This window comes from Halorubrum distributum JCM 13561, assembly GCF_000337395.1.
In the GTDB taxonomy this organism is placed as follows: domain Archaea; phylum Halobacteriota; class Halobacteria; order Halobacteriales; family Haloferacaceae; genus Halorubrum; species Halorubrum distributum.
Genome location: NZ_AOJF01000041.1, coordinates 1 through 53,380 on the forward strand (window position 1 = coordinate 1; position 53,380 = coordinate 53,380).

Below are 53,380 nucleotides of genomic sequence, written 5' to 3' on the forward strand. Positions count from 1 at the left end.
TGGCCCGCCGGCGACGACCCGCGGTCGAGCGCGGCCGGGCCCGGCGTCGGCGAGCGCGGGCAGCAGGGTGGCGGGCATCCCGGCGACGGACAGCAATCTGGTGGGCAACCGCCCGGCGGCGGCCAACCGCCGCCGAACGCGCAGGGACAGCGCCAAAATCGGTCCGCAGCGGCGGGCGGCAACGCGGTCGACCGACAGGCGGTGAGCCGGTGGCTGGCGAACTCCTTCGACGGCGACGGGTTCGACTACGGGATCGACGCGACGCTCCACGCGAACGGCGACACCACCCGCCAGCGGATGGTGTCGAACGACGTGACGGCGACGTTCGACACGCTGATCTCGTGGTTCGCGTCGAACGCCGGCCCGAGCTCGCCGACCCCGGAGGCGATCGGGCTGCTGCTCGCGGCCTCCGAGACGACCGTCGACATCCCGCCGGTGATGATAAAGCGGTTCGCGGCGAGTCAGGGGCTCTCCGCGAGCGACAGCATCGGCGACTTGGTGCGCGCCGCCGAGGAGGAAGGCGGATTCAGGATCGAGTAACTATCGGAGGAGAGAGACTCGCCCGTTACCCCAACAACACGAACAGCGCGATCCCGATCAGCGCGAAGACCGCGTAGATCCCCGCCATCACCTCGCGCTTGAGCGGGCTGCCGAGGGGTTCGGCGGTGAGTCGCCGGATCGGCGGGAGGATCGCGATCCCGGCGAGGATCAGCGGCCATGACTCCGGTGCTGGTACCCGCGTGAGCGCGATGACGACCGTCCCGTACCCGACGACGTACGACCCCCGCCGCCAGAGCTGCTCGCGGTCGGAGAGCTCCTCCATGGACGGGAACGCGTCGCTCGCGCTCGACTCTCCTCCCTCGGACCCGCCGCCGCCACCGCCGGCGACCTGCTCTGCCTGTCGCTGGACGTACTCGTCGAGCTCCTCGGCCGCGTCCTCCGTCTGCGGGGCGCCGCACTGCGCGCAGTACCGCGCCTCGTCGTCGACCGGTGCGTCACAGCGGGGACACGATGGCATCTTGGCGTGGATCGGGCGCCGGCCGGGCTTAATTCTTCGGACCGAGGACTCCGCTCACGTCTTGCGATTCCCGCCTTTTCTCCGCTGTCTTCCCGTTCGCGTTACACGTCCTGATAATCGGGTGGGTACGCTTTAGTCGGTGACTCGCCGAGTCGATGCTAACCAGCCGCGGGCCGTCGTCCGGCCCGCACTCGTTGACCACGCCCTCATGACGATAGACCACGACGACGCGACCGAGACGCGCCCGACGGACGCGGCCGAGCCGCCCGCAAGCCGCTCGGCGGCGCCCGACAGCGACGGAGCGGTCGACTCCGGGTCTGACCGGCGGTTCCGACTCGAGGAGATCGGCCCGTCGGCGTTCCAGGCGAGCGTGATCGCCCTCGTCGTCCTCGTCGCGCTCGCCGGCGTCGTCGCGACCGCTCCGGCCGCGGCGGGCCTCTCATCCGATTCGTCCGCTTCCTCAGTCGCCGCCGGACCGACGGCGGCTGCCGCGGTCGAGGCCGCCGGTCCGGTCGGCCCAGCGGACCGTCCGGAGGTCAGCGGCGGATTCTCCCGTTCGACGTACACCGGCGTCGCGGGCGATCCGGTCAGGATCAGGTACGCCGCCGACAACCCTGACGGGCCGACGTACCTCCTCATCGGCGGGAACCGGCTCAGCGACACGGGGCAGTCGGTCGGCTTCGTCGACGTCGTCAAGATCTCGGGGACGAGCGAGACCACGATCAACACGCGGACGCTCGGCACCGACGCGAGCAACGTCAAGAGCTGCGGTCTCGAAGACACGACGTGTGACCTGGAGTTCGTCGACGAGAGCGGCGACACGGTCGCCGAGAACCTCAGCGCGCTCTCGAGTTCGACCGGCGCGGGCGGGCTCGCCCGGCCCTTGGTCCCGCATCGGTATCGGCTCGCGATCACCAACGGGACGTTCGTCGTGGACGACTCCGGCGTGGTGACGCCGACCGAGAGCGCGGACCAAGCGGACCTCGTGTTGGAGAAGCCGGAGTTCCGCGACGACGTCGAGGTGTTCACCAGCATCGACCCGGGCGCGCTCGACGAGGAACCCGAGTCCGAGTCGCTCGAACGGATCCGAGCGAACGGGCTCGGCCGGACCGCGGTGACGAAGGGCAACCGGATCGTCCTCGGGTTCGAGGCGACCGGCATCTGGGGGGCGCTGTCGCACTTCGCCGGAGAAGGGGAGGAGCTCGAACCGGGCCAAGAGATCGATACTGAACTCCTGACCGACCTGCTGGACGCCGAGGAGGGGGTGTCGCTCCGAGTCCGTGAGACGAACCCCGGTCGGAACGAGCCGCGCTCGGAGCTCGACCTGTCGCAGGCGGACCCGGAGGACGTCACGCTCTTCGTCGCGGACGCGACGGAGCTTGACACGCCGGAGGCGCCCGGCCGCTTCTACCTCGTCATCGACACGAGCGACGGCGGCGCTTTCACCGAGGACCCCGAGCCGGGCGACGAGTTCGCCGTCGAGTTCGCGCTGGAGGGCACCGAGGGCGAGCGGTACGCGTTCGCGGACGGCGCGGAGCCGCCGGCGGCGTTCAACGCCACTTCGGCGACCGACGACGGCGTCTCACAGCAGTTCCCCTACTGGGAGGCGTCGGACGGGACGGTGCGCGCCGAGGCGACGTTCACCGTGCGGGAGCGGTTCCTCCGGTACGACCACGTCACCGACGACGGGGAGCTCCTCGTCGAGGTCGAGGACGGACAGCTCACGGGAACGACCTCGCTGCTCCCGGTGCGCGAGATGTCCGCGACGTTCGTCAACGACGCCGGCGACGCCCCGTTCCGCACGGAGTCGCCGCTCGAGATCTCTGACGGGAACTTCACGGTCGACGTCGATCTCGACGAGGTTTCCCCCGGAACGCGCCTGAACTACGAGCTGTACGAGGGGTCCAGGCTGCGCGACAGCCGGACGGTCATCGTCGTCGGGAACGCCGACAACCCGGACGAGCTGGTGATCGACGACGCTCCTGAGAACGTCACCGTCACCGAGGGGGAGAACCTCTCCGCGCTCCGGGCCACGGCGCGCAACGCGGGCGGGCTCACGGGCGAGGGAGAGCTCACCCTCACCGTCGACAACGGCAGCGAGGCCGGGTCGTGGGGCGTTCGGCTCGACCCGGGCGAGTCCCGAACGTACGGGTTCGGCTCGGTGACGCCCGACCTCGACCCGGGAACCTACGCGTTCACCCTACGGCTCGACGGCGACACCCACGGCGGGACCCTCGTGGTCGAGTCCGATCCGGCGACGACGACGATCGACGACGACGACAGCCAGCCGGACGCCGACGGCAACGGGTCCGACACCGATGACGACGGAACCGGCGACGACGGGGCCGACGGCAACGAGACCGCTACCGACGATGACGGCGACGACGCGACGGCCACCGACGACGGCGACGACGAGACCGTCTCGGACGAAGCGAACGGCTCCGACACGGATTCCGGCTCCGACTCGGGCGACGTGCCCGCCGACGACGGCGAGGCCGACAGCGTGGGGATGCTCCCGCTTCCGTTCGGCACCCGCGAGGCGCTCGGTGGCACCGTGCTCGTCGGCGCGATCCACCTCCTCGGCCACTGGGTCTGAGACGCACTTCCCCCGCCGCCGGGACCGGCCGCGCCCCGCTCCGTTCTCATCGCTGAGAACCGCGGGGGAGCGATTAAGTGTTCGCTGTGCCCCGCTTCAGACAACAATGGCTACGCGGGTACTCATCGCCGACGACTCGGAGTTCATGCGGAACCTCCTCCGGGAGATCCTCGAAGGGGAGTTCGAGATCGTCGGGGAGGCGGAGAACGGCGTCGAAGCGGTGAACATGTACGAGGAGCACGGGCCGGACCTCGTGATGATGGACATCGTGATGCCGATCCGCGACGGGATCGAGGCGACGACGGAGATCTTAGAGGAGAACCCCGACGCGACGGTGATCATGTGTACCAGCGTCGGGCAGGAGGAGAAGATGAAGGCGGCGATCAAGGCGGGCGCGGAGGGGTACATCACGAAGCCGTTCCAGAAGCCGAACGTGCTCGACGCCATCGGTTCGGCGGTATAATGCGCGTCGACGTCCGCGCGCTCGGCGCCTGTAACCGCCTCGCAGAGCGGGGGGCCAAACAGGCCGCCGGCGCGCTCTCGGACCTCACCGGGACCGACCTCGCGGTGGAGGTGACGGGCGCGAGCGTCGCCAGCGGCGAGGACCTCGCGGAGTCGTTCGCGGGCCGGGAGTCGATCGGCGTGAGCGTCGGGCTCCGCGGCGGACTGGACGGCGAGGCGGTCCTCGCGTTCGACGCCGCCAACGTCGACGCCCTGCTCTCGCTGCTCCCCGGGGGGCAGTCGATGGAGCGGAGCGCGGTGACGGAGGTCGGCAACATCGCGCTCGGCGGCTTCCTCGACGGGTGGGCGAACTACCTCGGCAAGGCGATCGACATGTCGCCGCCGCGGTACTTCGAGGCCGACGGCGCGGCGGTGCTGCCGGACGGCGCGCTCGCCGGCGACGGCGTGTTCCTCTTCGAGAGCCGCCTCGACGCGACGACGACCGACCTCGACTTCTCCATCTACATGCTGCCCGACTCGGGGCCGTTCCGCGACCTCATCGTCGGGAAGACGGCGCCCGCGGCGACCGCCGGCGGCGAGGCGGACGGCGGGACGGCGAGCACGGCCGTGCCGTACGAGTCGCTGTCGACGTTCTCGTCGCTGGCGAAGAAGGGGTCGGCGAACGCCGCCGACAACATCGCGATGATGACCGGGCTGGAGACGACCGTCGACGTGAGCCGGCTCCGGTTCGTCCCGCTCGCGGACGTGCCCGCGGAGGTCGGCACCGAGCCGCACGCGGGCACGGTGTTCGAGCTTCAGGGGGAACCGAGCGGCTACCTCGCGATCCTCTTCGAGGAGTCCTCGGCGGCGGCCGTCGCCGACGCGATGCTGCCGATGGAGCCCGACGAACCGCTCGGGGACATGGCCCAGAACGCGCTCTGCGAGCTCGGCAACGTGATGACGAGCGGGTTCATCGACGGGTGGGCGAACGTCCTCGGCACGTCGATCACCCACTCGCCGCCGGAGTTCGTCCACGACATCGGCGCGTCGACGATCAGCCCGCTCGTCGCGAAGCTGAGCGAGCGGCAGGACTACGGGTTCGTGATCGACACCGCCATCCAGACGGAGGGGATTCAGGCGCGCTGTGACGTGTACGCGCTCCCCGACGAGCGCGAACTGGCACGGGCGCTCGACCGGCTCTCGGGGCCGTGACCCGCTCGCTCTCCGACGATCGGCCGGACGGCCCGGCGGACCGAACGGAGAGCGACGGGGACGCGGTCGCCGACGCGGAGCCCGCGGCGGTCACCGGCGGCGCGGTCCCCGACGACCCCGGCCGGATCAAGGTCGGCGTGGGCGAGCTCGCGGTCACGAGCGACGACGCGGTCCTGACGACCAGCGGCCTCGGCTCCTGCGTCGCGGTCGCGCTCGTCGACCAGCGGACGGGCGTCCGCGGCCTCCTCCACGCCATGTTACCAGCGGGCGAGGGGCGCACGACGGCCGTCTCGCGGCCCGCGAAGTACGTCGACACCGGGGTCGACTCGCTGATCGGGGCGCTCGACGACGCCGGCGCCGACCCCCGCCGTCTGGAGGCGCGCGTCGCCGGTGGCGCCGAGATGCTCGACCTCACCGACGCGGTCGGCCCGCGGAACGTCGAGCGGGTCGGCGAGGTGCTCGACAACGCGGGCGTCCCCGTCGTCGCCAGCGACGTCGGCGACGCGGTGGGCCGAACCGTCCGGTTCGGGCCGGACGGTCGCCTCGTCGTCCGGGCCGCGGACGGCTTCGAACGAGCGATCTGACCGTCGATCGGGAGCGGATTCGTTTCCGATCGCTCCCCGAATTCTCCGTTTTCACCCCGATTAAACCCCGATACTCTCGCTGCGCAGTGCTTTCTCACGGCTGATATTTTGAGGGGTGAATTGAAGTGGGTTCTGCGGGTCGTACACGGTAATGGGCCTCGAACTACCGGTGTGGGGAGCTCCAACCGCCGCCTGGGCAGTCGCCACGCTGGGGCTCGTCGGTGCGAGCGTCCTCGACAGGTTCCTCGACGACGACGGATCCGACGACGACGGTTCCGGAGGTATGGACGGCGACGACGATCCCTTCGGCGGCGACATGGGCGGCGGAGGGATGGGTGGCGGCATGGGCGGTGGCGGCGGTGGCGGCGGCGGCGACGGCTTCGACGACTTCGACGGCATGGACGAGTGGGACGACGAGTTCGACGACGGCGGCGGCGGTGGCGGCGGCGGCGGCGCGGCCACCGACGAGCTGGAGAACCGGCTCGACGAGCTCGAAAACGAGGTCGCGTCGCTCTCCTCGACGGTCTCGACGGTCCGCTCGGAGAACGAGGAGATCTCGAACGCCGTCGACGACATCGAGGAGGACGTCCGCAACCTCCTCGACATCTACGAAATGGTCACCCGCGGTATCAACCCGTTCGTCGACGACGGCGGCGGCTTCGACAGCGTCGCCGGCGGCGGCGAGGGCTCCTTCGGCATCTTCGACGACGAGGACGGCGGCGAGGAGGAGGACCTCGACGAGGACGTCGCGAACGCCGACGCGGACGGGTTCTTCGACGACGACCTCCTCGACGAGGAGGAAGAGGCCGACGGGTTCGACGACTTGGACGACGACCTCGACGGTGACGACGAGTTCGACGACCTCGACGGCGACGACGAGTTCGACGAACTGGACGACGACAGCACGGACGACGCCGCGTCCGAGACCGAAACGGCGGACGACGGAGACGATATGAACGACGATGGAAAGAGTTTCAGCGAACTGAAAGAAGAGTACGACTCCGGGGAGGCCGACTGGGCCGAGGAGGGCGACGACGCCGCGGACGAGGACCCGTTCGAGGACGGGGACGACTCGTTCGCCGACCCCGGCGACGAAACCGACTCGCTCGACGACGCCGACGACGGCTTCGGGGGCGACGACCTCGGCGGCGCCGAGGACGACGGCGTCGACTTCGACGAACCGGCCGACCCCGAGCTGACGGGCGGTACCGATCCGGAGCCGGCGGGCGGTACCGAACCGGCGGGCGGTACCGAACCGGCGGGCGGTACCGAACCGGAGCCGGCGCCCGACCGCCGGCCCGGCGGCGACCCCGCGGAGGCCTCCGGCGGCTTCGAGTACGTCGGGAAAGACGACCTCTCGGAGGGCAACGGCCGCGGTAAGCCGTACCTCACCGAGCTGCCGGGCGACTACGTCGGCGACCTCCTCGTGATGGAGTGGCTGGAGTTCCTCGTCTCCGAGAGCGACGTCACCGACGCGGTGCGCGCGATCAACTACTACGAGCGGATCGAGTGGATCGGGCCCGACGCCGCCGGGCGGCTCCGGGACTTCCTCTCCGGGTTCGGGACGATCGACCGCAACCTCGTCGACCGGCCGGGCACCGACCGGCTCGTCCGCGAGCACCACACCCGCAGCCTCCGGTACGTGACCCAGCTCAACGGCACCAGCAGCCACACGGTCCTGTTGGACCGCTGGGACGATCTCGCCGGCGGCTCGCTCGTCGGCGGCGGGCCCGTCAATGGGCGGCGGGGCGGCCGCCGCGGCGGACGCGTCGACTCCGGCCGCAACGGCCACAACCGTCGCAACGACCGCAACGACCGGCCGGAATCGAAGCGGAACGGTCACGACGAGGCCGGCCGGCGGGACGCGCCCGACGAGCGCGAGCGACGCACGAACGGCACGGACCACGGCGGCGCGGGACGCGAGGCGGACGCGGACCGCCGCGACGGCCACCGCGACGACCGGCGCGACCGGAACGGTTCCACGCGACCGATGAACGATCCGAATCCCCGTTCCGACCGCGCCGATCCGGCCGACGGAGGGTGGGGAGATGGGCGTTAGCGTCTCCGCGTCCACGGCCATCATCGTCGCGGGGCTGTTCTTCGCGTTCACGACGTTCTACCCCGTGGCGGCCAACGGGCTCGACCGCGTCTCCGACGCCCAACACGGCATCAACGAGCGCGCGCTTGAGCGGCAGAACACCGACTTCGCGGTGACGAACGCGACCTACGACGCCGGCACCGAGACCCTCACGGTCAACGCCACCAACGATGGGTCGGTCGGCCTCGTCGCGGACGACGCGACGCTCGTCGTCGGCAACGAGTACGTCGACGTGGGCGGGGCGAACGCGTCGACGACCGTCGACGGCGACGCCGACACCGCGCTCTGGCTCGGCGACGAGACGCTCACCGTGCGGGTCGCACAGGGCGACACGACCACGACGATCGACGACGGCACGCGGGTCGTCTTGGTCGTCGAGTCCGGCGTCCGCGACGCCGCGACCGTCACGGAGGTGAGCGCGTAGATGGCCAGCGTCCCCGTCTCCCACCTCATCCTGTTCATCGCGAGCCTCGTGATCGCCGCGGGCGTCGTCGGCACGATCACGACCGGGGTCGACCGCGTGAGCGCGGCCGTCGACGACGCGGGGCTCGATGCGACCGAACAGCTCCGGACCGACGTGACGATCATCTCGGACCCCAGCGCGGGGGTGTACAACGCGAGCGGCGACCAGAACGTCACGCTGTTGATAAAGAACACCGGCACGTATCGGTTGGCGCCCGACGGCTCCGACCTCGACGTCGTCTTCGACGGCGCGTACGTCCGGCCGGGCGCGCTCTCCGGGGAGCTCGTCTCCGCGGACGGCGCGAACGCGTGGAGCCGCGGCGACGTGTTGCGGCTCACGATAGACGTGAGCGAGATCGAGGGGCAAGACGGGGGACTCGTCGACGGCGACCACCGCGTCTACCTCTCCGTGAACGGCGACGAGGAGCTGTTCCAGTTCCGCGTGGAGGGGGGTAACTGAGATGCCCCACGACAACCTCCTCTCCCTCGGTCTCGGCGACCGCGACCGGCTCAACAAGGAGCTGGGCGGTGGCATCCCCCGCGGCAGCATCGTCCTCATGGAGGGCGACTACGGGGCGGGCAAAAGCGCCATCTCCCAGCGGTTCGCCTACGGGCTCGTCCAGGAGGGCGCCTCCGTCACGATGATGTCGACGGAGCTCACCGTCCGCGGGTTCATCGACCAGATGCACTCGCTGGAGTACGACATGGTGAAGCCGCTCCTCCAGGAGGAGCTGCTCTTCCTCCACGCCGACTTCGACTCCGGCGGCGCGTTCTCCGACGGCGACGGCGAGCGCAAGGAGCTGCTCAAGCGGCTGATGAACGCCGAGGCGATGTGGAACTCCGACGTCGTCTTCCTCGACACGTTCGACGCCATCTTCCGGAACGATCCCACCTTCGAGGCGCTCGTCCGGAAGAACGAGGAGCGACAGGCCGCCCTGGAGATCATCTCCTTCTTCCGCGAGATCATCTCGCAGGGGAAGGTGGTCGTGCTCACTGTCGACCCCTCGGCGGTCGACGACGACGCGATCGGCCCGTTCCGGTCGATCGCCGACGTGTTCCTCCAGCTGGAGATGATCGAAGTCGGCAACGACATTCGCCGGCAGATCAACGTGAAGCGGTTCGCGGGTATGGGCGAACAGGTCGGCGACACGATCGGGTTCTCGGTCCGTTCCGGAACCGGAATCGTCATCGAGAGCCGCAGCGTCGCCTGACACATGACCCGCCGACGCACAGCCGGTCCGCGAGCGCGGACCGCGACCACCACGACGACCGGGCGTAGGACATGACCGAACACGGAACCGCCAAACCGTCCGAAGAGCTCCGAAAGGCGGCCATGCGGCGGCCGCACCTCCGGGAGCACCTCCGCGAGTTCAAACAGATCACCGGGGAGTTCCCGCAGTTCATCGAGGAGCCGAAAGACGAGTACGAGTCCGCCCGGCCGAACGTCATCTACCCGGTCGGCGGCCCCATCTACAGCCACATCTACGGTGACCTCGGCCAGGACACGAAGTACTACGCCATCGAGCCGGAGGTGTCCGGTCCGCAGGCGGAGATCCTCAACGAGGTGAAAAACCGGCTGCTCACCGTCAGCGGCCAGCACACCGCGCCGGAGAACGAGGCGGAGTACGACGACCTCATCGAGGAGCTGCTCGAGGAGGTGACCCACGTCGACGACAGCGCCACCGGCTGGCGAAGCGGGCTCTCGAAGCTCAAGAACTTCGGCAAGCTGTCGGTCACCGAGGAGACGTACGAGAACATCCGCTACCGGCTCAACCGCGACATCGTCGGGCTCGGCCCGCTCGAACCGGTGATGCGCGACCCGGCAAACGAGGACATTCACGTCATCGGCCCCAAGGAGTGTCACGTTGATCACGGCACCTACGGCATGCTGGAGACGACCGTCGACTTCGGCACCCCGAAGGAGTTCGACAACTGGCTGCGCAACATGGGCGAGCGGATCGGGGACCCGCTCTCCGACTCCGACCCCATCGTCGACTCCACGCTGCCCGACGGGTCGCGTATCAACATCATCTACTCCGACGACGTCTCGCTGAAGGGCTCCTCGCTCACGATCCGGCAGGGCGAGGAGGTCCCCCTGTCGATCAACCAGATCACCAACTGGGGGACGCTCTCGCCGGAGCTGGCGGCGTACCTCTGGCTCTGCCTGGAGAACGAGCAGACGGTGTTCGTCGTCGGGGAGACGGCGTCCGGGAAGACGACGACGCTGAACGCCATCCTCTCGTACATCCCGGACGACTCGAAGATATACACCGCGGAGGACACCGCCGAGGTCATCCCGCCGCACAGCACCTGGCAGCAGCTGTTGACCCGCGAGGGCGGCGGCGAGGGGAGCTCTGACGTCGACATGTTCGACCTGGTCGCCGCCGCGCTGCGGTCCCGCCCCGACTACATCATCGTGGGCGAGGTCCGCGGCGCCGAGGGGCGCATGGCGTTCCAGGCGGCCCAGACCGGCCACCCGGTCATGCTGACGTTCCACGCCTCGGACATCGTCTCGATGATCCAGCGGTTCACCTCCGAGCCGATCAACGTCCCCGAGACGTTCATGGACAACGCCGACGTGGCGCTGTTCCAGAACCGCGTGAAACAGGGCGACCAGGTGCTGCGCCGGGTGACGAGCGTCCAGGAGATCGAGGGGTACTCCAAGGAGATGGAGGGGGTCGTCACCCGCGAGGTGTTCAGCTGGGACCCCGTCGAAGACGAGATCGTCTTCCAGGGGATGAACAACTCCTACGTGCTCGAAGAGCAGATCGCGACCCTGCTGGGGTACGCGGACACCCGCGACATCTACGACGACCTCGACTTCCGCGCGGAGCTCATCGAGCGGATGATCCAGGAGGGAATCCTCGGCTACCACGAGGTGAACGACGCGATCAACGCCTTCCAGCGCGACGGCGTCGAGGGGCTCCCCTTCGACATGCACCGGAACACGAGGTAGCGACGATGGGGTGGATCTAACCGATGGCGGTGAAACAGTTCGGCGACGGGCTCGCGACGGCCGCGCAGCTGACCTCGGAGGTGATGGAGTCGTACGAGCAGCTCGACATCTCCAAGGGGAAGTACGTCGGCCTCGTGTTGCTGCCGGCCCTGTTCGTGTTCCTCGGCAGCGTCGTCGGCCTGGTCGCGCTCCCGCTCCCGTTCGCCGCCCGAGTTCCGATCCCGATGTTCGGCGGGCTCGTCCTGTTCGCGGCCGTCATCTACCCGAAGATCTACCTCTCCAGCCTGGAGACGAAGATCGACAACCAGCTGCACCTCGTGATGACGCACATGACGGTGCTGTCGACGACGAACATCGACCGGATGGAGGTGTTCCGGACGCTGGCGAAAGAGGAGGAGTACGGCGTCGCCGCCGAGGAGATCGGCCGCGTCGTCCACCTCGTCGACACGTGGAACCAGAGCCTCGACGACGCGTGTCGACGGCGCGCCCAGGAGGTCCCCTCCGACGCGATGGCCGACTTCTTCGACCGCCTCGGCTACACGATGGGCGCGGGCCAGTCGCTCGAGGAGTTCCTCGTCTCCGAGCAGGACGTGATGCTCGCGCAGTACGAGACCCGCTACGAGTCCGCGCTCTCGAACCTGGAGGTGATGAAGGACCTGTACATGTCGATGATCCTCTCGATGACGTTCGCCCTCGTGTTCGCCGTCGTCCTCCCGATCCTCACCGGTAACAACCCGACCGCGACGGTGGCGGCCGTCATCGTCCTCTTCGTGTTCGTCCAGCTCGGCTTCTACGCGATGATCCGCGCGACGTCGCCGTACGACCCGATCTGGTACCACCCGGACGAGCGGGCGCCCGGCGACCTGAAGCTGTGGGGGTCGCTGATCGGCGGCGGCGGGCTCTCCCTTTTGCTCATCGGGATCACGGCCGCCGGGATGTTCGGGTACGGTCCCGGGCTCCCCGGCCTCCTCTTCTTCCTCGACGACGTTCGGCTCCCGCTGTACCTGGCGGTCCCCATCTCGCCGCTGATCATCACCGGGGTGGTGCTCCGGACCGAGGAGCAGGCGATCACCGCCCGCGACGGCGAGTTCCCGTCGTTCGTGCGCGCGCTGGGCGCGACCGAGAGCGCGAAGCAGTCGACGACCACGGACGTGTTGACCACGCTGCGCGACAAGAACTTCGGCGAGCTCTCGGAGTCGATCGAGCGGCTCTACCGCCGGCTCAACATGCGGATCAGCACCGAGGGCGCGTGGCGGGCGTTCACGCGTGACACGCGTTCGTATCTCATCCAGAAGTTCTCCGAGATGTACCTCGTCGGCCGTCGGATGGGCGGGGACCCGAAGATGCTCGGCGAGCTGATCTCGAAGAACATGAACGCCGTCAACCAGCTGCGCGAGCAGCGCCGCCAGGCGGCGATGACGTTCATCGGGCTGCTGTACGGGATCACCGCGGCCGCGACGTTCGCCTTCTTCATCGGGCTGGAGATCGTCGCGATCTTAGCCGACCTGACCTCCGACTTCGGGCTCGACCAGATGGACATCGGCCAGATCGTCTACCCCGGCGCCTACGACATCCCGCTCATCGAGTACCTCCTCCTGACGGTCGTCCTCTTCAACGCCGCGCTCTCCTCGCAGATGATCCGCCGGATCGACGGCGGCAACCCCGCGAACGGCTACATCCACTTCGTCCTCCTGACGTGGCTCGGCGCGGGCACCGCCATCGCGACGCGGACGCTCGTCAACGCAATCTTGTCGATCTGAACCGCGGAGTCGGCGGCGTCGACACCGCTGTCGACGCCTCACGACGCACGGCGAACGGATTCGATACGGCGACCCACAGTATTATGACTGACACTGACGTACGGTTACGTACGTTTACAATGCCGGTCGACTTCGAGAGCTACCGTCCGAGCGACCTTCCGGACGAAGACACCAACGGGCGTCGGATCCTCGAGTTCCTCGCTCGGAACCCGGAGCTGGGATTCCGGCCGAGCGAGCTCGCGGAGGAGCTCGACATCCCCCGCGGGAGCGTCGGCACGACACTCAGGCGACTCGAACAGCGGGGGCTCGTGCGGCACAAAGGCGAGTACTGGGCCATCAACGCCGAGGCGTACGACGCCCACACCGCGGCCCAGATCGGTCTCCGCGCGGTCGCGGACGCGTTCGCGGGCGACGGCTACGACCGGACCGACGACTGGGACGCCGACCTCCCGGATCTCGACGCGGACGAGTCGGGAGACGAATCGACCGACGGCTGCTGTATCGACGCGGAACCGTCGTCGTCGCGTCGGATCCGTTCGGCAACGCGCCGCGACGGCCCTACCTGATCGTCAGCGACGGCTCCCACCCGTTCGGGGGTGCGCAGTACATCGGCGCCGGTATCTCGACGAAAGAGTACGACGCGTCGGTCCCGCTCGCCGGCGCGTTCGTCGAGGGAGGACTCGACCGAGAGTCGTTCGTCGCTCCGTGGGCGGTCGTGTCGCTGCGCGAGGCGACCGTCGACCGCGCGGTCGCCCGGGTCGAAGACGACGTCACCGAGACGACAGTTCGTCGGCTGGTTCAGTTCGTCGGCTATTCCGGTGGGTAAGGGGCCGTTCGGTCTAATTTCGGTTTGGTACCGCGAAGGGGATTCCTCGGGTCTACTCCTCGAACAGCGTCGGCTCGGCGACCGCCTCGTCGGCCGCGTCGCGCCACGAGCGCGACGGCGTCCACCCGAACAGCCGCGCCGCCTTCTCGATCGCGTAGGCGCCGCGGTCGTCGCCCTCCGTGAGTTCGCTCTCGTCGACCGCGCAGTCGTCGGGGATCTCGCCGTACGACTCGCGCAGGAGGTCGAGTAGGGGCCGCCCGAGCGCGTTGTCGGCCGCGACGCAGTTGACCGCCTCGTGGGTGCCGGGGGCGACGGCGGGGTCGCCGCCGAGGAGGTCCGCGAGCGCGGCCGCGACGAGATCGGCGACGTCGCGGGCGTCGACGTACGACCAGAAGTTGCCGGCGCCGGCGTCGAGGTCGCTCACGTACTCGTCCGCGCGGCAGGCGTACGCGCCGGGGTACTGGATCCACGACGGTCGGAGCGAGACGGCGGACACGCCGTGGCGGCGCGCGACCGCGCCCGCCGCCGCCTCTGCCGTGACCTTCGAGAGCCCGTAGGGGTCCTCCGGGCGGCGCGGGTGTTCCTCGGTGACCGGCAGCTCCTCCGGGAACGGCGTCGGGTCGGCGAAGAAGAAGCCGTAGGCGCCGTCGCTGGAGGCCTGGACGACCGGTGCGTCGGCCCGGCCGGCGGCGTCGAGGACGTGCTTCGCGGCGAGCGCGTTCGTCTCGAACACCCGGCCCTCGGGGTGGGTGCCCGCCACCGGGATCGCCGCCCAGTGGACGACCGCGTCGGGGTCGACGGCGGCGACGACGTCGAGGGCCTGGTCGCGCTCGGCGAGGTCGGCCGCGCGGAACGAGACGTTCGGGGCCGGGTCGACGCCGAGCCCGGGGTGGTCGTAGTCGACGACGACGACCTCGTAGTCGCCGGCGAGGCGGTCGACGACCCAGCGCCCGGAGGCGCCGCGGCCGCCGGTGACGAGGACTGTCTCCATGTCCGTCCCTCGGGGAGCGCCCGAAAAAGGGCGTTGTTCGTCGGTTCGCCGCGGTCGCCGCTCGTCGACACGGGCGTCGATCGGCGACCACGGCCTCCCGCTCCGGCAACCTTTAACGCGCCGAGCGGTAACTTCCGGGTATGGACTGGAAGACAGACTGGGGGTTGCGTGGACGGATGGCGTTCACGATGTTCCTCCTGTTCGCCCTCTACGTCGTGTTCGTCGGAGCCCTGACGGTGTACTTCGGCGACTTCCTCTTCCCGCTTGTCATGCTCGGCGGGTTCGCGGTCGCTCAGTACTTCTTCAGCGACAAGCTGGCGCTGCGGAGTATGGGCGCCCGCGAGGTGAGCGCCGACGAGTATCCCGACCTCCACCGCCGGATCGAGCGGCTGAGCCAGCAGGCCGACCTGCCGAAGCCGACCGTGGCGGTCGCGAACACCCGCGTGCCGAACGCGTTCGCCACCGGCCGGAATAAGAAGAACGCGACCGTCGCGGTGACGACCGGGCTCTTGGAGAGCCTCGACGAGGACGAGCTCGACGGCGTGCTCGCCCACGAGCTCGCGCACGTCAAGAACCGCGACGTGATGGTGATGACCATCGCCTCGTTCCTCTCGACGATCGCCTTCTTCATCGTGCGGTGGGGCTGGCTGCTCGGCGGCGACAACCGGCAGGGCGCGCCCGTCATCGTCGCGATCCTCGTGTCGCTCGTCGTGTGGGTCGTCTCGTTCCTGCTCATCCGCGCGCTCTCGCGCTACCGCGAGTACTCCGCGGACCGCGGCGCGGCGCTCATCACCGGGAAGCCCGGCGCGCTCGCCTCGGCGCTGATGACGATCGACGGCCGGATGGATAAGGTGCCCAAGGAGGACCTCCGGGAGGAGGCGGAGATGAACGCGTTCTTCATCATCCCGATCAAGGCCGGCTTCGTCGGCAAGATCGCCTCGACGCACCCCTCGACGGAGAACCGCATCGAGAAGCTCCGCGAGCTCGAAAAGGAGATGGAGACGGCCTGAGACGGATTTGAATCGGAATTTTCGATTGGTTATTTATAAGCTGTTGAGAGTGGGTAGGTGACGAACACCGCCGAAGTCTTCGCCGCTTACTTATAAGACGTTGCGGCGAGGTCGGCGACGAATCCCGCCGACGCGCCAGCCGCTTATTTATAAGACGCTGCGAGCAGATTGGAGACGAACACCGCCGAAGCCCCAGCAGCGAGGGCGGCGCACGCTCGCTGCGCTCCTCGTCGCTCGTTTCACTCGCTCCTGCGGTGCTTACGTCGCCTGCGCCGCCCTCGCTGCTGCCCCTTCGAGTCCCGCCCCGCTCCGCACAGCACCTCACGCCTCCCCAGCCTCGTCGACCACCCTTCGCTTCGCTCGGGTGGTCGACTCCCTCGCGCGTGCTGCTCGCGGCCGAGAGGCCGCTCGCAGGCACGCGCCACCGCCTCGTTTATTTATAAGTGATCCCATGATAGCTGCGCCGCTGGTCGGTGTGAGCGGACTGAGGGGAGTAAGCCCCCTTCGGTTCGTCCCGACATTCGGCTGAGCGTCCGCGCCGCGGCCGGACTACCTTGTGGCGCGGACTTGCACCGGCGAGGATTCGCCGTTCCATCCGTTCCCGCCCGTCGGCTCTCGACGGGTTAACTCCCTTCCCTCGCGGGTCGGTTCGCGCGTCTCATCGATCGGGGCGGGGGGTGTCGTTGCTGTTCCAGAGCCAGCCGTCTCCGACTCCGGGCGTGTGCCCGGTCGCCTGTCCGGCCGGTGGGGGGACTTTCCTCATGCCGGAGGCACGGGAGTCGGGCTCCCTCTGTCCGGTCCGTCCTTTCGCCCGCCGGCGAATAAGCGGTTCGGTCGGGCGCGTCTTCGCGCGGGGCTTCGGGCCGGGTAACGGCGGCTTTCGGGTGAGACGCCGCGAACGCCGCGAGAACGCAGTCACAAGGGAAGCGTTCAAGTCGTCAGCACTGTAATGGACTCTCATGTCCGAGGCTCAGACCGTTCAGCTGTCGTACGACGACGGTGCACGAGCGGTCGAACTCGCGCGGGAGGCGGTCGAGTCGTTCGTTCGACACGGGCAACGCGAACAGCCCGGCAGCATGCGGGAGGCGTTCTACGCCCGCACCGGGGCGTTCGTTCGATTGGAGTCCACCAGGGGCCGCGGCCGCCTCCGCGGCTGCGCCGGCGCCTGGGACACCTCAGATCAGCTCGGCCACGCGATCGTCGAGGCCGCCATCAAGGCGGCCTCGGGCGACTCCTGCGGCTCCGAGGTCGAGCCGAAGGAACTGGACAACATCACCGTCTCCGTGTTCGTCGTCTCCAACACCGTCCTCACGAACGATCCCGCCGAGGACCTCGAGGTCGGCACCCACGGCGTCGCCGTCGACAGCGGCAACGCCCACGGCTGGCTCTACCCGACGGTCCCCGTCGAGAACGGCTGGTCGGCCGCGGAGTTCCTCTCGCGCACCTGCCGCAAGGCGAAGCTCTCGCCGACCGCGTGGCAGGAGGAGGACACGATGGTGACGCTCATCGAGGGCCAGGTGTTCCGAGAGCGCGCCGACGGCGGCGCAGTCGAAGAGCTGTAGCCAGCCGCCCCGTTTTCTTTTTCAGCCGTCGTTCCCGTACCCGACCGCCGCCGCGTCCGCGAGCGCCCGCTCCGTCGCGGCCGACAGGTCGAACGCGTCCTCGGCGACGACCTCGCCGTCGCGGATCACGGGCTCGAAGAGCGACTCGGCGTCTTCCGGCCCCGCGCGGCCCGCGAGCCCGACCGCGTGGGCGCCGTCGGCGGTGCGGTACACGTCCTTCGCGTTCGAGAGCTTCCCCCGCTTGGCCGCCGGCTCGCCGTCGACGGCGACGAGGTCGAGCGCGAAGTCGACGGGGTCCGCGTTCGAGACGTACCCGCCGACCCCGAACCCGTCGGCGACGTCGCGCAGCTCTCTGAGGTCGGACGGGCCGAGCCCGCCCGAGACGTACACGTCGACGTCCCCGTGGCCGCGCGCGTCGAGCTCCCACCCGACCTCGCGAACGATGTGTCGGAAGTCGCCGCGCCGGGAGCCGGTCGTGTCGAGGCGGACGCCGTCGAGGTCGTCGCCGAGCGTCTCGGCCGCGCGAAGCACCTCGTCGACCTCGTCGGAGTAGGTGTCACACAGCGCGATCCGCGGTGCGTCCGCCGGAACGCCCTCGTCGTAGGCGCGCCACGCGGCCTCCTGCTCGCCGCGGCCGAAGCAGATGGCGAGCGCGTGCGGCATCGTCCCCGACGCCTCGCGCCCGATCAGGTCGCCGGCGGCGACGTGCGAGAACCCGTCGAACCCCCCCACCAGCGCCGAGCGCTCGACGGCCGCGGTCATCGCGGGGTGGACGTGGCGCGCGCCGAACGAGAGCACCGACGACTCGGGCGCGGCGACCCGGCAGTCCAGCGCAGCGGTCGCCATCCCGGAGGCGTGCGAGAGGAAGCCGAGCAGCGACGTCTCCAGCCGCGCGAACGCGAGGTACGGCCCCTCGATCCGCATCACCGGGCCGCCGTCGAACAGCCGGCCCTCGGGTATCGCGTCGACGTCGACGTCGCGGCCGGCGAGCAGCTCGACGGCGTTGCCGAGGCCGGCGAACAGCTCGAACTCCCCGTCCGGGAACTGGTCCGCGGTCACCTCGGCGACGACGCGGGGGTTCCGGTCGGCCGCCTCCAGCGCCGCCTCGGTCCGCTCGAAGTACGCGTCGGTCGCGCGCCCCTCCCGGACCGCGGCCGCGTCGACGATGTCGAACTCGCTCATGCCCGTCGGTTCGGCCGCGGGGACGAAAAGCCACCCGTGTCGCGGCGGGGGCGCGAGGAGCGAGCGTCCGGGACTCCCGGCCGAGCGGGCGGCGCGCTACGCCGAGCGCCGCGCGAACAGCCCGACCGCCGCGAGGGCGACGAGCGCCGCCGCGACGCCGAATCCGGGCGTGCTGTCGTCGGTGTCGTCGCTCCCGTTCCCGCTGTCGCTCCCGTCCGCGCCGTCGCTCCCGTCCGCACCGTCGTCAGTGTTGCCGTCGGTGCCGTCGTCCGTGTTGCCGTCGCTTCCGCCGTCGCCGCCGTTCGCGTCACCGTCGTCGCCGCCGTTCGTGTCACCGTCGCTCCCGTCGGCGTCGGGGAGCGCGAGGTCGGCGTCCGGGCGGAGTTCGAGGACGCCCTCCGGCGAGGGCGCGTGCGTTATCGTCACGCTCGTCCCGTCGCGCTCGACGCCGTACGCGCCGGGGAAGTCGCTCTCCGACCCGATCTCGTACACGGTCCCCTGCGCGTACTCGCCGTCGCCGTGCGCGGTCAGCATCCGCACGTAGGCGTCGCGGAACGCCGCGGCGTCGTCCTCGGTCTGCCACTCGGTCGCCCAGACGTAGCCGTCGCGGTCGCCGTTCCGGTAGGGGTACAGCTCGTCGCCGGCCCAGCCGTCGGTCACGGGGTGCGCGTAGTTGTAGGTCGCGCGGGTCTCGAGTTGGGCCTCCGCGTCGAGGTGGATCTCGACGTTCTGCCGGACGGTCGCGCCGGGCTCTAACACGGTGTGCCGGTACTCCAGGCTCTGGTACCAGAACATCACGAACATCGACGCCTCGCCCGTGGTCTCCGCGCCCTCGACGCCCTGGTCCGGGTAGGTCTCCCAGCCGCCGGTCGCCGCGTCCTCGAAGGTGACGTTCCCCTCCTCGTAGTCGGGGTCCCGGTGGATGACCTCCGCCGTCGAGGCCGGCGGGTCGTTCATCGTCTCGTTGACGGCCGCCCAGCCCCCTTCGTCGCGGAGCTCGCGGACGTACACGGCTCCGTCGCCGTACGGCTGGAGGACGGTCTGGAGGATGCCGAAGTTGAACTCCTGGCCGTCGCCCCCGCCTCCACCGTCGCTCTCGGGCGCCTCGGCGCAGGTCCAGTTGGCGTCACAGCGGGCGGCGTAGCGCTCCTCGACGTGGACCGCCTCGCCCTCCACGACGCCGTCGACCGCGAGGTCGCCGTCCTGGGTCGCGCCGACGTAGCGCGGGTCGGTGAGGTCGTGGTACTGGTCTTGCATCGCGTGGAGCAGCTCGTGCGCGAGCGTCGAGGGGTCGATGTCGGGCGACTCGCCGTCGGGGACGACGATGACGATCCGGTCCTGCGACGGCGAGTAGAAGCCGGAGACCGCGCCGCCGAACACCGAATCGATCTCGTCGTTGGCGTCCGTCTCGTCGCCGACGACGAACAGCGCCTCCCACACCTGGTCGTTCCAGCGCCGGAACGCCTCGGACCCGTTGCCGCTCGCGGTGTCGTTGGCGTACTCGCTCCGAGTCACCGTCTCGACCGGGACGTCCTCTTTGAAGGGGCGCTGTCGGACGTGCTCGACCCGGGCCATCGTCAGGTCCGTCAGCGCCTCCAGTTGCGTCTCGTTGAGCCCGTCCGTCTCCGCGAAGCCGACCGACTCCTCGTAATGGGTCCCGTTCCAGCAGCCCACCAGTTCGGTGCCGTCACCCGGATCGCATTCATCGGCGGACGCGGACGGCGCCGCGCCCGCGCCCGGTCCGCTGCCGGACGCGGGGGGGACCGCGCCGGCGTCCGGAGCGGCGGCGACGCCGGCAGTGAGGGCGACACACAGGACGGCGACCGCGGCGACGGCCGCGGCCGCGGTCGAGAGGGTGAGAACCCGTCGCATACGAATTTGATCGGCCCCCCGAATAAGTAGTTTGTCGGTTCCTTCGGCGCCGCGGCCGGCGGATTTTTCGGCGCGGGTCGCCGGCCGCGCCGAGCGCGTCGTGGGCGCGGCCGGCGTCCGCACGACGGTTTTTGAGGAGCGCGCCCGAACGCCTCGGCATGGCGTTCGATCCGACAGCAACCGCGGTGGTCGTCGTCGACATGCAAAACGGGTTCTGTCACCCGGACGGGAGCCTCTACGCCGAGCCGAGCGAGGCGGCGGTCGAGCCGGTGACGGCGCTCGTCGACCGCGCCCGGGAGGCCGGCGCGAGCGTGGTCTACACCCGCGACGTCCACCCGCCCGAGCAGTTCGACGAGACCCACTACTACGACGAGTTCGACCGGTGGGGCGAACACGTCGTCGAGGGGTCGTGGGACGCCGAACTCGTCGGCGACCTCGACGTGCGCGACGGCGACCACGTCGTCGAGAAGCACACCTACGACGCCTTCTACCAGACCGACCTGGAGGGGTATCTCGACGCGCACGGCGTCGACGACCTGCTGATCTGCGGCACGCTCGCGAACGTCTGCGTCCTCCACACCGCGGGCAGCGCGGGGCTCCGCGACTACCGCCCGGTCGTCGTCGAGGACGCGCTCGGGTACATCACCGAGGAGCACCGCGAGTACGCCGTCGACCACGCCGACTGGCTGTTCGGCGAGACGGCGACCCGCGACGAGGTCGCGTTCGCGTCGGCGTAGCCGGGACCGGCGACGTTTTGGACCGGCGACGTTTGGGACCGGCGGCGCCTCGGGCCGACGGCGTTTCCGGCCGCCGAAATTATCGCACGCGGAAATCGGCGTGTAATCCTTTTTACCGCTCGCCGGAACCGCGAGGTATGGACATCTCTCGGCGGGGCGTGCTCGGCGGCCTCGGCGCGGCCTGCGCGGTCGGCGCCGTCGGCTTCGCGGGCGCGGCGACGGTGACGGACGGCGAGGCGGTCGGCGGGCTCGGCGGCGACGGGCCGGGCCCGACGGGCGGGGGTTCTGACGGAGCCGACGACGGCCCCGAATCGGCCGCGGTCGACCCGGACGCGCCGTTCGAGGCGCGGCTGACCGGCGCCGACGGGGCCGACGCGCTGCTGTTCGACGCGAGCGACCTCGACCGCGTCAAGGGCGTCTTCGCCGAGGGGGGCGAGTACCTCGTTCAGGTCGTGCTCCCCGACGCGGGCGTCGAGACGTTCCGGACCCGGCTCGACGAGGCCGGCGCGACCGACGACCCGGCGGCGTTCGTGGTGTCGATGACGCTCGACGGGACCGAGGTGCGGCGCGTCGAGCTCGACGGCGAGACCGTCGACGCGCTCACCGGGTCCGACTGGGAGGGCGTGTTGACGCTCCCGTTCGGCGAGGAGCGGGTCGCCCGGTCGGTCTACGACCGGCTGGCCGACAGCTGATCGGACTCGGAGCCGGGCGACAGCCAATCGGTTCGCGGCCGACAGAGTCCGGACGACTGACTGGTCAGGTGTCGCGGCCGCCGGACCGGAGGACAGGGTTTTGCCCCTCGACCGCGTGGCTCAGCCGTGAGCGACGAACCGGGGAACGACGGCGGCCGCCCGTGTCCGGTCTGCGAGACGCCGATGTACCACCGGCACTGTAAGTACGTCTGTCCGGCTCACGGCGTCGTCTACGACTGTAGCGACACGTTCTACTGAGCCGCTGATCGCCTCGCGCGCCGTGTCCAGTCGCCTCGCGTCGGGTCCGGTCGCCTCACGCGCCGGGTATGGTCGCCGGAGTTAACAGGGGTGACGGAGAACCAGACTGGGTCGTGCGAACTGTTATGTTCTTGGAGGCCGACCTTTCTTCCATGATGGGCGACCCGTACGTGATCCTCCACGCCGACCCTCCGAGGTCAGCATGGTAGAGCAAAAACAGGTTGCCCGGAGCAAGCGGATCCAGCGCCGCACCGGGAAGACGTTCCACGTCGCCACCCGGCTGCTGCCCCAGCGGATCCGCCATCCGACGTACGTGCTGTACGGATTCTTCCGCATCGCCGACGAGGTCGTCGATGCCGAAGACACCGGAACGCCCGCCGAGCAGCGGGCCGAACTCGACCGGCTCCGGGCGGCCGCGCTCGGCGAGGAGCCGACCGACGACCCCGTCTTAGAGGCGTTCGCCGAGGTGTGCGAGCGCAACGACATCCCCGACGAGGACGTCCACTCGTTCGTGGACGCGATGGCGAGCGACATCGACACCGACCGCTACGAGACGTACGCGGATCTGGAGGCGTACATGGACGGCTCTGCGGCCGCAGTCGGTCGGATGATGACGGCGATCATGGACCTCGATCCGGAGGAGGAGGCCGAGGCGCTCCCGCACGCCACGAAGCTCGGCGAGGCGTTCCAGATGACGAACTTCCTCCGCGACGTCCGCGAGGACGTCGTCGAGCGCGACCGGATCTACCTCCCCTTGGAGACGCTCCGGCGCCACGGCGTGAGCGAGGAGCAGATCCTCGAGTTGGAGTTCGACGAAAACGTCGCGGCCGCGATCCGCGAGGAGATGGCCCGCACCGAGCGACTCTACGAGGAGGGCGTCGCGGGGATCAAGTACCTCCCCGAGGACTGCCAGCTCGCGGTGCTGCTCTCGGCGGTGCTGTACGTCGACCACCACCGTCTCATCCGGAACCGGGGCTACGACACCGTCTCGACCACCCCCGAGCTGTCGCTCACCCGGAAGCTGTCGCTGCTCGTCCGCACGCGCTGGAAGTGGCAGTGGAACAAGGACCCCGAGGCGGTGTTCTACGACATGTTAACCGACTTCGAGCCCCGCCGCGACCGCCACGGGCACGGCCCCCACGGCGCGGGCGTCCCGCAGACGGACTGAGCGGCCGCATGGACCGCTCCCGGTTCGTCTCGCTCGCGTTCGCCGCCTTCGGTCTCGTCTTCGTCTCCTTCATCCTCCGCGGCACGACGCGGCTGGTGGCGCCCTACGAGGTCGCCGTCGCGGTGTCGGCGCCCGTGCTCTTCGCGGCGGCCGCGCTCCTTGCCGTCCTCGTCGTCCTCGCCCTCCTCGACGTGACCGGGATCCGTCGGCTGGGGTGAACGCCTGCCGCTCCGAGCGCGTCGGCCGAGTCGGAACGCCCTTGCCCCGCCGCCCCCGACGACGCGTATGGACGTACGAACCGTCGCGGACCTCTCGCCGGCCGAGCGGCGCGCCCTCTTCGAGCGCGACGCCGGCGTCGAGGGGGTCCGAGAAGACGTGCGGGAGATCGTCGAGCGGGTCCGCGAGGAGGGCGACGTCGCGGTCCGCGAGTTCGCCGAGGAGTTCGACGGCGTCGCCGTCGGGAACGTCGACATCACCGACGACGCGGCGCGGGCGCACGAGGAGCTGGCCGACGCGGACGACCCCGTCCTCGACGCGGTTCGGGAGGCGGCCGCGAACGTCCGCGAGTTCCACGAGCGACAGTGCCCCGACGACTGGCGCGACGACTTCGGCGGCCGGGAGCTGGGACGGCGCTTCCGCCCGATCGATCGGGTGGGGGTGTACGTGCCCGGCGGCGCGGCCGCGTACCCCTCCAGCGCGCTGATGGGGATCGTCCCCGCGGTCGTCGCCGGCGTCGACCACGTCGCGGTCGCCACGCCCCCGGCGGAAGACCTCAACCGGGTCACCCTCGCCGCGATCCACGAGGCGGGCGCCGACGCGGTGTACCAGGTCGGCGGCGCGCAGGCCATCGGCGCGCTCGCGTACGGGACGGAGACGGTGACGCGGGTCCAGAAGGTGGTCGGCCCGGGCAACAAGTGGGTCACCGCCGCCAAGTCTATCGTCCAGGGCGACGTCGAGATCGACTTCCTCGCCGGCCCGAGCGAGGTGCTCGTCCTCGCGGACGGGACCGCGGACCCGGACCTCGTGGCGGCCGACCTGGTCGCGCAGGCCGAACACGACCCGAATGCCTCCGTGGTCGCCGTCACCGACGACGCCGACCTCGCCGAGGCGATCGCCGAGGCGGTCGACGCGCAGGCGGCCGAGCGCGAGCGCGAGGAGACGATCCGGGCCGCGCTCGACAACGAGGCGTCCGGCGTCCTCCACGCGCGGTCGATGCCCGAGGCCGTGCTGTTCGCCGAGGAGTACGCGGCCGAGCATCTCTCGATCGTGGCCGAGGACGACGAGGCGCTCTTAGCCCGGATCACGAACGCCGGCTCGGTGTTCCTCGGGCCGTACTCGCCGGTCGCCGCGGGCGACTACGCGGCCGGCACGAACCACGTGCTGCCGACGAACGGCGGCGCGAAGCGGTACGGCGGGCTCTCCGTGGACACCTTCCTCCGGTCGTCGACGGTCCAGCGGCTCGACCGCGACGCCCTCGACGACCTCTCGGAGACGATCACGACCCTCGCAGAGGCCGAGGGGCTGGAGGGACACGCCGAGAGCGTCCGGAAGCGGTTCGAGTAGGAGACCGTCTCTGCCGCGCGGCCCATCTCCGCCGGCAGGGTTTTGAGTGTCCGTGCCGAACGCGTTCGCATGAGTACCGAACCGGCCGACACCGGGACCGAGGGGAACGACCCGGCGATCGAGGTGACTCCGGACGCCGCGGAGGAGGCGCTCTCGCTCCTCGACGGCGAGGGGCTCGACACCGACGTCGCCGGATTACGGCTGTTCGTCCAGCAGGGCGGCTGCGCGGGGCTGTCGTACGGAATGCGCTTCGACACCGAACCGGAGGACGACGACCTCGTCGTCGAGCACCACGGGCTCCGGGTGTTCGTCGACCCCGCGAGCAAGAACTACATCGGCGGGAGCACGCTCGACTACGAGCACGGCCTCCAGGCCGCCGGCTTCGAGGTCGAGAACCCGAACGTCGTCTCCGAGTGCGGCTGCGGCGAGTCGTTCCGGACGTAGCGGGTCGCGGTCCGATTCTCCGATTTCCTCCGGTCTCCTCAGACGCGCGAGTCCGCCGCTTAAGTCGCTCGGGCGGGTACGGGACGCCATGAGCCTGGAAGCGTCGACGACGCCGAGCGGCGAGCGGGTGTACACCGACCGGTCGCGCACCGAGCGCGGCGCGGACGGGCCCTTCTACCTCGTCTTCGAGGACGAGGCGGGCGAGTCCCGCTGGGGGTTCCGCTGCGGTAACTGCGGGTCGTTCGACACCGCGATGGACACGATGGGCCGGATCCAGTGTACCGAGTGCGGCAACCTCCGGAAGCCGGACGAGTGGGACGCGGCCCACGAGTGAGCCGCGTTCGCTGCGCTCCGGACGGGTCCCGACGGCGCCGCCGATTCTCTGCGATCGAAATCGTGAGAAAGTTTATCACGGATGGTGCCGAACTTCGAGGTAGATGGCCACTGCGAGCATCCCCCCGACGACCGAGGCCAGAGACGTCTTCCGCGAACTGGGATACACCGTCTCCGAGGACGGACGCGAGTTCGTCGCGGAACGCAAGTGGCGGCGCGTGTTCGTGACGGTGCTGTGTATGGACGACGACGAGCTCGACCCGTATCTCGCAGACGGGGGCGACCCGGCGCGGCTTCGGTGTTTCGTCACGTGGCGCGACCGCGCGAACGATCTCCAAGAGCGGCTGGTCGACGCGAAACCGCCCTACGACTGGGCGGTCATCGGCATCGACCGCGACGGCGAGGACTTCGCGGTGATGGAAGGCGCGCCCGGCAGCCCGTAGTCGGGCGACGAGTCCGCCCGTCCGCGCCCTCCGCGGACGCGTATTTTTATCCCCCCGTGCGTCCTACCAGCACGTGACATGGTGTTCAAGAAGATCACGCTGATCGGGACGAGCGACGAGAGCTTCGACGCCGCGGCCGACGAGGCCATCGACCGCGCCGAGGACACCCTCGAGAACGTCTACTGGGCGGAAGTAGAGGAGTTCGGGGTCGAGCTTCAGGGGGACGCCGAGCGCGAGTACCAGGCCGAAGTCGAGGTCGCGTTCGAGCTCGAGGGCTGAGCGAGACGCGGTTTTCGATCTTTTATCAGTAGCCGTGAGCCGTGCCGGCGTCTGTTTATAAGGACCTATTCGCGGATCGTCGACGAACACCGCCGAAGCCCCAGCCGCTCGCTTATAAATTAACGATCACGGATCGACGGCGAACACCCCAAAGCCCCAGCCAGGAGGGCGGCGCACGCTCGCTGTCGCCCGAAAATCTTCGATTTTCGGGATGACGAGAGAGCTTCGCTCTCTCGAACCACGCGCTTCACTCGGTCGCTCACTCCGTTCGCTCCCTCGTTCCAGTGCTTGCTTCGCCTGTGCCGCCCTCCTGGCTGCCCCTTTGAGTCCCACCCGCCCCGCTCCGCACAGCGCCTCACACCTCCCCAGCCTCGTCGGCCGGCCTCCGCTTCGCTCCGGCCGGCCGACTCCCTCGCGCGGTGCCGTCGCCGGCGCGTAGCGCCGGCTGCCAGAGGGACCTTCGGTCCCTCGCTGTTCGCGGCCGCCGGGGGCGGCCGTTCGCGGGCACGCGCCACCGCATCGGTTGTTTATAAATGCTCCCGCGGCGGCCACCTATTTATTCGACCGCGCCCACGACCCGGCAATGACCGCGTCACGCGCGCCGGCCGAGCCGACGGTCCGGGAGTTCGAAGCGACGGTCGAACGCGTCGACGACCGCGAGGTCGTCCTCGACGAGACGTACTTCTACCCCGAGTCGGGCGGCCAGCCCGCCGACCGGGGGACGCTCGACGGCCACCTCGTCGACGGCGTGGTGGAGCGCGACGACGAGGTCGTCCACGCGCTCGCGAGCGACGGCGAGGTCGACCTCGAACCGGGCGACGAGATCACGGGGCTGATCGACGACGCGTTCCGTACCTACTGCGCCCGGGCGCACACCGCCTCGCACGTGCTGTACGGGGCCGCGCGCCGGACCGCGGACGACCTCGGCTACGCCGGCTTCGACATCTCCGAGACGAAGGTCCGCGTCGACCTGACGACCGCCGAGCCGCTGGGCGACGACGACCTGATCGAGTTAGAGCGGCTCGCCAACCGCGCCGTCTGGGACTCGCTTCCCGTCTCGTGGGCGACCCACTCGGCCGACGAGGCCCGCGAGATCGACGGGATCGCGTTCAACACGAAGACCGAGGAGGGCGCGATGAGCGGCGGCGACGCGGTCCGGGTCGTCACCGTCGGCGCCGAGGGTGACCCCTGGGACGTCGCCGCCTGCGGCGGCACCCACGTCGAGAACACCGCGGAGATCGGTCCGATAGCGGTACTGGAACGGTCGAACCCCGGCGAGGGCGTGACCCGCGTCGAGTTCGCGGTCGGCCCGACCGCCATCGACGAGCTTGGCGCGGTCCACGCCGCCGCGCTCGACGCCGCGACGACGTTGGACGCGCGCGTCGGCGACCTCCCGGACGCGGTCGCGCGCCTCCGCGACGAGGCCGACCGGCTGGAGGCGGACCTCCGGGACGCCCGCGAGGAGCTGCTCGGCGCCCGCCTGCGCGAGCTCCCGACGGCCGAGATCGACGGCGCCCGCTGGGCGGTCGGCACCGTCGACGACGCCGAGCCGAACGAGCTCCGGGACCCCGCGACCGAGGCGGTCGGGAGCGACGACGACCTCGACGCCCTCGCCGCGGTCGGCACCGGCGACGCCCCGTTCGTCGTGGTCGCGGTCACCGACGCCGCGGACGGTGACGCGGCCGCCGCCGAAATCGACGCGGGCGAGGTCGTCGGCGCGGTCACCGACGAGTTCGGCGGCGGGGGCGGCGGCGGCCCGACGTTCGCGCAGGGCGGCGGCCTCGACGCCGACCCCGAGGCCGTCGCGGCGTGGCTCCGCGAGCGATGACCGGAAAGCTGGGTCCCGACGCGCTCGCGACGGCGCTCGCGGCGACCGGCGCGGCCGACCCGGCGGTGACGCAGGGGCCAGCGTACGGCGAAGATGCGGCCGCGATCGACTTGGCGGGCGCCGGGGAGACGCTCGTCGTCGCGGCCGACCCCCTGTCGCTGGCCGCGGAGTCGGTCGGGACGCTGGCGGTCCACGTCGCCTGTAACGACGTCGCCGCGAGCGGCGCGGACCCGCGGTGGCTCACGCACACGCTCTTTTTGCCCGACGACGACCCCGACCGCCTCCGGACGGTCGTCGACCAGGTCGACGCGACCGCGCGCGACCTCGGCGTGTCGGTCGTCGGCGGCCACACCGAGGTGCTCGACGCGCTCTCCCGCCCCCTCTGCTCGATGACGGCGATGGGGACGACGGACCGCTTCGTGTCGAGCGGCGGCGCGGAGCCCGGCGACCGGCTCCTGCTCACCAAGGGTGCGGCGATCGAGGCGACCGCGATCCTCGCGACCGACTTCCGCGAGGAGTGTCTGAACGCTGGGGTCCCAGCCGCCACGCTCGACGCGGCCGCCGAGTTCCTCGGCGAGGTGAGCGTCGTCCCCGACGCGGCCGCGGTCCGGGACGCCGCGACCGCGCTCCACGATCCGACCGAGGGCGGCGTGGCGACCGCGCTCGTCGAGATGGCGTCCGCGAGCGGGGTCGCCTTCGCCGTCGAGCGCGACGCGGTCCCGGTCCGTCCCGAGACGCGCGCCTGCTGCGACGCGCTCGGCGTCGATCCCCTCGCGACGTTCGGCTCCGGGGCGCTGCTGGCCGCGGTCCCGCCGGAACGGGTCGACGCGGCGCTCGACGCGCTCGACGCCGCCGGGATCGCGGGCGCGGAGATCGGCGTCGTCGAGCCCGGCGGCGAGAGCGACGGCGACGCCGGCTCGGCCGAGGGCGACGGCGAGCCGGGTACCGTCCGGATCGACGGGGAGCCGCTCGCGGAGCCGCCCCGGGACGAGCTGTACCCGCTCTGGGAAGCCCGGGAATAGCTCTCCTCTCCGCCGATCGCTCACCTTTTTCGGTGAGGGACCGAAGGCGGTGACATGACCGGAGCACGCGTCGGGTCGGCGCTCACCGACGAGCAGGCGGCGGTCCGCGATCTCGTCGAGGAGTTCGCGGCCGAGGAGGTCCGGCCGAATGCGGCCGAGGCCGACGAGACGGAGACGTTCCCGGAGGACGTGTGGGACGGGCTCGCGGAGCTCGGCCTGACGGGACTGACCGTTCCGGAGGAGTACGGCGGGTTCGGCGCCGATGAGACGACCTACGCGGTCGTCAACGAGGCGCTGGCACACGGGTCGCTCGCGGTCGCGACCGCCCTCTCCGTCCACTGCCTCGCCACCTCCTGTATCGCCGAGTTCGGGACGGAGGCGCAGCGCGAGGCGTGGCTCCCGGAGATGGCCGAGACGGGTCGCCCGGTCGGCATGTTCTGCCTCTCCGAGCCGCAGGCGGGGTCGAACCCCGCCCAGATGGCGACGACCGCGACGTACGACCCCGAGGCCGACGAGTACGTCCTCAACGGCGAGAAGCAGTGGATCACGAACGGGCGGCGCGGCGGCGTGGCGATCGTCTTCGCGAAGGCCGCGGGAGAGGGCGACGCCGATTCCGACGAGCTCGACGACGCGATCACCCAGTTCCTCGTGCCCGCCGACACCGACGGCTTTGAGGTCGGCAAGAAGGAGGAGAAGCTCGGCCTCCGCGCGTCGGACACCACCGGGATCACGTTCGACGACTGTCGGGTCCCCGCCGAGAACCGGCTCACCGAGGAGGGGAAGGGGCTCTCCGCGGCCTTCCGGACGCTCACCGAGGGCCGAATCGGCATTGCTGCGCAGGCGGTCGGCGTCGCGCAGGCCGCGCTCGACGAGGCGACGTCGTACGCCGAGGAGCGCGAGCAGTTCGACCGCCCGATCGGCGACATCCAGACGATCCGGCACAAGCTCGCGGAGATGTCGACCGACGTGTCGGCGGCGCGGCTGCTCGTCCGCGAGGCGTGCCGGCAGGCGGAGGCGGGCGAGGACTACCGCGTCGCCGCCTCGAAAGCGAAGTACCGCGCCAGCGAGGCCGCGATGTCGGTGACGAACGAGGCGGTCCAGATCCACGGCGGCTACGGCTACACCACCGAGTTCGACGTCGAGCGGCTCTACCGCGACGCGAAGATCACGGAGATATACGAGGGGACGACCGAGATCCAGAAGACGATCATCGCCCGGGGGGTGTTCGGCGAGTGACTCCCGGCGTCGAGGGGGCGCCCGCCGGCGCCGACGGGACGCCCGCCGCGTCCGGAACCGACCCCGTCGGCTCGCGGCTCGCCGGCTACGACGCGGTCGTCTACGACCTCGACGGCACCCTCGTCGAGCTCGCCGTCGACTGGGACGCGGTCGCGGACGACGTCCTCGACGCCTACGCCGAGCGCGCGCTCATCCCGCCGACCGAAGAGCTGTGGGATCTGCTCGGCGCGGCCGACGACTACGGGATCCGCGCCGAGGTCGAGGCGGCGATCGCGGGCCACGAGCGCCCCGGGGCCCGCGAGTCTGCGCGGCTCCCGCTCGGGGATCGACTGACCGGAACCGCGGCTGGCGCCGACGCCGGTTCGCATCCCCCCGCGGGCGTCTGCTCGCTCAACTGCGAGGAGGCGTGTCGCATCGCGGTCGAGACGCACGGGCTCGACGACGCGCTCGTCTCGGACGCCATCGTCGGCCGCGACACCGTCGAGACCCGCAAGCCGGACCCGGCGTCGCTGCTCGCGGCGATCGATCGGATCGGCGCCGCCCCCGAGGACGCGCTGTTCGTCGGCGACTCGCGGAGCGACGCGGTCACCGCCGAGCGCGGCGGCGTCGACTTCGCGTGGGTCGCCGACTTGGTCGCGGAGTAGCGCGCAGGGAAAAGCCGCCGCGCGCTCAGTCCCGCTTTCCTGATTCGTTCGTGCTCGGCTCGCCGTCCTCGGTCGGATCTCCGTCGTCATCCGAGTCGGCTTCCTCGTCCGAGTCGGCTTCCTCGTCCGAGTCGGCTTCCTCGTCCGGAGCCGCGTCGTCGTCCGTGCCCGCGCCGCCGTCGCCGGCCTCGGCCCGCTTCGCGTACAGCGCGACGGCGACCGCGGTGACGAACCAGATGGGGGCGCCCACCCGGACCGCGAACGCGGCGCGCGCGCCCCACGACTCCAGCGTCACGAGCGTCGACAGCAGGGCCGCGGCGGGGGCGCCGACGAGGATGGTGACGACGAACGTCGTCTGCATCACCCACGCGTAGTCGACCCCCTCGTACTCGGCCCGCTCGACTGGTTGCACGCGAGAGGCTCCGCGGCGGAGCGGCAAATCGGTGGCGGTCGCCGGCGGTAGGGTCGGACGCGGTCGCGATCGGCGGCGAGGGCGGCGAGCGAACCGCTGGTCGCGCCGCCCCGCTCACTTTCCGGTTCCCGACGATTTTACGGCGGCGCGCGGGTGAATCCGAGGTATGACCACCACGCGGGGACTCCGGGACGCCGAGGATCCGATCACGATGCTGACCGCCTACGACGCCCCGACGGCGGCGGTCGTCGACGAGGCGGGGGTCGACGTCATCCTCGTCGGCGACAGCATGGGCAACGCCGCCCTGGGCTACGACTCCACGCTCCCCGTGACGTTCGACGAGGTCGCGAGCCGGACCGCGGCGGTCGCGCGCGCCACCGAGGACGCCCTGGTCGTCGCCGACATGCCGTTCCTCTCGTTCGGCGTCGACGAGGCCGAGTCCGTGCGCAACGCCGGGCGCCTGCTAAAGGAGGCGAACGCGGACGCGGTGAAGATCGAGAGCGGTCCGCACACGGTCGCGACCACGCGCCGCATGACGGAGGTCGGGATCCCGGTGATGGCGCACCTCGGCTTGACCCCCCAGCACGTGAACCGGCTCGGCGGCTACACCCGACAGGGGACAGAGCAGGACGCCGCCGAGGAGATAATCGAGCTGGCGGGCGACCACGCCGACGCCGGGGCGTTCGCGCTCGTGTTGGAACACGTCCCGGCGAACCTCGCGGGCGCGGTGACCGAGGCGCTGGAGATCCCGACGATCGGCATCGGCGCGGGCCCCGACTGCGACGGGCAAGTGCTGGTGATCAACGACGCCGTCGGCCTCGGCGAGTGGTCGCCGCCGTTCGCGCGGCAGTTCGGCGACGTGCGCGGGGAGATGGTCGACGCCGTCGAGGCGTACGCGGAGGCCGTGACGAGCGGCGAGTTCCCGGCCGAGGAGCACTCGCACGTCGAGGCAGAGCTAAACGACCTGTACTGAGACGCGACCCGCTCGCCGCTGCCCCGAAATACGGACCCTCAGGCCGGGAGGAACCCGAGGACCGCCGGCATCGCGTCCGGGCCGACCTGCGTGACGGTGACGTAGAGGACGGTGAAGATCACGGCGTTGTGGAGGCCGTGGAGCAGCGCGGGGACGACGAGGTTCTCGGTGTACTCGTACACCGCGCCGAAGACGAGGCTCGGCACGAAGAGGATCGCCACGGTCGTGAGCCGCGCGGAGAGGCCGCCCGTCAGCGCCATCACGTGGATGGTCGCGAAGATGGCGGCCGAGAGCACGATCGACGGGGCCGCCGGCAGCGACTCGCGGAGCCGCCCCTGGACGACGCCGCGGTAGAGGATCTCCTCGCAGGGGCCGATGACGAGGAACGAGGCCGCGATGAAAAGCGGGATGATCGCCGGGTTCCCCATCGCCAGCTCCGCGCTCTGGTTCGCGGCCGTCTCCGTCCCGAGCAGCTGGACGATCGTCGAGACCACGAGGATCAGGATCAAGATGACGACCCAGCTGCCGAGGACGATCCCGACCTCCTTGAGGCTCGGCACCCGGACGCCGAGGTACGAGACGATCCCCTCGCGGTCGAAGCCGCGCCACGCGAGGTAGCCCACCGCGAGCCCGCCGAACGCGACGTACTGGCCGAATATAAGCGTGAGAACGACGCTCGCGGTCAGCGAGAGCCCCCCGACCGCCGCGTCGATCGCGAAGACGGCCACGCCGCTCGCGAGCGCGATGACCGGCCCGAGGACGCCGAGGAGCAGCGCGGTCGCGACCGCGATACCGGGCGACCCGCCGGTCCGGTCGGGGCCGCCGGCGTCGTCGACGGGGTCCGGGTCGATCTCGTCGAACTCCTCGGACACCCCGCCGTCCGGGGCCGGATCGCCGCTGGAGGGATCTGTCATTGCCGCGGGTAGGGACCGCCCGGCAAAATGGTTGTCCGTGTCGGAAGGCGCGCGGACGGCTATCTCTCGGGCGCGTGAGCCGCGATCACCGGTGGAGCAGCTCGTACCATAGCACCGCGGTGACGGCCCGGCCGTCGCGAAGCTCGTCGTTGACGACCGCGGCGAGCAGGTCGTCGTACGGCACCGTCTCGACCGAGATCGACTCGTTGTGGTCCAGCTCGCGCTCGGCGGTCGGCTCGCAGCCGGTCGCCAGCACGTGGTGGTGGACCGAGTCCGCCATCCCGTTCGTCGGCTCGACGGTCGTCAGCCGCTCGAAGGCGTCTGCCTCGTACCCCGTCTCCTCGGCGAGCTCGCGGGCCGCGGCGCGTTCGATCGCGTCGTCGGTAGCCCCGCCGTCAGCGCTCTCGTCCCCCTCGTCTTCGGGCTCCATCGTCCCCGCCGGGATCCCGCGGTTCACCCGGCCGACGGCCTGCCGCCACTCGTCGATGACGACGGCGTCGCCGTCGGGCGTCAGCGGGAGCACGACGACCGCGGGCGGCTCGTCGACGTAGTGGAACCCGTCGGTCTCGCCGCTCGGGAACCGCACCTCGTCGCGGCGCACGTCGAAGCCGGGGCAGGCGTAGTCGACGGCCGAGTCGAGCGTCTCCCAAGAGAGATCGTCCATGCGTCCGGGTCGGCGGTCGAGCACCTAAACCCCCGGACTCCGCGGAGCGGTACTCGGTGGGCGCGTCGCCCGGCGGGGACGCTACTCCGCGGAAGCGTCCCGTCGCCGGTCCCGGAGCTCGTCGACCGCACGGCGCGCGACCGCCCCGGCGATCCACGCGACCGTTCCCAACGCGAGGGCCTCGACGCCGACGAAGACGAGCCCGTCGACCTCGACGAGCGCGGCGACGCGCTCACCGAGGGGTCGACCCGGGAGCCCGAGCAGGTAGTGGTCGGCGTTGCTCCCGAGCAGCGCCCCGTAGACGGTGGCCCACGCGAGCGCGATCCCGGCCCGCCGGTAGGCGAGGACCGCGGCCGCGAGGACGCCGAGGGCCGCGGCGTCGACCGCGAGGAACACGACCCCGCCGGCGTGCGCGAAGAGTCCGAGCGCGTAGGCGGCGAGGGAGACGAGAAAGAGCAGCGGCGGGACGAGGAGTCGACGCCGGCGCGGCGAGCCGTTCGGGTCCGAGCCGAGGAGGACGCGGCGAGCGAGGGACATGCCCGCGGATCGTTTCGACCGCGTAATGAATCCACGCGTCAGGCGCGACTCACGACCAGTCGCCGAGCGACGCCTGCCCCTCGTCGGTTCCCCGTCGCTCGCGCTCCGCGATCGATCCGGACTCGTCGCCGCCGCGGTCCGGCGGCCCGTCGACCCAGTCCGTGAGCTTGCCGCCGTCGCCCCCTTCACTCCGCGTCTCTCGTTTTCCACCCTGCCCTTGGCCGCCGCCGTCGCCGGCGTCGAACCCGCCGAGCGTCGCCTGATCGGTCTCGGCGAAGTCGAGCTTGGAGACGCGCACGCCGAGCTTGCGGACGCGCGCGTCGTCGAACTCGGTGAGGAGATCGAGCGCCACCTCCTCGACGAGGTCCGGGTCGTCGACGGGGCCCGGGAGGCTCCGGGCGCGGGTGTTGACGTCGAACGGCGGCTCGACCGCCTTGATACCGATGGTACGATAGAGGCAGCCGCGCTCGCGGGCGCGGCGGGCCACGTCGGCGGCGAGCGCGGAGACGGTCTCCCGCTTCGTCGACTCGTCGGCGGTCGTCGGCAGCGCCGACTCGCGCGAGAGGCTCTTCGGGAGGCCGGTCGGCGTCACCTCGCGGTCGTCGTCGCCCGCGGCGCGCCGGGAGAGCTCCGGGCCGCGCTCCCCCAGCGCCTCGGCGAGGCGGTCGCGGTCGGCGGCGGCCAGGTCGCCCGCGGTCTCGATCCCCAGCTCCGCGAGCGTCTCCTCGGTCACGGGGCCGACCCCGTGGACGTCGGCGGTCGGCAGCGGCGCGAGGAACTCGGCGACCGACCCCGGCGGCACGACGACGAGGCCGTCCGGCTTGTCGGCGTCGCTGGCGACCTTCGCGGCCGACATGTTCGGCGCGACGCCGACGCTCGCGGGCACCCCCGCCTCCCGCTCGATCCGGTCTTTCACGTGGCGGGCGTACCCCTCGGCGAGCGTCCGGGCCTCTGCCGGGCCCGCGGCGCCGCTCGGCGGGGGGTCGTCGGGACCGTCGTCGGTCCCATCGCCGCCGCCCCCGTCGCTCGGGCTCCCGCCGCCCCCCGCGGCCGCCCACGAGGTCCGGTCGGTGACGTCGAGGTACGCCTCGTCGATGCTCACCTCGCGGCGGGTGTCGGCGCAGTCGCGGAGCACCGCTTTCACCTCGCTCGCGACCTCCTCGTAGAAGTCGAGGTCGACGGGGACGTACCGGCCCGTCTCCTCGGGGTCGGGCGCGTCCGGGTCGTCAGGGTCCGCGTCCTCGCGACGGGGGAGCAGCTCCAGCGCCTTCGAGATCGGCATCGCGCTCTCGACGCCGAACTCGCGCGCCTCGTAGCTCGCGGTCGCGACCGCCCCGATCGAGTCGCCCGGCTCGTACCCCATCCCGACCACGACGGGCTCGCCCGCGAGGTCGGGGTGTCGCAGCCGCTCGCAGGAGGCGTAAAAGCAGTCCATGTCGACGTGACAGACGACGCGGTCAACGGCGTCGTCGCCCTCGTCGCCGGCGCCCGGGAGCGTCTCCCCGGCGGCGGGCGTCCCCCCGGTCATCGCGTTCGGGTCCGCGCTCCGCGGCCTTAAGAACCAGCCACGCGGGCCGGAAGTGGACGCTGGACGCGCAGCGTCGCACGCGGATCCAGATCCGATAGCCAGGTCGGTAGTCGTTTATTCCGTGCGCCCCTATTTTCCCGTATGCCCGGAGCGATCGACGTGCTACACGTCGACGACGACCCCTCGGTCCTCGACCTCGCGGAGGCGTACCTCGAGCGGGAGCTCGACGCGGTGGCGGTGACGAGCGTGACCGACCCGGAGACCGCGCTCGACCGCCTCGACGAGGCCGCCTTCGACTGCGTCGTCAGCGACTACGACATGCCCGCGATGGACGGGCTGGAGTTCTTCGAGGCGCTGCGCGAGCGCCACCAGAAGATACCCTTCGTGTTGTACACCGGCAAGGGGTCCGAGGAGATCGCGAGCCAGGCGCTCAACGCCGGTGTCACCGGCTACTTCCAGAAGGGCGGCCCGGAGCAGCTCCGCCGGCTCGCGAACCGCGTCGACCAGGCCGTCGAGGAGTACCGGACCAAGGAGATCGCCGAGCGGTACTCGACGGTCATCGAGGCGCTCGGCTACCCCGTCTACGTCGTCGACGAGACCGGAGAGTTCCGGTTCGTCAACGAGCCGTTCGCCGAGCTCACCGGCTACGACCGCGAGGAGATCATCGGCCGCACGCCCGGGTTCATCAAGGACGACGCGGCCGTGGCGGAGGCCGAAGACCGGCTCGGCACGATCCTCTCGCACGACGGCCCCGACGTCCAGCACTTCGCCGTGGACATCGTCCCGAAGGACGGCGAGCCGATCCCCTGTCGCGACCACATGGCGGCGCTGCCGTACGAGGGCGACTCCTTCGACGGCAGCGTCGGTATCCTCCGCGACGTCTCCGACGAGCGCGAGCGCCGCGAGGAGCTGGAGACGAAGACCCGCGCGCTCGACGAGGCGCCCGTCGGGATCACCATCACCGACCCCGCTCGGGAGGACAACCCGATGGTGTACGTCAACGACCGGTTCGTCGAGATGACGGGGTACGACCGCGAGGAGTCGATCGGCGTCAACTGCCGGTTCCTCCAGGGGCCGGACACCGAGGAGGAGTCGGTTCAGGAGCTCCGTGAGGCGATCGACGCCGAGGAGTCGACGAGCGTCGAGCTGTTGAACTACCGGAAGGACGGCACGGAGTTCTGGAACCGGGTGAGCATCGCCCCGATCTGCGACGCGGACGGCGCCGTCACGCACTGGGTCGGCTTCCAAGAGGACATCACGGCGTTCAAGGAGCGCGAGGCCGCCCTCGAACGACAGAACGACCGGCTGGACTCCTTCGCGAGCATCGTCTCGCACGACCTGCGCAATCCCCTCAACGTCGCGCAGGGGCGCGTCCAGCTCGCCCAGGACGCGGTTGCCGACGGCGGGGACGAGAACCTGTCCGCCGCGCTCGACGCGCTGGATCGGATGGAATCGATCGTCGAGCGCACGCTCACGCTGGCGCGGGAGGGGGAGACGGTCGGCGACCCCGAGCCCGTCGACCTCGCGGCGGTCGTCACCGACAGCTGGTCGACGGTCGACACCGCCGACGCGTCCCTCTCGATCGAGACCGAGCGCGAGGTGCTCGCCGACCCGGACCGGCTCCGGAACCTCTTCGAGAACCTGATGCGCAACGCGGTCGACCACGTCGGCCCGACCGTCTCGATCCGCGTCGGCGACCTCCCCGACGGCTTCTTCGTCGAGGACGACGGGCCGGGGATCGACCCCGCGGTCGCGGACTCGCTCTTCGAGCCCGGCGAGAGCGGCACCGCGGGCAACACCGGGTTCGGGCTCGCGATCGTCCAGGAGATCGCCACCGCGCACGGTTGGACGGTCGAGGCGACGACCGGCGAGGAGGGCGGCGCGCGGTTCGAGGTCCGCGGGATCGACAGGCGGACGCCGGCGCCGCGCTGAGCGGCCCCGTTCTGCCCCGGTTCGCCCGAAAGCGGATCGACTCCCCCCGTTCACAAGCGCCTTTATGCTTCGTTCCGAACTTCGGGTGAATGGGCTCGCTCTCCGGTATCGCCGAGACCGACCGCCGCGTGATCGTGTTGGCGCTCGCGCGGATGGTCGGCGCGGCCGGGAACTCCTTCCTCATCGTCGTCCTGCCGCTGTACATCACCAGCGACGTGGTCGACATCCAGAGGTTGCTCGGCACGGAGGTCGGGGTCGGCGCGGCCGCGGTCACGCTGACCGAGCCGCTGCTGATCGGGGTCGTCCTCTCGCTTTTCGGCTTCCTCAACAGCCTCTCGCAGCCGTTCACGGGGAGACTCTCTGACCGGGTCGGCAGGAGGCGCCCCTTCGTCCTCGCCGGCATCCTCCTCCTCGGGACCGCGAGCGGGCTGTACACGATCGCGACGAGCTACCCGGCGCTGGTCGCGCTCCGCGCGATCCAGGGGCTCGGCGCGGCGCTCATCATCCCCGCGACCGTCGCCCTCGTCAACGAGTACGCCGCGAGCGACACCGACCGCGGCGGGAACTTCGGGGTGTACAACACGTTCCGGCTCATCGGCTTCGGCTTCGGCCCGGTCCTCGCGGGCGCCGTCGTCGAGGCCGGTCCGTACGACCTCTCGCCGATCGGCCTTCCGGTCCTCGACGGCTTCGACGCCGCCTTCGTCGCGGCCTGCGCGGGGGCGTACCTCAGCTTCACCTTGGTGTTCCTGCTCGTCCGCGACGCCGACGTCGAGGCCGAGGCGGGCGACGACGTCTCGATCCGGGTCCGCGGCGAGGACCGCCTGCTCGACCCCGTGTTCACGCTGGGGCTCGCCACCGTCGCGATGGGCGCGTGTATCGCGCTGTTCGCGACGCTCCAGAACCAGGTGAACGTCCGGCTGGACCAGCCGCCGGTCTGGTTCGGCGCGCAGTTCGCGGCCGTGACGATCGCCAACGTGATCTTCCAGGTCCCGGTGGGGCGCGCCAGCGACCGGATCGGCCGCCGGCCGTTCCTGCTCGCCGGGTTCGTCCTTCTCGTCCCGACCACGCTCCTCCAAGGGATCGTGACGGAGCCCGCGCTGATGATGCTCGTCCGCCTCGGGCAGGGGGTCGCGGTCGCGTGCGTGTTCGCGCCGTCGCTCGCGCTCGCCGGGGACCTCGCGCGGGAGGGCGAGTCCGGGACCACCCTCTCCGTGCTCACGATGGGGTTCGGCTTCGGCGTCGCCCTTGGGCCGCTGGCGTCCGGCTGGCTCTACGGCTTCGGTTTCGTCGTCCCCTTCGCGGTCGGGGCCGCGGCCGCCGTGCTCGCGCTGATCGCCGTCTTCACGCAGGTGGAGGAGACGCTGGACGTCGACGACGAGCCGGCAGCGGCGCCGGGCGCGGACTGAGAGAGGGCGGCGGACCCGGACCGCCCTAACTCGCGCGCTTTTTCCCGGTCGCGGCCGAACCGCCTCGCGTGTCGAGCGACCGCCTCCGCTGCGTCGAGTGCCGCGAGCCGATCCCCGTCGACGCGCGGATCTGCCCGCACTGCCGCGCGATCCAGCCGTCGCCGCTGCTCGACGTCGTCGTCGTCGTCGCCGGGGTGTTCGCGCTGCTGTTCGGCGTCGTCCTCGCGGTGATGACCGTCGGGGCCAGCCGCCTCCTCGGCTTCCTCCTGCTCGTCGTCGGCTTCGGGCTGGCCGTCGGCGGCTACACGCGGTACCTCGACCGGCAGGCGGCGAGCCGGGCGCGGTAGGGGCGTTTCGCCTCCCCGGACCCCTTTCCCGTCGCTCTCGCTGCGACAATTTAAGTACCGTCGACCGCCACGGTACGGACATGCTCACCCCACTCACCGGCGGCCTGGTCCTCGCGGGGCTGGCGCTCGCGTTCGTCGGCGCGGCGGTCTCCGTCTACGCGGTGACGCTGACGGGGCTGCTCGTCGGCGCCGGCGCCGGCTACCTGTTCGCGCCGAACGTCGTCGGCCTGGTCGCGGTCGACGGTGCGGTCCTGACCGCCGGCGCGGTCGGGGTCGGCGGCCTCCTCGGCGGCTTCCTCGCGTACGCCGGGCTCTCCTTCGCGGTGTTGGGGATCGGCGCGGTCGTCGGCGGCTTCGCCGGGCGGTTCGCGGTCGGCCCCTTCTACGCGGCGGACGCGGCGGGGATCGAGGGGACGGCGCTGCTGGTCGGCGCGACGCTCGCGGGCGTCGCGGTCGGCGCGCTGTTCGGGTTCGTCCTCACCCGGACGACGCTCGTGGTCTCGACCGCGCTCATCGGCGCGGCGTTCGCCTCCCGGTCGCTCACACCGGCGAGCTTCGAGGCGGCCGCCGCGGAGACGACCGTCGAGCCGCTCCTCTTCGACCTCTCCGCGCCCGCGTTCCTCGCGGTGTTCGTCCTCGGGGCGCTCTCGCAGCTGGGGCTGTTCAAGTTCGGCTACGTGACGAAGCTGGTCGGGTTCCTGCCCGGCGCGCGGCGGTGGACGGCGGACGACGACCGCGACGCGGACGCGAAGGGCGCCTAATCACCTCCCGGTGCCGACCTCCGGCTACTCGTACTCGTAGAAGCCGCGGCCGGTCTTCTTCCCGAGGTCGCCCGCCTCGAACTTGCGCTTGAGGAGGTAGGCGGGCTTGTAGCGGTCGCCGAGCTCCTCGTGGAGCGTCTCGCTGGCGTCGAGCGCCACGTCGAGCCCGATGTGGTCGGCGAGTTCGAGCGGGCCCATCGGGACGTTCGTGCCGAGCTTCATCCCGCGGTCGATGTCGGCCTTCTCGGCGACGCCCTCGTCGTACGCGCGGATCCCCTCGTTTATCCACGGCATCAGGATGCGGTTGGTGACGAAGCCGGGCTTGTCGTCGGCCTCCCAGGTCTCCTTGCCCAGGTCCTCGGCGAAGGCGTGCGCGAAGTCGACGACCGCGGGGTCGGTGCGCTCGCCGACCACGACCTCGACGCCGTCCATGATCGGGACGGGGTTCATGAAGTGGAGGCCGACCACGTCGGTCGCGCGGTCGGTTGCGCTCGCGACGCTCGTGATAGACAGCGTGGAGGTGTTCGTCGCGAGGACGACGTCGTCGTCGGTGACGCGGTCCAAGTCGGCGAACACGTCGCGTTTCACGTCGAGGTCCTCGATCACGGCCTCGACGACGAGGTCGGCGGCCGCCAGGTCGTCAAGGTCGGTCGTGCCCGTAATTCGGTCGCGGATCGCGTCCGGTTCCTCGTCGAGCGCGTCCTTCCCGGCCAGCCGGTCGAGGCTGTCCTCGACGCTGTTGAGGCCGCGCTCGACGTACTCGCTCTCGACGTCCCGCATCACCACGTCGTAGCCCGCGGTCGCCGCGACCTGCGCGATGCCGTTGCCCATCGTCCCGGCGCCGACGACGCCGACGACGTCCACCTCGGAGAGTTCTCGCATGCGGACCGCTGCCGCGCCGCGGGTGGTAAGTATTGCGGAAGCCCGAGGGCGACGCCGTTTCTCGCAAAGAAATTAACAATTTGAGTAGTAATGGATCGGTTCGCTCGATCGCTCGGCATTCGCCCGGAGACGCCACGTAAAGGGTCGCTCCGATTCTTTACGTTCGGTGAAACCACCATAGCCCTTTTTACGTATGTAACGGAACTACGAACTGATGATTCCTCACGCCGCCGACGACATCGAGCGCGACGGTAAATCCCTGATCCTCGCGTACGACCACGGGCTCGAACACGGGCCGGTCGACTTCGAACCGAACCCGGACACGGCGGATCCGGAACGGATCTTCGAGCTCGCCACCCACGAGGCGGTCACCTCGCTGGCCGTCCAGAAGGGGCTCGCGGAGGCGTACTACCCCGACTACGAGGACGAGGTGAACCTCCTGTTGAAGCTCAACGGGACCTCGAACCTCTGGCGGGGAGAGCCCGACAGCGCGGTCAACTGCACGGCGGAGTACGCGGCCGAACTGGGCGCCGACGCGGTCGGGTTCACCGTCTACGGCGGGTCGAACCACGAGGTCGAGATGGCCGAGGAGTTCCGCGAGGCGCAGGAGGGCGCCCGCGAACACGACATGGGCGTCGTCATGTGGTCGTACCCCCGCGGCCAGGGGCTCCGCAACGACGGCAGCCCGGACGTGATCTCCTACGGCGCGCGGCTCGGCCTGGAGCTCGGCGCCGACGTGGTGAAGGTGAAGTACCCCGGCTCCGCCGAGGCGATGGGCCACGCCGTCGAGATGGCCGGCCCCGCGGACGTCGTCATGTCCGGCGGGACGATGCGCGACGACAAGGCGTTCCTCCGGAACGTCTCGAACGCCATCGACGCGGGGGCGACCGGAATCGCCGTCGGCCGGAACGTCTTCCAGCGCGACCAGCCCGAGCGCATCCTCGACGCGCTGGAGGCCGTGATCTTCCAGGAGGTCGACCCGGCCGAGGCGCTGGCCATCGCCGAGAGCGACGACTGATGACCGACTCCGACCCCCGCGCCGACGGCGGGCCCGCCGACTCGACCGTCGCGGCCGTCTTCGACGCGGTCGCGGCGACCGCCCCCGAGATCCGCGACGCGCTCCCCGGCCGCCGCGTCGAGAGCGGGACGGAGAACGCCTCCGGCGAGTCGGTGCTGGCGGGCGACCTCTACGCCGACGAGCTGCTCGGCGAGGCGATCACCGCGGTCGACGGCGTCGGCTCGTTCGTCAGCGAGGAGCGCGAGGAAGCGGTCGACGCCGGCGGCGCCGTGGGGAGCGGGCCGGACGACGCGTACGCGGTGGCGATCGACCCCCTCGACGGCTCCTCGAACCTCCGGTCGAACAACGCGATGGGGACCGTCGTCGGGATCTACGACGCCCCGCTGCCCGCGAGCGGCCGCGACCTCGTCGCCGCCGGCTACGTCCTCTACGGGCCGATCACGACGATGGTCGTCGCCGACGAGGCGGGCGTCCGCGAGGAGGTCGTCGAGCGCGACGGCGGCGGTGCGGACGGTTCGGCGGTCTCGCGCTCGGTCGTCGAGGCCGACCTGACGCTCCCGAAGGACCCGACCGTCTACGGGTTCGGGGGGCGCGTCCCCGACTGGCCCGCCGACTTCCGGGCGTACGCCCGCTCGATCGAGGACGACCTGAAGCTCCGCTACGGCGGCGCGATGGTCGGCGACGTGAACCAGGTGCTCACCTACGGCGGCGTGTTCGCGTACCCCGCGCTCCGGAGCGCGCCCGAGGGGAAGCTCCGCCTCCAGTTCGAGGCGAACCCCATCGCGTACATCGTCGAGCGCGCGGGCGGCGCCTCCTCGGACGGCACCGGCTCGATCCTCGACGTCGAGCCCGAGGCGGTCCACCAGCGCACGCCGCTGTACGTCGGCAACGAGGCGCTGATCGAGCGGCTGGAAGCGGCTGTCGACGCGGACTGAGCCGGACCGCACCGTCGCCCCGGGGCTCGGTCCGTCGTCCGACGCCCGCCGCCGATCTCGCATGGAAAACTGTTTAGGACTCTCCGCAAATCTTGCGTCCATGAAAGTCCACGTCGGCGCGGCGGCGACCCCCGAGGAGGCCGAGGCGATCGCGAAGTCGCTCGCGGAACACCTCGGCGTCGACGTCGACGTCCACATCGAGGGTGAGGAGACGCCGCTCGCGAGCGCCGAGCCGTCCGAACCGAGCTACCCGCTCGACGACGACCTCGGGCCCACGGAGCGTGAGCGCGACCTCCGCGCCGAGATCGCCGACATCCGCGAGGGCGGCCCGGAGAAGTACCGCGACCGGCTCTCCGAGCAGGGGAAGCTGTTCGTCCGCGACCGCCTCGACCTCTGGTTCGGCGGCGAGGACGGGACGCGGGGCGCCGGCGACGCGAGCGCGGCCGACGGCGACCCCGCGGGCGTGAAGTTCGAGGACGGGAAGTTCGCCGCCTTCGACGACTGGCACCCGGACGCGCCCGCCGGCGAGGACGGGGAGCGGAACGAGGCGGGCGGCGACCGCCTCCCGGGCGACGGCCTGCTGACGGGCGCCGCCGAGTTCGAGGGGCGCGACGTCCACTTCATGGCCAACGACTTCACCGTGAAGGCGGGGTCGATGGCGTCGAAAGGCGTCGAGAAGTTCCTCCGGATGCAACAGCGCGCGCTGAAGACGGGCAACCCCGTCCTCTACCTGATGGACTCCTCCGGCGGGCGGATCGACCAGCAGACGGGCTTCTTCGCCAACCGCGAGGGGATCGGGAAGTACTACTACAACCACTCGATGCTCTCCGGCGCCGTCCCCCAGATCTGCGTCCTCTACGGCCCCTGTATCGCCGGCGCCGCCTACACGCCCGTCTTCGCGGACTTCACCGTGATGGTCGAGGACATGTCCGCGATGGCGATCGCCTCGCCGCGGATGGTCGAGATGGTCACCGGCGAGGAGATCGACCTGGAGGACCTCGGCGGCCCCCGCGTCCACGCCGAGGAGTCCGGCTCCGCCGACCTGATCGCGCGCGACGAGGAGCACGCCCGCGAACTGGTCTCGAAGCTGATCGGCTACCTCCCCGATCAGGCCGGCGAGAAGCCCCCGAAACGCGAGACGAAGCCGCCGAAGTTCTCGCCCGACGGGATCGACGAGCTGATCCCGGAGGCGCCGAACCGCCCCTACGACGCCCACGACCTGATCGACCGGATCGCCGACGCCGAGTCCGTCTTCGAGCTGAAGGAGGGGTACGGCCCGGAGATCGTCACGGCGTTCTGCCGGATCGACGGCCGGCCGGTCGGCGTCGTCGCCAACCAGCCAACTGAGCGCTCCGGCGCCATCTTCCCGGACGCGGCGGAGAAGGCCGCGGAGTTCATCTGGACCTGCGACGCCTACGAGATCCCCCTGTTGTACCTCTGTGACACGCCCGGCTTCATGGCCGGCTCGCAGGTGGAGAAGGACGCCATCCTCGAGAAGGGGAAGAAGATGATCTACGCCACCTCCTCGGCGACGGTCCCGAAGCAGACCGTCGTGGTCCGGAAGGCGTACGGCGCGGGGATCTACGCGATGGGCGGCCCCGCCTACGACCCCGAGAGCGTCATCGGGCTCCCCTCCGGCGAGATCGGGATCATGGGCCCGGAGGCCGCCATCAACGCGGTCTACGCCCGCAAGCTCGCCGAGATCGACGACCCGGAGGAGCGCGCGGCCGAGGAGGAGCGCCTGCGCGAGGAGTACCGCGAGGGGATCGACGTCCACCGGATGGCCAGCGAGGTCGTCATCGACGAGATCGTCCCGCCCTCCGACCTCCGCGCGGAACTGGCCGCGCGGTTCGACTTCTACGAGGACGTTCAGAAGGATCTGCCCGACAAGAAACACGGAACGGTCCTGTAACCGGCGGAACGGGTCGGCCCGGCCTACAGCGCCGCGACCAGCTCGCCGCCGTACGCCCCGACGGCGCCGTCGAGCCCGAGCCCGACGGCCAGCCCGACCGCGAGCAGCGCGCCGGCGTAGGCGGCGGACCCGACCAGCGACGCGGCGGCGAACCGCGGCGCGGAGACGGTCGAGGCGTTCGCGGTCGGCACGGCGAGCCAGCCGCGCGTCCCCGGGACCGCGTTCGAGGCCGCCACCGCGGGGAGGCCCCACCGGTCGAACCAGCGGCCCGCGCCGTCCAGTCGGGCCTCGTCGACCGGGACGAGGGGGAGCGACGTCGGGTCCGCGTCGAACCGGCGGACGCCGACGAAGAGGAGGGACTGGCCGACCGTCGCGCCGGTCACCGCCGCGGCGAACACCGGGAGCACCGCGACCGCCTCGACGCCCGCGGCGACCACGGCCGCGACGAACAGCGTCCGCGCCGGCAACACCTTCCCCACGAGGGCGCCTTCGAGGGCGAAGACGGCGAAGACCGCGACGGCCCCGTAGGTACCGACGAGGGCGAGCGCCGTCTCCGCGTGGGGGCCGATCACGACACACCTCCGCGCCCCACGCGCATAAGTCCCGTCGAGAGGGACGGTAGCACCCGGCAACGCCCCGATTATCGCGCGGCGCGGGTCCGCTCCGCTCGTTCCCGCACGGCTGGGGCGTGGCTATTTACCGCCCACGCGCGCACCGATCCCCGTGATACCCGTATGATCGACGTCGGCGACACGGCTCCGGACTTCGCCGCGCCCGCGGTCACTGGCGAGCGCGCCGACGAGCTGGCGCTGTTCCGGCTCGTTGAGGCCCACGACGCGGTCGCGCTCCTGTTCGCGCCCGCGACGTTCGTGCCGACGTGTACGGCCGAGCTCGCCGCGGTCCGCGACGCCGGCTGGGCCGACCGCGACGACCTCGCCGTCGCCGCGCTCACGGGCGACTCGCTGTACGCCGGGTTCGCGTACGCCGACCGGTTCGACCTCCCGTTCCCGGTCGTCAGCGACTTCCACGGCGGCGTCGCCGAGTCGTACGGCCTGCTCGCGGACTCGTGGGAGGGTCACTCGGACATTCCGCGCCGCGCGGCGCTCGTGGTCGACGGCGACTGGACGGTCCGGTTCGCCGAGGCGACCCCCGACCCGCTCGACCGCGCCGACCCCGCGCCGGTCGAGCGCGCGACGGAGGCGCTCCGAGAGATCGGCGCCGAGGCCGACCGGCCGCGGGTGGCGTACGACGGCCGCTGGGAGACCGACGACTGAGGGGCTTTCCAGGCCGAAGCGCGGTCTCCGAACGCCGGCGTTCGCGGCCGCATGGTTTTATTATCAACGTCGAAATAGGACGGAGTCGTGACGCTCCGAGTGAACGGGAGCTGCCGGTTCCGCTTTCCCGTCCCCGACTACGAGGCGGCGTTCCCGTGGCTGGACTCTCCTCCGAAGTGGCGTCTCGGGAGCTCCGAGGCGGGCTCCGGCGTCGAGGACGGCGTCTGGCACTGTCCGCACGAGGCGTACGGCGACCGCGACCGGTGCCTCTTCCACCTCGACCCCGAGGAGCGGCCGCCGACCGACCTCGCGAACGTCTCGGTCCGACTCGTCGAGGCCGTCGAGGCGGCCAACGCGGAGAGCGACCCCGTCGTCAGCCGGCGGCGGTGCCAGTTCGTCGGTGCGAAGTTTCCGAGGCTCGACCTCGAACAGCGCCAGATCGGCGGGGGGAGCCGGGAGACGATCGACTTCAGGCACGCCGAGTTCGGCGCCGTCGTCTGTCGGAAGACCGAGTTCGAGCAGCCGGTCGACTTCTCCGGCGCGACGTTCGATCCCGGCGCCGCGCCGCCGGCCACCCCCGGGAGCGACGTCCTCGATCCGGCCCTGGAACGCGTCGACTTCGGCATCGACTTCAGCCGCGCGACGTTTTCGGACTTCCTCGACCTCAAGAGCGCGCTGTTCCGCCGACCGGCACTGTTCCGCGAGGCGCAGTTCGACAGGTCCGTCAGCGCCGGGCACGCCCGGTTCCTCGGTCACGCCTCCTTCCTCGCGGCCGACTTCGACGACCTCGCGATGTTCAACGACGCCCTGTTCCGCCGCGACGCCCGCTTCCAAGCCGCTCGGTTCTTCGATCTCGCGGACTTCAAGCGCGCGTACTTCGGCGGCCGAGTCAGCTTCGACCGGGTGCTCTGCGAAGGCGACCTCGAGGTCGACGAGGCCGACTTCGTCGAGCCGCCCCCGAACGGCCCGGTCCGGTCGACCCCGGCGTTCAGGGGGTCGGTGAGCGCGGACATGGCGACGGTGACCGGCCGCCTCTCGTTCGACCGCACCGTCGTCGGCGGCGACGTTCGGATACGGGACGCGGAGCTGTCGAGGCTCCAGTTCAAGTCGCCGGACACGGGCGGGGCGACCGGCTACGTCGACCTGGCTCGCTCGACCGTGACCCGGGGGACGCTCGGCCAGCCCGACGGCGGCGGAAAGGCGGTGTACGACCTGTTTCGAACGACGCTGGGCGACGTCAAGTTCACCGGAGACCCCGACGAGCTCCTCTTCACGCGGCTCCGGCTCCTCCGGACGCGCTACGACGGGTTCGACTTCACCGACGACGACGCCATCGACCTCTCCCGCGTCGACAACTGGATCCACCGGTTCGATGTCGACCCGATGGCGATCCCCTGCTACTGCGGGGACGGGCCCGAACGCGCGGGCCGCTACATCGTCGACGACGCGGTGTGCCCGCGCCACGACCGGGAGGCCGACCACTCCGCGCTCCAGGCGACGTACGCCTACGCCAAAAACGGCGCTGACGCGGCCGGTGACAACGTCACCGCGGGGGCGTTGTTCTACCGCGAGATGCGGTTCCACCGGGCGGAGTACCTTGACAACGCGCTGTACGGTGACTCCGAGGTCGGGGTCCTCGGACGACTCAGAGACGGCTCCCGGTGGGCCCGGTCGTGGCTGCTCGCGGCCTCGACGGGCTACGGTGAACTGCCGTACCGGGTGGTGGTCACGTCGCTGGCCCTCATCTGCGGCTTCGGGTACCTCTACTGGAACCGGTCCGGCCTCGCCGGGGAACTGGGCCCGCTCGAAGCGCTGACCTTCTCGTTCCAGTCGTTCATCTCGTTCGTCCTCGGACCGCCGGGAACGACGACCCTGACACAGGAGATCACCTCGGCCGTGGAGGGGTTCATCGGGGCGTTCCTGATCGCGCTGTTCGTGTTCACGTTCACGCGCCGGATCCACCGGTGAAACCGCCGATTCGGGCGTGACCACCACAAAAAAGAGCCTGGCTTTCGTACGCGCTTCCAATGGTGACCCACCTCGTCTCTGCCGTCGACTCCTACTCTCTCTCCGACGCCGCGGTCGAACTCCAGTGCCGGCTCGAGACGCCCGGCGCTGCGACGACCGACGACGACCGAACCGTCCCGGTTCGGATCCGGTTTTACGCGCCGGACGTGTTCCGGTTCGAGATGCTGTCGACACCGGAGAACCCGACCGCCGGCTCCCCGATCTCGTACGATATCGACGCCGTCCGGCGCCCGGTCTCACTTTCGGCGACCGAGAGCGACGGGACGCTCCGCGTCGAAACGACGGCGCTGTCGCTGCGCATCGGTCTGGAGGAGTGGGCCTTCGAGGTCCGCGCGGACGGCGATCGGCTCCTCCGCGAGCGCCGCGACGACCGCACCGCCAAGGGCGAACGGCGGACGCAGCCGCTGCGGTTCGTCGAGGAGGAGGTCAACCGCTGGCCGCTCAGGGTGACCGAGACGGGAACGGCGTTCGGGCTGGGCCCGGATGAGCGCGTCTTCGGTCTGGGCGAGAAGTTCACTGACCTCGACAAGCGCGGACGGGTGATCGAGTCGTGGGTGACCCAGCCCAACGGCACCGAGACCGAGTTCGCACACAAGAACGTCCCGCTGTACCTCTCGACGCGCGGATACGGGCTGTTGGCCGACACCGCCCGCAAGACGACCTTCGACTTCGGGGCGTCCTCGTCCGGGACCATCGATCTCCGCGTGGAAGGCGACGCCCTGCGGTTCTTCTTTTTCACGGGCGACCGGCTGAAAGAGCTGCTCCGGCGGTACACCGCGCTCACCGGACGGCCGCACCGCCCCGAGCGGTGGACGTTCGGCGTGTGGATGTCGCGGCTCAGCTACCAGTCCCGAGACGAACTGGAGTCGGTGGCCGAGACCCTTCGGGAGCGGGAGATCCCCTGCGACGTGCTCCACGTGGACCCGTACTGGATGGACATCGAGACCATCTGTGACCTCGCGTGGGACGAGGACGCCTTCCCGGACCCCGAGGCGATGATCGAGTCGCTCGCGGACCGCGGGTTCAAGCTCTCCCTCTGGGAGTACCCCTACGTCCGGGTCGACTCCCCGCTGTTCGAGGAGTTCGCCGACCGCGGGTACCTCGTCGAGGACGGGACCGGAAGCCCGTACGTTCTCTCGAGGCTCAGCGTCGACGACCGGGGCGGAATCGTCGACTTCACCGACCCCGACGCCCGGGAGTGGTGGGCGGAGCGGCACCGGGAACTGGCCGAGTCGGGCGTCGACGTCTTCAAGCTCGACTTCGGGGAGTACCTCCCGCGAGACGCCGTGTTGAGCAACGGCAAAACCGGCGCGGCGATGCGGAACCGCTACCCGCGGCTGTACTACGAAACGGTTCAGGACGCGCTCCGCGCGGCCGGGCGAGAACGGCCGACGCTGTGGGTCCGCTCCGGCTGGATCGGCGACCAGGTGTTCCCGATCCACTGGGGCGGCGACCCCGACACGACCTTCGAGGCGATGGCGGCGAACCTCCGAGGCGGACTCAGCCTCGGGCTCTCGGGATACCCCTTCTGGGCCACCGACATCGGGGGGTTCCGCGGCGAACCGACGCCGGAGCTGTACGTCCGCTGGGCCCAGTGGGGGCTGCTGGGAACCAGCCACGCTCGGTTCCACGGGACGACGCCCCGGGAACCGTGGCACTTCGGCGAGGACGCGGAGGCGATCGTCCGCGACTACGCGAAGGAGCGCTACCGGCTCCTCCCGTACTTATACACGTACGCCGAACGGGCCGCCAGGACGGGGCTTCCGGTGATGCGGCCGCTGGTGCTCGAGTTCGAGGACGACCCGGCGGCGAGGGCCATCGACACGCAGTACCTCCTCGGGGAGGAGCTTCTGATCGCGCCGATACTGCGCCCGGGCGGCCGACGCGAGGTGTACCTCCCCGAGGGGGAGTGGGTCGACTACTGGTCGGGCGCGCGGTACGACGGCGGCCGGTCGCTCGACGTCGACGTCCCCCTCGACACGATGCCGGCGTACGTCCGCGCGGGGAGCATCGTTCCGTACCGGACGTGGACGCAGCACCTCGACGGCGACCGCGGACCGATCCACCTCCGTGTCGAGTTCGGTTCCAGCGGCGAGACGGCCGCCCCCCGTGAGGCGACGTTCGAGCACTTCGACGCCGGCGCCGACGAACTCGTCTCCGTCACGGCGGTCCACGCGACCGCGTCGGACTCGGTGACGCTCGACGTTCCGCCGGACGTCGCGTCCGCCCGCCTGCGGCGCTTCGACGACCCGCCGGCGGCGCTCGCGGTGAACGACGACTCCTACGAGCGGGTCGCCGACGACCCCGGTCCCGGGGAGTGGACGCACGACGCCGCCGACGGCGCCGTCCAGGTCACCGTCGCGGCGACGGACGGCGAGAACCCCCTGACGTGACGCCCGCGGCCGCGGAGCGTTCCCGCGCCCCCGTCGCCGTGGTTATTTGACCCCGCCGTTCGGAGGTCCCGACATGGACGCCGCCTTCGCGGAGTACCTCGACGAGTTCACGCGCCGGGACTGGGAGACGCTCGCCCCCGACGCCGTCACCGACCCCGTCCGGGTCGCGGTCGTCGGCCTCGGCTGGTTCGCCCGGGAGTGGGCGCTGCCCGGCATCGCTCGGTCGGCGTACACCGAGGCGACCGTCGTCACCGACGTCGACGCCGCCGCGGTCGAGTCGGTCGCGGCCGAGCGCGACCTGACCGGCGTGACGCCCGACGAGTTCCGGTCGGGCGCCGTCGCCGACGAGTACGACGCGGTCTACGTCGCCACGCCCAACGCGACCCACCTGGAGTACGTCGAGGCCGCCGCCGGACAGGGGAAGGCCGTCCTCTGCGAGAAGCCGCTGGAGGTCACGCCGGAGCGCGCCCGCCGGCTCGTGAGCGCGTGCCGCGACGCCGACGTGCCGCTGATGGTCGGCTATCGGATGCAGACCGACCCCGCCGTCCGGCGGCTCCGCGACCTCCTCGACGCGGGCGTCGCCGGCGAGGTGACCCACGTCCACGCGACGATGTCGCAGACGATGCTCGGCGAGCTCGGGAGCGACACGGACCAGTGGCGGCTCGACCCGGAGCTGTCCGGCGGCTGCGCGGTCATGGATCTGGGCGTCTATCCGCTCAACACGACGCGGTTCGCGCTCGGCGCGGACCCGGTCCGCGTCTCCGGGCGGACGCGCTCGGAGCACGAGGCGTTCGCCGACGTCGACGAGCACGCGTCGTTCCGGCTGGAGTTCCCCGGCGACGTCGACGCGCTGTGTACGGTGAGCCAGAACGCCCAGCACGCGAGCCGACTGGAGGTCACCGGCACGGACGCCCGGCTGATTCTCGATCCCGCGTTCTACGAGCGCGAGGACCGCGGGTTCGCCGTCGTCCGCGACGGCACGCGCGTCGACGTCGACTTCGAGCAGGTCCACCAGATCGAAGAGGAGTTCGCCTACTTCGGCCACCAGCTCCTCGCTGGCGAGCCATTCCACGCCGACGGCGAGCACGCGCTCACGGACATGGACGCGCTCGCCGGCGTCTACGAGTCCGCCGAGACCGGGGAGCCGGTCGACCTCGGCGACGCGAAGTAACTCCGGGTTCGCTACTGCTCGATCCCGTACACGTCGCTCGTCCAGTCGCGCGCCGGGGTGTCGTACACCGGCGCGTCGCGGTCGCGCTCGTCGAGCCGTCGCCGATCGGCCTCGTCGAGCTCCCAGTCGAGGTCGGCGTTGGCCCGGACGTGCTCCGGGGTCGACGAGCGCGGGAGCGGGACGACGCCGCTGTCTATCGCCCACCGGACGACGACCTGCGCCGGATGCTTGTCGTACTTCTCTGCCAGATCCGCGACGACCTCGTCGCCGAACACGTCGGTCCGCGCGAGCGGCGCCGCCGCCTCGACCACCGTATCCGTCTCGCGGCAGTAGTCGACGAGGTCGGGCCGCTGGAACCAGGGGTGGAACTCGATCTGGTTGACCGCGATGGGGACGTCGGAAATGTGATGCGCGCAGCTCAGCTGGTACGCGCTGAAGTTCGAGACGCCGACGTCGCGGACGAGCCCGCGCTCGCGAAGCTCCGCCATCGCCCGGAGCGTCTCCCGCAGCGAGATGGCGGGGTTCGGCCAGTGGATGAGGTATAAGTCGAGGTAGTCGGTGCCGAGCCGGTCGAGCGACGCCTCGCAGGACTCGATCACCGACTCGTAGTTGAGGTTCTTCGCGAGCACCTTCGAGGTGAGGAACACGTCGTCGCGGTCGACGCCGCTCGCCGCGAGGGCGTCGCCGACGGCCGCCTCGTTCATGTACCCCTCCGCGGTGTCGATGTGCGCGTAGCCGGCGTCGAGCGCCGCGCGCACGCTGTCGGCAGTCTCGCCGTCGCTGAGGTCGTACGTGCCGAGTCCGAGCGCCGGCAGCTCCGCGCCGCTCGGCAGCGTCTTCGTTGGTACGGTCACGCGAACGCCTTCGACGGATCGCCGATTGAAACTACCGGTCGGGGAACCCGCCTCGGTCGCGGTTCTCGGGGGCCGCGTAGAGGTATTTAAACTGTAGGCGCAGTTCCTCGACCGCTTATAAACGGTCGGCGGTGGCGCGTGCCTGCGAGCGGCCGGAGGCCGCGAGTCGCACGCGCGAGGGACGCCGCGAGCGACCGGAGGGAGCGAGCGGCGAGGCTGGGG

General features: G+C 70.9%; 51 protein-coding genes, 1 other RNA gene and 1 pseudogene. 40 read left to right on the top strand and 13 right to left on the bottom strand.

Annotated features, from left to right (window positions below; genetic code table 11):
- Nucleotides 1–540: DUF7500 family protein (locus C470_RS16315; protein WP_008367023.1), on the top strand; the 540-nt coding region annotated here is incomplete at its 5' end.
- 25 nt (nucleotides 541–565) lie between these two features.
- Here the strand turns inward: C470_RS16315 and C470_RS10030 are convergent.
- The gene (locus C470_RS10030) at nucleotides 566–1,018 is read right to left on the bottom strand and encodes a zinc ribbon domain-containing protein (protein WP_008367025.1); all 453 of its coding nucleotides are present in this window, start codon (nucleotides 1,016–1,018) and stop codon (nucleotides 566–568) included.
- A 208-nt stretch (nucleotides 1,019–1,226) separates the two neighbouring features.
- On the opposite strand from C470_RS10030, the gene C470_RS10035 reads away from it, so the two are divergent.
- The 11 genes and pseudogenes from C470_RS10035 to C470_RS10085 form a co-directional block, all read left to right on the top strand.
- The gene (locus C470_RS10035; RefSeq protein ID WP_008367027.1) at nucleotides 1,227–3,614 is read left to right on the top strand and encodes a BGTF surface domain-containing protein; all 2,388 of its coding nucleotides are present in this window, start codon (nucleotides 1,227–1,229) and stop codon (nucleotides 3,612–3,614) included.
- Nucleotides 3,615–3,720: 106 nt separating this feature from the next.
- Nucleotides 3,721–4,077, top strand: a complete 357-nt coding sequence (gene cheY, locus C470_RS10040) for a chemotaxis protein CheY (protein WP_004597560.1) — start codon at nucleotides 3,721–3,723, stop codon at nucleotides 4,075–4,077.
- Nucleotides 4,077–5,267 (top strand): chemotaxis protein CheC, encoded by a 1,191-nt coding sequence (locus C470_RS10045; RefSeq protein WP_004597558.1) that lies wholly within the window; start codon nucleotides 4,077–4,079, stop codon nucleotides 5,265–5,267. The genes cheY and C470_RS10045 overlap by 1 nt, the downstream gene beginning before the upstream one ends.
- A complete protein-coding gene (locus tag C470_RS10050) occupies nucleotides 5,264–5,851 on the top strand; it encodes a chemotaxis protein CheD (RefSeq protein WP_004597556.1) in 588 nt (195 codons plus the stop codon). The genes C470_RS10045 and C470_RS10050 overlap by 4 nt, the downstream gene beginning before the upstream one ends.
- A 151-nt stretch (nucleotides 5,852–6,002) precedes the next feature.
- On the top strand, nucleotides 6,003–7,910 hold the full coding sequence (locus C470_RS10055) for a FlaD/FlaE family flagellar protein (RefSeq protein ID WP_008367030.1): 1,908 nt from the start codon (nucleotides 6,003–6,005) through the stop codon (nucleotides 7,908–7,910).
- The gene (locus C470_RS10060) at nucleotides 7,900–8,373 is read left to right on the top strand and encodes a flagellin (RefSeq protein ID WP_004597553.1); all 474 of its coding nucleotides are present in this window, start codon (nucleotides 7,900–7,902) and stop codon (nucleotides 8,371–8,373) included. Before C470_RS10055 ends, C470_RS10060 begins: the two co-directional genes overlap by 11 nt.
- Nucleotides 8,374–8,871, top strand: a complete 498-nt coding sequence (locus tag C470_RS10065) for a flagellin (protein WP_004597552.1) — start codon at nucleotides 8,374–8,376, stop codon at nucleotides 8,869–8,871.
- 1 nt (nucleotide 8,872) lies between these two features.
- Nucleotides 8,873–9,622 carry an ATPase domain-containing protein gene (locus C470_RS10070; RefSeq protein ID WP_004597551.1) on the top strand — a complete coding sequence of 250 codons (750 nt, stop codon included), beginning with the start codon at nucleotides 8,873–8,875 and terminating at the stop codon, nucleotides 9,620–9,622.
- A 71-nt stretch (nucleotides 9,623–9,693) separates the two neighbouring features.
- Complete coding sequence (locus C470_RS10075) at nucleotides 9,694–11,367, top strand: type II/IV secretion system ATPase subunit (protein ID WP_004597550.1); 1,674 nt, start codon at nucleotides 9,694–9,696, stop codon at nucleotides 11,365–11,367.
- 23 nt (nucleotides 11,368–11,390) lie between these two features.
- The gene (flaJ, locus tag C470_RS10080) at nucleotides 11,391–13,127 is read left to right on the top strand and encodes an archaellar assembly protein FlaJ (protein ID WP_004597549.1); all 1,737 of its coding nucleotides are present in this window, start codon (nucleotides 11,391–11,393) and stop codon (nucleotides 13,125–13,127) included.
- A 119-nt stretch (nucleotides 13,128–13,246) separates the two neighbouring features.
- Nucleotides 13,247–13,618, top strand: a pseudogene (locus C470_RS10085) (MarR family transcriptional regulator); the annotation flags it as partial.
- A gap of 387 nt (nucleotides 13,619–14,005) precedes the next feature.
- On the opposite strand, the gene C470_RS10095 reads toward C470_RS10085, so the two are convergent.
- On the bottom strand, nucleotides 14,006–14,944 hold the full coding sequence (locus tag C470_RS10095) for an NAD-dependent epimerase/dehydratase family protein (protein WP_008367033.1): 939 nt from the start codon (nucleotides 14,942–14,944) through the stop codon (nucleotides 14,006–14,008).
- Nucleotides 14,945–15,084: 140 nt separating this feature from the next.
- Between C470_RS10095 and htpX the strand changes: the two genes are divergently transcribed.
- On the top strand, nucleotides 15,085–15,954 hold the full coding sequence (gene htpX, locus C470_RS10100; protein WP_004597546.1) for a zinc metalloprotease HtpX: 870 nt from the start codon (nucleotides 15,085–15,087) through the stop codon (nucleotides 15,952–15,954).
- A 482-nt stretch (nucleotides 15,955–16,436) separates the two neighbouring features.
- Here the strand turns inward: htpX and rnpB are convergent.
- Nucleotides 16,437–16,749: RNase P RNA component (gene rnpB / locus C470_RS10285), an RNA gene on the bottom strand.
- A 164-nt stretch (nucleotides 16,750–16,913) separates the two neighbouring features.
- On the opposite strand from rnpB, the gene C470_RS10105 reads away from it, so the two are divergent.
- Complete coding sequence (locus tag C470_RS10105; RefSeq protein WP_004597545.1) at nucleotides 16,914–17,516, top strand: TIGR00296 family protein; 603 nt, start codon at nucleotides 16,914–16,916, stop codon at nucleotides 17,514–17,516.
- 21 nt (nucleotides 17,517–17,537) lie between these two features.
- On the opposite strand, the gene C470_RS10110 is transcribed toward C470_RS10105, so the two are convergent.
- Nucleotides 17,538–18,698, bottom strand: coding sequence for a nicotinate phosphoribosyltransferase (locus C470_RS10110; RefSeq protein ID WP_008367036.1), 1,161 nt, complete (start codon nucleotides 18,696–18,698; stop codon nucleotides 17,538–17,540).
- 96 nt (nucleotides 18,699–18,794) lie between these two features.
- Nucleotides 18,795–20,570 (bottom strand): Hvo_1808 family surface protein, encoded by a 1,776-nt coding sequence (locus tag C470_RS10115; RefSeq protein WP_008367038.1) that lies wholly within the window; start codon nucleotides 20,568–20,570, stop codon nucleotides 18,795–18,797.
- A gap of 158 nt (nucleotides 20,571–20,728) precedes the next feature.
- Between C470_RS10115 and C470_RS10120 the strand changes: the two genes are divergently transcribed.
- The 14 genes from C470_RS10120 to C470_RS10180 all read left to right on the top strand — a co-directional run bounded on the left by C470_RS10120 (nucleotide 20,729) and on the right by C470_RS10180 (nucleotide 31,217).
- A complete protein-coding gene (locus C470_RS10120; RefSeq protein ID WP_004597542.1) occupies nucleotides 20,729–21,307 on the top strand; it encodes a cysteine hydrolase family protein in 579 nt (192 codons plus the stop codon).
- 137 nt (nucleotides 21,308–21,444) lie between these two features.
- Nucleotides 21,445–21,999, top strand: coding sequence for a hypothetical protein (locus C470_RS10125; RefSeq protein WP_008367040.1), 555 nt, complete (start codon nucleotides 21,445–21,447; stop codon nucleotides 21,997–21,999).
- Nucleotides 22,000–22,125: 126 nt separating this feature from the next.
- Nucleotides 22,126–22,257, top strand: a complete 132-nt coding sequence (locus tag C470_RS16395) for an HVO_2523 family zinc finger protein (RefSeq protein ID WP_004597540.1) — start codon at nucleotides 22,126–22,128, stop codon at nucleotides 22,255–22,257.
- 202 nt (nucleotides 22,258–22,459) lie between these two features.
- Nucleotides 22,460–23,425, top strand: coding sequence for a phytoene/squalene synthase family protein (locus C470_RS10130; RefSeq protein ID WP_004597538.1), 966 nt, complete (start codon nucleotides 22,460–22,462; stop codon nucleotides 23,423–23,425).
- Nucleotides 23,426–23,433: 8 nt separating this feature from the next.
- Nucleotides 23,434–23,643: a hypothetical protein gene (locus C470_RS10135; protein WP_004597536.1), complete on the top strand. Its 210-nt coding sequence runs from the start codon at nucleotides 23,434–23,436 to the stop codon at nucleotides 23,641–23,643.
- 67 nt (nucleotides 23,644–23,710) lie between these two features.
- Nucleotides 23,711–24,988, top strand: coding sequence for a histidinol dehydrogenase (gene hisD, locus C470_RS10140; protein ID WP_008367042.1), 1,278 nt, complete (start codon nucleotides 23,711–23,713; stop codon nucleotides 24,986–24,988).
- 69 nt (nucleotides 24,989–25,057) lie between these two features.
- Nucleotides 25,058–25,432, top strand: coding sequence for a HesB/IscA family protein (locus tag C470_RS10145; protein ID WP_004597530.1), 375 nt, complete (start codon nucleotides 25,058–25,060; stop codon nucleotides 25,430–25,432).
- A gap of 88 nt (nucleotides 25,433–25,520) precedes the next feature.
- Nucleotides 25,521–25,766 (top strand): DUF5816 domain-containing protein, encoded by a 246-nt coding sequence (locus tag C470_RS10150; RefSeq protein ID WP_004597528.1) that lies wholly within the window; start codon nucleotides 25,521–25,523, stop codon nucleotides 25,764–25,766.
- Between the two features lie 103 nt (nucleotides 25,767–25,869).
- Entirely contained in the window at nucleotides 25,870–26,208 is a 339-nt protein-coding gene (locus tag C470_RS10155; RefSeq protein WP_004597526.1) for a DUF7116 family protein, read from the top strand.
- Nucleotides 26,209–26,286: 78 nt separating this feature from the next.
- On the top strand, nucleotides 26,287–26,487 hold the full coding sequence (locus C470_RS10160; protein ID WP_004597524.1) for a dodecin: 201 nt from the start codon (nucleotides 26,287–26,289) through the stop codon (nucleotides 26,485–26,487).
- Between the two features lie 583 nt (nucleotides 26,488–27,070).
- Nucleotides 27,071–28,315 carry an alanyl-tRNA editing protein gene (locus tag C470_RS10165; protein WP_008367046.1) on the top strand — a complete coding sequence of 415 codons (1,245 nt, stop codon included), beginning with the start codon at nucleotides 27,071–27,073 and terminating at the stop codon, nucleotides 28,313–28,315.
- Nucleotides 28,312–29,337 (top strand): AIR synthase family protein, encoded by a 1,026-nt coding sequence (locus tag C470_RS10170; protein ID WP_008367047.1) that lies wholly within the window; start codon nucleotides 28,312–28,314, stop codon nucleotides 29,335–29,337. Before C470_RS10165 ends, C470_RS10170 begins: the two co-directional genes overlap by 4 nt.
- A 54-nt stretch (nucleotides 29,338–29,391) precedes the next feature.
- Nucleotides 29,392–30,573, top strand: coding sequence for an acyl-CoA dehydrogenase family protein (locus C470_RS10175; RefSeq protein WP_008367049.1), 1,182 nt, complete (start codon nucleotides 29,392–29,394; stop codon nucleotides 30,571–30,573).
- Complete coding sequence (locus C470_RS10180; RefSeq protein ID WP_004597516.1) at nucleotides 30,570–31,217, top strand: HAD family hydrolase; 648 nt, start codon at nucleotides 30,570–30,572, stop codon at nucleotides 31,215–31,217. Before C470_RS10175 ends, C470_RS10180 begins: the two co-directional genes overlap by 4 nt.
- A 25-nt stretch (nucleotides 31,218–31,242) precedes the next feature.
- Here C470_RS10180 and C470_RS10185 read toward each other — a convergent pair whose 3' ends face one another.
- The gene (locus C470_RS10185; RefSeq protein WP_008367050.1) at nucleotides 31,243–31,629 is read right to left on the bottom strand and encodes a DUF5822 domain-containing protein; all 387 of its coding nucleotides are present in this window, start codon (nucleotides 31,627–31,629) and stop codon (nucleotides 31,243–31,245) included.
- Between the two features lie 166 nt (nucleotides 31,630–31,795).
- On the opposite strand from C470_RS10185, the gene panB reads away from it, so the two are divergent.
- The gene (gene panB, locus C470_RS10190; protein WP_004597512.1) at nucleotides 31,796–32,602 is read left to right on the top strand and encodes a 3-methyl-2-oxobutanoate hydroxymethyltransferase; all 807 of its coding nucleotides are present in this window, start codon (nucleotides 31,796–31,798) and stop codon (nucleotides 32,600–32,602) included.
- A 38-nt stretch (nucleotides 32,603–32,640) separates the two neighbouring features.
- On the opposite strand, the gene C470_RS10195 is transcribed toward panB, so the two are convergent.
- From C470_RS10195 to C470_RS10210, 4 genes are all read right to left on the bottom strand, one after another.
- A complete protein-coding gene (locus tag C470_RS10195) occupies nucleotides 32,641–33,516 on the bottom strand; it encodes a CPBP family intramembrane glutamic endopeptidase (RefSeq protein ID WP_008367053.1) in 876 nt (291 codons plus the stop codon).
- Nucleotides 33,517–33,601: 85 nt separating this feature from the next.
- Nucleotides 33,602–34,180 carry an NUDIX hydrolase gene (locus tag C470_RS10200; RefSeq protein WP_008367055.1) on the bottom strand — a complete coding sequence of 193 codons (579 nt, stop codon included), beginning with the start codon at nucleotides 34,178–34,180 and terminating at the stop codon, nucleotides 33,602–33,604.
- Between the two features lie 81 nt (nucleotides 34,181–34,261).
- Entirely contained in the window at nucleotides 34,262–34,717 is a 456-nt protein-coding gene (locus tag C470_RS10205; protein ID WP_008367057.1) for a hypothetical protein, read from the bottom strand.
- Nucleotides 34,718–34,766: 49 nt separating this feature from the next.
- On the bottom strand, nucleotides 34,767–36,245 hold the full coding sequence (locus tag C470_RS10210; RefSeq protein WP_008367058.1) for a DNA polymerase Y family protein: 1,479 nt from the start codon (nucleotides 36,243–36,245) through the stop codon (nucleotides 34,767–34,769).
- Between the two features lie 141 nt (nucleotides 36,246–36,386).
- Here C470_RS10210 and C470_RS10215 point away from each other — a divergent pair, with 141 nt between their 5' ends.
- From C470_RS10215 to C470_RS10230, 4 genes are all read left to right on the top strand, one after another.
- On the top strand, nucleotides 36,387–38,177 hold the full coding sequence (locus C470_RS10215) for a PAS domain S-box protein (protein WP_008367060.1): 1,791 nt from the start codon (nucleotides 36,387–36,389) through the stop codon (nucleotides 38,175–38,177).
- A gap of 89 nt (nucleotides 38,178–38,266) precedes the next feature.
- The gene (locus C470_RS10220; protein ID WP_008367062.1) at nucleotides 38,267–39,583 is read left to right on the top strand and encodes an MFS transporter; all 1,317 of its coding nucleotides are present in this window, start codon (nucleotides 38,267–38,269) and stop codon (nucleotides 39,581–39,583) included.
- Nucleotides 39,584–39,651: 68 nt separating this feature from the next.
- Entirely contained in the window at nucleotides 39,652–39,930 is a 279-nt protein-coding gene (locus tag C470_RS10225; RefSeq protein ID WP_008367065.1) for a hypothetical protein, read from the top strand.
- 80 nt (nucleotides 39,931–40,010) lie between these two features.
- Nucleotides 40,011–40,691, top strand: a complete 681-nt coding sequence (locus tag C470_RS10230; RefSeq protein ID WP_008367066.1) for a hypothetical protein — start codon at nucleotides 40,011–40,013, stop codon at nucleotides 40,689–40,691.
- 24 nt (nucleotides 40,692–40,715) lie between these two features.
- On the opposite strand, the gene C470_RS10235 is transcribed toward C470_RS10230, so the two are convergent.
- On the bottom strand, nucleotides 40,716–41,573 hold the full coding sequence (locus tag C470_RS10235; protein WP_008367068.1) for a 3-hydroxyacyl-CoA dehydrogenase family protein: 858 nt from the start codon (nucleotides 41,571–41,573) through the stop codon (nucleotides 40,716–40,718).
- A gap of 214 nt (nucleotides 41,574–41,787) precedes the next feature.
- On the opposite strand from C470_RS10235, the gene C470_RS10240 reads away from it, so the two are divergent.
- The 3 genes from C470_RS10240 (at nucleotide 41,788) to C470_RS10250 (ending at nucleotide 45,438) form a co-directional block, all read left to right on the top strand.
- A complete protein-coding gene (locus C470_RS10240; RefSeq protein WP_008367069.1) occupies nucleotides 41,788–42,591 on the top strand; it encodes a class I fructose-bisphosphate aldolase in 804 nt (267 codons plus the stop codon).
- Nucleotides 42,591–43,526, top strand: a complete 936-nt coding sequence (locus C470_RS10245) for a class 1 fructose-bisphosphatase (protein ID WP_008367071.1) — start codon at nucleotides 42,591–42,593, stop codon at nucleotides 43,524–43,526. The genes C470_RS10240 and C470_RS10245 overlap by 1 nt, the downstream gene beginning before the upstream one ends.
- 100 nt (nucleotides 43,527–43,626) lie before the next feature.
- The gene (locus tag C470_RS10250) at nucleotides 43,627–45,438 is read left to right on the top strand and encodes an acyl-CoA carboxylase subunit beta (RefSeq protein ID WP_004597487.1); all 1,812 of its coding nucleotides are present in this window, start codon (nucleotides 43,627–43,629) and stop codon (nucleotides 45,436–45,438) included.
- A 23-nt stretch (nucleotides 45,439–45,461) separates the two neighbouring features.
- On the opposite strand, the gene C470_RS10255 is transcribed toward C470_RS10250, so the two are convergent.
- Nucleotides 45,462–46,010, bottom strand: a complete 549-nt coding sequence (locus C470_RS10255; protein ID WP_004597485.1) for a DedA family protein — start codon at nucleotides 46,008–46,010, stop codon at nucleotides 45,462–45,464.
- Between the two features lie 162 nt (nucleotides 46,011–46,172).
- Between C470_RS10255 and C470_RS10260 the strand changes: the two genes are divergently transcribed.
- From C470_RS10260 to gfo6, 4 genes are all read left to right on the top strand, one after another.
- Nucleotides 46,173–46,712 (top strand): redoxin domain-containing protein, encoded by a 540-nt coding sequence (locus tag C470_RS10260; RefSeq protein ID WP_008367074.1) that lies wholly within the window; start codon nucleotides 46,173–46,175, stop codon nucleotides 46,710–46,712.
- A gap of 87 nt (nucleotides 46,713–46,799) precedes the next feature.
- A complete protein-coding gene (locus C470_RS10265; RefSeq protein WP_008367076.1) occupies nucleotides 46,800–48,680 on the top strand; it encodes a pentapeptide repeat-containing protein in 1,881 nt (626 codons plus the stop codon).
- 59 nt (nucleotides 48,681–48,739) lie between these two features.
- A complete protein-coding gene (locus C470_RS10270) occupies nucleotides 48,740–51,133 on the top strand; it encodes a TIM-barrel domain-containing protein (protein WP_008367079.1) in 2,394 nt (797 codons plus the stop codon).
- A gap of 73 nt (nucleotides 51,134–51,206) precedes the next feature.
- Nucleotides 51,207–52,304, top strand: a complete 1,098-nt coding sequence (gfo6, locus tag C470_RS10275; protein ID WP_008367081.1) for a D-xylose 1-dehydrogenase Gfo6 — start codon at nucleotides 51,207–51,209, stop codon at nucleotides 52,302–52,304.
- A gap of 11 nt (nucleotides 52,305–52,315) precedes the next feature.
- On the opposite strand, the gene C470_RS10280 is transcribed toward gfo6, so the two are convergent.
- A complete protein-coding gene (locus C470_RS10280; protein WP_004597476.1) occupies nucleotides 52,316–53,158 on the bottom strand; it encodes an aldo/keto reductase in 843 nt (280 codons plus the stop codon).
- Nucleotides 53,159–53,380 lie beyond the last annotated feature (222 nt).

Excerpts from the sequence above, each read along its gene's own strand:
- flaJ (WP_004597549.1), top strand. The coding sequence starts at position 11,391 with ATGGCGGTGAAACAGTTCGGCGACGGGCTCGCGACGGCCGCGCAGCTG.
- C470_RS10055 (WP_008367030.1), top strand. The coding sequence starts at position 6,003 with ATGGGCCTCGAACTACCGGTGTGGGGAGCTCCAACCGCCGCCTGGGCA.
- C470_RS10200 (WP_008367055.1), bottom strand. The coding sequence starts at position 34,180 with ATGGACGATCTCTCTTGGGAGACGCTCGACTCGGCCGTCGACTACGCC.
- C470_RS10110 (WP_008367036.1), bottom strand. The coding sequence starts at position 18,698 with ATGAGCGAGTTCGACATCGTCGACGCGGCCGCGGTCCGGGAGGGGCGC.
- cheY (WP_004597560.1), top strand. The coding sequence starts at position 3,721 with ATGGCTACGCGGGTACTCATCGCCGACGACTCGGAGTTCATGCGGAAC.
- C470_RS10070 (WP_004597551.1), top strand. The coding sequence starts at position 8,873 with ATGCCCCACGACAACCTCCTCTCCCTCGGTCTCGGCGACCGCGACCGG.
- C470_RS10060 (WP_004597553.1), top strand. The coding sequence starts at position 7,900 with ATGGGCGTTAGCGTCTCCGCGTCCACGGCCATCATCGTCGCGGGGCTG.
- C470_RS10235 (WP_008367068.1), bottom strand. The coding sequence starts at position 41,573 with ATGCGAGAACTCTCCGAGGTGGACGTCGTCGGCGTCGTCGGCGCCGGG.
- C470_RS10120 (WP_004597542.1), top strand. The coding sequence starts at position 20,729 with ATGGCGTTCGATCCGACAGCAACCGCGGTGGTCGTCGTCGACATGCAA.
- C470_RS10155 (WP_004597526.1), top strand. The coding sequence starts at position 25,870 with ATGGCCACTGCGAGCATCCCCCCGACGACCGAGGCCAGAGACGTCTTC.
- C470_RS10245 (WP_008367071.1), top strand. The coding sequence starts at position 42,591 with ATGACCGACTCCGACCCCCGCGCCGACGGCGGGCCCGCCGACTCGACC.
- C470_RS10215 (WP_008367060.1), top strand. The coding sequence starts at position 36,387 with ATGCCCGGAGCGATCGACGTGCTACACGTCGACGACGACCCCTCGGTC.
- C470_RS10065 (WP_004597552.1), top strand. The coding sequence starts at position 8,374 with ATGGCCAGCGTCCCCGTCTCCCACCTCATCCTGTTCATCGCGAGCCTC.
- C470_RS10160 (WP_004597524.1), top strand. The coding sequence starts at position 26,287 with ATGGTGTTCAAGAAGATCACGCTGATCGGGACGAGCGACGAGAGCTTC.
- C470_RS10095 (WP_008367033.1), bottom strand. The coding sequence starts at position 14,944 with ATGGAGACAGTCCTCGTCACCGGCGGCCGCGGCGCCTCCGGGCGCTGG.
- C470_RS10165 (WP_008367046.1), top strand. The coding sequence starts at position 27,071 with ATGACCGCGTCACGCGCGCCGGCCGAGCCGACGGTCCGGGAGTTCGAA.
- C470_RS10240 (WP_008367069.1), top strand. The coding sequence starts at position 41,788 with ATGATTCCTCACGCCGCCGACGACATCGAGCGCGACGGTAAATCCCTG.
- C470_RS10270 (WP_008367079.1), top strand. The coding sequence starts at position 48,740 with ATGGTGACCCACCTCGTCTCTGCCGTCGACTCCTACTCTCTCTCCGAC.
- C470_RS10230 (WP_008367066.1), top strand. The coding sequence starts at position 40,011 with ATGCTCACCCCACTCACCGGCGGCCTGGTCCTCGCGGGGCTGGCGCTC.
- C470_RS10030 (WP_008367025.1), bottom strand. The coding sequence starts at position 1,018 with ATGCCATCGTGTCCCCGCTGTGACGCACCGGTCGACGACGAGGCGCGG.
- C470_RS10150 (WP_004597528.1), top strand. The coding sequence starts at position 25,521 with ATGAGCCTGGAAGCGTCGACGACGCCGAGCGGCGAGCGGGTGTACACC.
- panB (WP_004597512.1), top strand. The coding sequence starts at position 31,796 with ATGACCACCACGCGGGGACTCCGGGACGCCGAGGATCCGATCACGATG.
- C470_RS10115 (WP_008367038.1), bottom strand. The coding sequence starts at position 20,570 with ATGCGACGGGTTCTCACCCTCTCGACCGCGGCCGCGGCCGTCGCCGCG.
- C470_RS10130 (WP_004597538.1), top strand. The coding sequence starts at position 22,460 with ATGGTAGAGCAAAAACAGGTTGCCCGGAGCAAGCGGATCCAGCGCCGC.
- C470_RS10210 (WP_008367058.1), bottom strand. The coding sequence starts at position 36,245 with ATGACCGGGGGGACGCCCGCCGCCGGGGAGACGCTCCCGGGCGCCGGC.
- C470_RS10045 (WP_004597558.1), top strand. The coding sequence starts at position 4,077 with ATGCGCGTCGACGTCCGCGCGCTCGGCGCCTGTAACCGCCTCGCAGAG.
- C470_RS10170 (WP_008367047.1), top strand. The coding sequence starts at position 28,312 with ATGACCGGAAAGCTGGGTCCCGACGCGCTCGCGACGGCGCTCGCGGCG.
- C470_RS10125 (WP_008367040.1), top strand. The coding sequence starts at position 21,445 with ATGGACATCTCTCGGCGGGGCGTGCTCGGCGGCCTCGGCGCGGCCTGC.
- C470_RS10195 (WP_008367053.1), bottom strand. The coding sequence starts at position 33,516 with ATGACAGATCCCTCCAGCGGCGATCCGGCCCCGGACGGCGGGGTGTCC.
- C470_RS10075 (WP_004597550.1), top strand. The coding sequence starts at position 9,694 with ATGACCGAACACGGAACCGCCAAACCGTCCGAAGAGCTCCGAAAGGCG.
- C470_RS10250 (WP_004597487.1), top strand. The coding sequence starts at position 43,627 with ATGAAAGTCCACGTCGGCGCGGCGGCGACCCCCGAGGAGGCCGAGGCG.
- hisD (WP_008367042.1), top strand. The coding sequence starts at position 23,711 with ATGGACGTACGAACCGTCGCGGACCTCTCGCCGGCCGAGCGGCGCGCC.
- C470_RS10260 (WP_008367074.1), top strand. The coding sequence starts at position 46,173 with ATGATCGACGTCGGCGACACGGCTCCGGACTTCGCCGCGCCCGCGGTC.
- C470_RS10205 (WP_008367057.1), bottom strand. The coding sequence starts at position 34,717 with ATGTCCCTCGCTCGCCGCGTCCTCCTCGGCTCGGACCCGAACGGCTCG.
- C470_RS10145 (WP_004597530.1), top strand. The coding sequence starts at position 25,058 with ATGAGTACCGAACCGGCCGACACCGGGACCGAGGGGAACGACCCGGCG.
- C470_RS10175 (WP_008367049.1), top strand. The coding sequence starts at position 29,392 with ATGACCGGAGCACGCGTCGGGTCGGCGCTCACCGACGAGCAGGCGGCG.
- C470_RS10035 (WP_008367027.1), top strand. The coding sequence starts at position 1,227 with ATGACGATAGACCACGACGACGCGACCGAGACGCGCCCGACGGACGCG.
- htpX (WP_004597546.1), top strand. The coding sequence starts at position 15,085 with ATGGACTGGAAGACAGACTGGGGGTTGCGTGGACGGATGGCGTTCACG.
- C470_RS10105 (WP_004597545.1), top strand. The coding sequence starts at position 16,914 with ATGTCCGAGGCTCAGACCGTTCAGCTGTCGTACGACGACGGTGCACGA.
- C470_RS10220 (WP_008367062.1), top strand. The coding sequence starts at position 38,267 with ATGGGCTCGCTCTCCGGTATCGCCGAGACCGACCGCCGCGTGATCGTG.
- C470_RS10135 (WP_004597536.1), top strand. The coding sequence starts at position 23,434 with ATGGACCGCTCCCGGTTCGTCTCGCTCGCGTTCGCCGCCTTCGGTCTC.
- gfo6 (WP_008367081.1), top strand. The coding sequence starts at position 51,207 with ATGGACGCCGCCTTCGCGGAGTACCTCGACGAGTTCACGCGCCGGGAC.